Below are 56898 nucleotides of genomic sequence, written 5' to 3' on the forward strand. Positions count from 1 at the left end.
GGGCAATGAAGTGGTCGTGATGAAGAGGGTTGCCAGCACGACTTACATGATTGGTTCGGCTCGCTATGAGCCTGAAGGAAACAAGACCTTATTGACGCTGATGGGAGCACCGGAGGGCGTGGAGATCGAATTATGAAAACGATAAGTGCAAAAATGCAGGTAGATCACCCTGTGACCGAAGGCGTTTTGGACGAAGCGATCGAGAGTGGCGAGTTACGCCGTCGCAGTGGATTGAATGCAACGACGGTGATCTTTCTCGATCCATGTCTCGCCGTCGGTTTCGAGGATGGCAGCGGTGTGTTGTTGCCAGTGAAAAACTATCCAGAGTTCGATGGTTTTGAGACCGAGGATTTCGCCGGTTTGAAAATCGGTTTCGCCGGAGCCGCGCTTTGCCATGAAGGCAAGGACCTGCAGGTGTCCATCGCCGGTTTGATTTCGGCGAGCAAACCGCTGATGGATATGGCGGCCTCGGTGATCGCCTCGCGCAATGGTCGTCTGAGCAGCGCCGCCAAAGCCGAGGCAGCTCGGGCCAACGGCAAGAAGGGCGGTCGCCCACGCAAGGTCGATACGGCTCTTTGATCGCCCACAAAAAAGCCGTCCCAGGGACGGCTGATTTGTAGGGGGAAGCAATCAACGACGGGTCAACAACACTCCGGATTCCATGTGATGGGTCCACGGGAACTGGTCGAACATCGCGCATTGAGTAATGCGGTGAGTGTCGTTCAGTTGGGCGATGTTGGCCGCGAGGGTTTCCGGGTTGCAGGAAATGTAGAGGATGTTGTCGAAGCGCCGGGTCAGTTCGCAAGTATCCGGGTCCATGCCGGCGCGGGGCGGATCGACGAACACGCTACCGAACTCGTAGCTCTTGAGGTCGATGCCGTGCAGGCGACGGAACGGGCGAACTTCGTTCAGGGCTTCGGTCAATTCTTCGGCAGACAAACGCACCAGCGTGACGTTATCCACCGCGTTTTCGCTCAGGTTGCTGAGCGCTGCGTTGACCGAGGTCTTGCTGATTTCGGTGGCCAGCACTTTGCGCACGCGCGTAGCGAGCGGCAAAGTGAAGTTGCCGTTGCCGCAATACAGCTCCAGCAAGTCGTCGGAACGATCGCCAAGGGCGTCATACGCCCAGTTGAGCATCTTCTGGTTCACCGTGCCGTTGGGTTGGGTGAACGCGCCTTCCGGCTGGCGATAGCTGAAGGTGCGGCCGCCGACTTCAAGTTGCTCGACCACGTAATCGTGACCGATCACTTCGCGTTTGCCCTTCGAGCGACCGATGATGCTGACGTTCAGGTCGGCTGCCAGCTTCGACGCCGCCGCGTGCCAGTGCTCGTCCAGCGGGCGGTGGTAGCACAGGGTGATCATCGCATCGCCGGCCAGCGTGGTCAGGAACTCCACTTGGAACAGTTTGTGGCTCAGGGCTGCACTCGCTTGCCACGCCGCCTTGAGCTGCGGCATCAACTGGTTGATGCGCAGGCTTGCGATCGGGAACTCTTCGATCAGGATCGGCGTGCGTTTGTCTTCCTGGGAAAACATTGCGTAGTGGCGCTCGCCGGCTTCACGCCACAGGCGGAATTCGGCACGCAGGCGGAAGTTTTTCAGCGGCGAATCGAACACCGCAGGCTCGGGCGCACCGAACGGGGCCAGCAGATCACGCAGGCGCGTGACCTTTTCTTCGAGCTGAACGGCGTAGGCCTGGGAATCAAAAGTCATGCGTTGAACCAACCTAACTTGATCACGAACAGAATCGACAGAACCACCAACGCCGAGTTCAGCTCACGGCCACGGCCGGACAGCAACTTGATGGCGGTCCAGGAAATGAATCCGAACGCGATGCCGTTGGCGATGGAGTAAGTGAATGGCATAGCCAGCGCGGTGACTACCACTGGCGCGGCAACGGTGATGTCGTCCCAGTCTATTTCCGCCAGCCCCGAGGTCATCAATACGGCGACGAACAGCAAGGCAGGTGCGGTGGCGAAGGCCGGTACGCTGGCGGCCAGTGGTGCGAAGAACAGCGCCAGCAGGAACAGAATCGCCACCACGACGGCGGTCAGGCCGGTGCGGCCACCGGCACTCACGCCGGCTGCGGATTCGATATAGCTGGTGGTAGTCGAGGTGCCCAGCAACGAGCCGGCCATGGCCGCGGTGCTGTCGGCGATCAGGGCACGACCCATTTTCGGCATGTGGCCGTCCTTGCCCATCAGGCCGGCGCGCTTGGCGACGCCGATCAGGGTGCCGGAGTTGTCGAACAGATCGACAAAGAGGAACGCGAAGATCACGCTGACCAGACCGATGTCCAGTGCGCCTTTGATGTCCAGTTGCAGGAAGGTCGGTGCCAGCGACGGTGGCATCGACATCACGCCGCCGAACGGGCTGAAGCCCAGCAGGATGGAAACGATGGTCACCGACAGAATGCCGATCAGCACCGCACCGCGCACTTTCAGGGCCTCCAGGGCAACGATCAGGGCAAAGCCCAGGGTTGCGAGGATCGGCGCCGGTTGCTTCAGGTCGCCGAGGCCGACCATGGTCGCCGGGTTGCTGACGACGATGCCGGCGTTGTGCAGGGCGATCAGTGCCAGGAACAGGCCGATGCCGGCGGCAATCGCCGAACGTAGCGCCAACGGGATGCTGTTGATGATCCATTCACGGATGCGGAAGATCGACAGCAGGAAAAACATCACCGCCGAGAGGAACACCGCACCCAGCGCCACTTGCCAGGTGTGGCCCATGTGCAGGACCACGGTGTAGGTGAAGAAGGCGTTCAGGCCCATGCCCGGTGCCAGGGCGATCGGGTAGTTGGCGATCAGGCCCATGGTCGTCGAGCCGATGGCGGCTGCCAGACAGGTGGCGACAAACACCGCGCCTTTGTCCATGCCGGTCTCGCCGAGGATGCTCGGGTTGACGAACAGAATGTAGGCCATGGCCAAAAAGGTCGTGACGCCCGCCAGAATCTCGGTCCGCACGTTGGTGTTGTGTGCCTTGAGTTGAAACAGCCTTTCCAGCATGTCTGCTCCCCGTGGCGCGCCCGGCGCCGTGAATGTATCGACCTCAACAGCAAAGCACAGACCGCCGTAGGCGCCTGGGAATTTTCTGTGGGTCGGAAAAAGCCGCGCATCATACCAGCAGCGTGGAGCCATGGCTGCTTATGGCTGCGATCGTCGTCGATGTTTTGCCAAAAAGGGAACTGCGCCATACTGCGCGCTGTTTTTTTAGGGCAGGGAAGGGCGGAATATGAAGTACATGAGCACGCGCGTGGTTGCCGTATTCACGATGTTGATCGCGTTGTTCCTGGGTGCCCAAACCGCCTCGGCAGCGTCGGCTCCACCACTGAGTCAGGTCAAGGTGCTCAAGGTCGAGTCGCCCAACTGTGGCTTTGAAGATATTGCGGACAAGCAGGAGCAGACCCGTTGCGATCACCAGGGGCCGAACATCAAGGTGTACGTGCTGGAAGTCGGTTACGGTCGCGAAGCCCATGTTGCCCTGGACGGTTTCGAAGTGGATGGCACCCGGACCCCTGTCTGTGCTTTTGATACCGGCAACCTGACCGAGTGCTCAGCCGGGAAAAAAACTGTCGGCTATCTGTACATCTTCAACCTGGCAGGCAAGCAGGACGGCATCTTCACATTCAGCAACACCTCCATCAACGCGCCGGGCAACACGATGTCGACGCAGCTTTACATCAAGTAACGGCCAGGCTCGAACAAGGGGCAGGAAAGCTGACTACGCTTTAAAGATCATTCTCTGGACCGCGCCCATGACCTTTAGAGCCCTGATTACCCTCGCCGAGGGCATCGACGATCTGCAAACCGTGACCCTGATCGATGTTCTGCGCCGCGCCAAGGTTGAAGTGGTGGTGGCCAGTATCGAGTCGCGGCGCATGCTGACCTGCGCTCGCGGCACCCGCCTGACCGCCGATGCGATGCTGGTCGATTTGCTGGCCCAACCCTTCGACTTGATCGTTTTGCCCGGCGGCGCCGTGGGGGCGCAGCATTTGGCGGCCCACCAACCCCTGCAACAATTGATCAAGGACCAGGTCGCCGCCGGGCGCTTGTTCGCCGGCATTGCCGAAGCGCCGGCGCTGGCGCTGCAGACTTTTGGCGTGCTGCGTCAGCGGCGCATGACGTGCCTGCCTTCCGTCAGCCATCAATTGTCGGGCTGCAACTTCGTCGATCAACCGGTGGTGGTCGATGGCAACTGCATCACCGCCCAGGGTTCGGGCGCCGCACTGGAGTTTGCGCTGACGCTGGTGGAGCAACTCTGCGGCAAAGCCACGCGGTCGGCGGTGGCGGGGGAATTGCTGGTGTAGAAGACGGCTTCAGGCCCTGACCTCTTCCACTGGCACATGCATGCGGTCGCGGTTGGCCAGGGTCGGGAACAGTCTGACCCAGGCCCCGGTCACTATCAGTGTGCCGATGCCGCCCATCACCACGGCCGGTACGGTGCCGAACCAGTGGGCCGTCAAGCCAGACTCGAATTCGCCGAGCTGATTCGAAGCACCGATGAACAAGCCATTCACGGCACTGACCCGGCCGCGCATCTCGTCCGGGGTTTCCAGCTGCACGAACGAGGCGCGGATCACCATGCTGATCATGTCTGCCGCGCCTAAAACCACCAACACAGCGAGAGAGAACCAGAACGAAGTCGACAGGCCGAAAGCGATGGTCGCCACGCCGAATACACCCACGGCGGTAAACATCACCCGTCCGACGTTGCGTTCCACGGCAAATCGCGCCAGAAACAGCGACATCAGCAGTGCGCCCACCGCCGGGGCCGAACGCAGCAGGCCCAGACCCCAAGGGCCGGTCAGCAGAATATCTTTGGCGAACACCGGCAGCAGCGCAGTCGCGCCACCCAGCAAGACGGCAAACAGATCCAGGGAAATCGCCCCGAGAATATCCGGACGGCTGCGAATGAAGCGGATGCCTGCGAGCAGCGAATCCAGGGTTGCCTTGCCCTTGTTCAACGGTGTCTGCCGAGCCGGTAGGTTAAGCATCAGCGCACAGGCGATGAGGTAGAGGATCACCGTCGGGCCATACACCCAGACGCTGCCGAAGGCGTAAAGCAAACCGCCCAGCGCCGGGGCAACGATGGTGGCCGATTGCTGCGCAGATTGCGCGGCAGCAACCGCGCGCGGGAATAAGGCACTGGGCACGATGCTCGGCAGCAAGGCCTGGGTGGTTGGCATCTCGAAGGAGCGGGCGGCGCCGAGCAGGAATGCGAGGATGAAGATCATCTCCCGGGTGACTTGGTCAGTCGCGCTGCCGATGGCCAGCGACAGGGCGATCAGCGCTTGCACGGACTGACAGATCGCCGCGACCTTGCGCCGGTCATAGCGATCCGCCACATGCCCGGTGTGCAGCATGAACAACACCCGCGGGGCAAATTCCACCAGACCCACCAGACCCAGATCGAGCACGTTGCCGGTCAGTTGATACAGATTCCAGCCGATGGCCACGGTCAGCATTTGAAAACCGCTGGCGGTAAATACCCGAGCCAGCCAGAACGCAATAAAAGGGCGGTGATGACGTAACAGCAGGGGCGCTTGGCTGGGCATCTGAAGGCAAGTCTGGGTGAGGGGAAGGGCGAGATTATCACCAACCTGTAACCAGGAGTTGCGAGCACGGAAAATTTAGTTAGCTAGACACCGATCTCTCAGAACATACAAATTCCCTGTGGCGAAGGAGCTTGCTCCCGCTGGGATGCGAAGCAGCCCCGAACCTGCTACCCCACACCACAGGCACATCGCGTTACCCGATTTTACGACTGCTGCGCAGCCGAGCGGGAGCAAGCTCCCTCGCCACAGGGAATGCATTGCAACGCATGACCAAACCCGTGAGGCAACCTGTCACGCGGCAATAGACCACACCGTCCATCGGTAAAAATGCGACTACTCTTTCAACGTTGCTTGATCCAGATCAAGACCCTTCGTGGAAATGATCCGGAGGCCAGATGGCCAGATTCCCTACGTTGTGATGATGGTAGAAAAAGAACGAGTTCAAATTCGCCACACTCCATAACCGTGGGGGCAGTGGGTGCAGGCCGCGAGCCTTCAGCCAGTATTACCTGACAGAGGAAGACTTATGTTCGGTTTGGAGGCACTTGATCTCGCCCGGATTCAGTTCGCGTTCACCATTTCGTTCCACATCCTGTTCCCGGCCATCACCATTGGCCTGGCGAGTTACCTGGCGGTACTCGAAGGCCTGTGGCTGAAGACGCACAACGACACTTACCGCGATCTGTACCATTTCTGGTCGAAGATCTTTGCCGTCAACTTCGGCATGGGCGTGGTGTCCGGCCTGGTCATGGCCTATCAGTTCGGCACCAACTGGAGCCGCTTCTCGGATTTCGCCGGTTCCGTGACCGGGCCGTTGCTGACCTACGAGGTACTCACTGCGTTCTTCCTCGAAGCCGGCTTCCTCGGCGTCATGCTGTTCGGCTGGAACAGGGTCGGGCGCAAGCTGCACTTCTTCGCCACCGTCATGGTCGCCATCGGTACCCTGATCTCGACCTTCTGGATTCTCGCCTCCAACAGCTGGATGCAGACCCCGCAGGGCTACGAAATCGTCAACGGCCAAGTCATTCCAGTGGACTGGCTGGCGATCATTTTCAACCCGTCGTTCCCTTACCGCCTGATGCACATGGCCACGGCGGCGTTCGTCGCTACCGCCTTCTTCGTCGGTTCGTCGGCGGCCTGGCATTTGCTGCGCGGCAAGGACAACCCGGCCATCCGCACCATGCTCTCGATGGCCATGTGGATGGCACTGATCGTGGCGCCGATTCAAGCCGTCATCGGTGACTTCCACGGCCTCAATACCCTCGAGCACCAGCCGGCGAAAATCGCTGCGATTGAAGGTCACTGGGAAAATGTCGGCGATGAGCCGACCCCGTTGATCCTGTTCGGCTGGCCGGACATGAAAGCCGAAAAGACCAAATTCGCGGTCGAGATTCCGTACCTGGGCAGCTTGATCCTGACCCACACCCTGGACAAACAGGTGCCGGCGCTCAAGGAGTTCCCGCCTGAAGACCGGCCGAATTCGACCATCGTGTTCTGGTCGTTCCGGGTCATGGTCGGCCTGGGTTTCCTGATGATCTTCACCGGTTTGTGGAGCCTGTGGCTGCGCAAGCGCGACACGCTGTATACCTCGCGTCCGTTCCTGTATCTGGCACTGTGGATGGGCCCATCCGGCCTGATCGCGATTCTCGCTGGCTGGTTCACCACTGAAATCGGCCGTCAGCCGTGGGTGGTCTACGGCTTGATGCGCACGGCGGATGCGTCCTCCGGGCACAGCTTCGTGCAGATGAGCATCACCTTGATCATGTTCGTCGTGGTGTATTTCGCGCTGTTTGGTGCCGGTCTTGGCTACATGATGCGCCTGGTGCGCAAAGGGCCGAAGATCGACGAAGGCAAGGAAACCAACGAAGGCGGTCCTGGCCAGAAGCGCACGCCGGCCCGTCCGCTGTCCGCCGCCGACGACAACGGTGACGGCGATCACAACCACAGCCTGACCAAGGAGATTTGAATCATGGGTATTGATCTTCCGCTGATCTGGGCCGTGATCATCATCTTCGGCATCATGATGTACGTGGTCATGGACGGCTTCGACCTGGGGATCGGGATTCTTTTTCCGTTCATCAAGGGCAAGACCGACCGTGACGTGATGATGAACACCGTCGCCCCGGTCTGGGACGGCAACGAAACCTGGTTGGTATTGGGCGGCGCGGCATTGTTCGGCGCCTTCCCGCTGGCCTATTCGGTGGTGCTCTCGGCGTTGTACCTGCCGCTGATTTTCATGCTGATCGGGCTGATTTTCCGTGGCGTGGCCTTTGAGTTTCGCTTCAAGGCCAAGGACGCCAAGCGCCACTTGTGGGACAAGGCATTCATCGGTGGTTCGATCGCCGCGACCTTCTTCCAGGGCGTGGCATTGGGTGCGTTCATCGATGGGCTGCCGGTGGTCAATCGTCAGTTTGCCGGTGGTTCACTCGACTGGCTGACGCCGTTCACGATGTTCTGTGGCGCGGCGCTGGTCGTGGCTTATGCGCTGCTCGGTTGCACCTGGCTGATCATGAAGACCGAAGGCAAGCTGCAGGAGCAGATGCATGACCTGGCGCGACCATTGGCCTTCGTGTTGCTGGCGGTGATTGGCATCGTCAGCGTCTGGACGCCGTTGGCCCACGCCGAGATCGCCGCACGCTGGTTCACCCTGCCTAATCTGTTCTGGTTCCTGCCGGTGCCGATTCTGGTGCTGGTAACTTTGTACGGTCTGATTCGCGCGGTGGCTCGCAATGCGCATTACACGCCATTCCTGCTGACCCTGGTGCTGATCTTCTTAGGCTACAGCGGTTTGGGAATCAGTCTGTGGCCGAACATCGTGCCGCCGTCGATCTCGATCTGGGACGCTGCCGCACCGCCGCAGAGCCAGGGCTTCATGCTGGTGGGCACGCTGTTCATCATCCCGTTCATCCTGGGTTACACCTTCTGGAGCTACTACGTGTTCCGCGGCAAGGTCACCCATGAAGACGGTTACCACTAGCCCATACGAATACGGCGCAAGGTTGATACCTGCGCCGTTGCAGAGGAGAACGCGATGATGGCTGGCAAACCTGATTTGCAGGAAATCGAAGCCGCAGAGAAAAAGCCGCTTTGGCAACGACTCGGCTGGCTGGCGTTGATCTGGGCCGGCAGCGTTGGGGCACTGTTCATCGTGGCCACGCTGATGCGCATGTTCATGAATGCCGCGGGCCTGAGCACCCACTGAAATTCCCATCCCGTTGCCTTGCGGCACGGATTTTTAACCCTCCTGCGACGGAGGGTTTTTTTTGCCTGCTTTTATTTGCGTGCCTTGAGAATCACGAACTTGGGAGTAGCGGCCACTTGTTCGACGCCGCGGAACAGCCGCGCAAGCTTGCTGTGATAGCCCAGATGACGGTTGCCGACGATGTACAGCGCGCCGCCCACCACCAGCGCTTCGCGCGCTTGCTGGAACATCCGCCAGGCCAGGAAATCGCCGACCACTTGTTGTTGGTGGAATGGCGGATTGCACAGCACCACGTCGAGGGATTGGGGTTCCTGCCCCGCCAACCCATCGCCGGCACGTACGATCACGTCACGATCACCCAGCGCCGCGCGCCAGTTTTCAGCGGCCGATTGCACGGCCATGAATGACTCGTCCACCAATGTGTAATGGGCCTCGGGGTTTTGCAGGGCGCTGGCGATCGCCAGCACGCCGTTGCCACACCCCAGATCGGCGACCCGCGCTGTGCCGAGGTTGTTCGGCAAGTGTGGCAGAAAGGCTCGTGTGCCGATATCCAGCCCTTCGCGACAGAACACGTTGGCGTGATTGAGCAGTTCGATTGCAGGCGTGTCGAGTCGATAGCGCGTCGGGTATGGAGAGACAGCGGGGGCTTTGGCTTCGGGCGTGGCGATCAGCAGCCGAGCCTTCTTCACGGCCAGCGAGGCTTGCACCGGGCCGATGTAGCGCTCCAGCAGATCGCCCGCGGCACGTGGCAGGTGCTTGACCATCGCGGCGGCAATCACTTGAGCACCGGGAGCCAATTGACCCTGTAGCCGGATCAGTTGCTCTTCCAGCAAGGCCAGGGTTTTCGGTACCCGGATCAATACTCGGTCAAACGGCCCGACGAACGCTTCGCTGGCTGGTACGCTCGGCACCGCATCAAACGCCTGGCCATTGCGCATGAGGTTTTTTTCGAGCCCCTGAAAGGCCAGAAATGAATCGCCGCTGCTGGTCACTCGGACCTTGCCCGCCAGGCTAACGGCCAATGCGCCGAAGCTGTCGTTGAGCACCAGTACGCGAGTATCTGCCGTCGGTTGTTGCCCGGCCAGATGATTGAGCAGGTATTCGTCTGCGGCATCAAACGCTTGCAGCGGTTCGTTCTGCTGTTCTGGCTGGCGGATCAGGTCGAGTTGGGCGAAAGAAGTTTCGAGCAGAGGCATGAGGCGGAGGGCTCTGGGTAGTCAGCGGAGATAATCAACGAGTGGCCGCCGGACGTTGTAGCGGGCGGAGCCATCCGAGCGGACTGCGTCGTGGACGCTTCACACGACATCACTCGGGATGGAGCGCAGATGGTACGTTTTTTTGGTCTGGATTACTTGCAGGGATTACCTGATTCGAACAGTTTCAGATGACGCCAGCTTTCGCTGCCCTGATCACCGCCGCGATCTTGTTATTGACGCCAAGTTTGTGGATGGCGTTCTTTATATGGAAACGCACAGTGCTTTCGCTCACGCAGAGGATGATTGCGATCTCGCAGGCCGTCTTGCCCACGGCTGAGTATTTCAGCACCTCGATTTCTCTGCATGACAAACTCGTTGTGGGCGGCTTCAGCGAGGAGGCCGGCAGGTCTTTCGCGATAATCCCGTGCAGGTGACGGTTGATAAACATCGCGTAGCCCAGATTTTTGTACAGTTCATATGCGGTAATCGGGCAATGGGTTCTGGCCACGCTCAGGATGCTGCAAAGCCCGTTCTTATCATGAACGGATTGGGACCAACCGTAGTGCAACCCCTGGTTTTTTTGCGCTTGCCACAGCCGTGGTGTTTTTGAATAGCACTCTTCTTGCCAGAGAATCGGTACTTCGGAGCCGCAGCAGTGGGCTAGTATTGGATCAACCGTATCGTAATGCTCGTTTTGATATTTCGTGTTCCATTCGCTAGGGTAATTATTCAGGATTATCTTATGGCGGTGTGTCCCTGTTGTTGGGGATGTTATTGAAAATGCACAAAAATTAAAGCCCATATTTTTAACGAGGTTAAGCGATATCTCGTACGCGGTCTCTATTTTTTGAGCGCAAGAAAGCTGTGTTAGCTGTGACTCCTTCCACACTTTCATTTGGTAACTCCATGCGGAATTTCTTGGGGGGGTGCCGATTGGATCCAAGATCCGGCACGTCCCAGAGTGTAGGAGAATTCTTACAAGCATGCTGAACTATTTTGCTCTTGAAAAATCCTGTAGCTGCATAACTAGTTCTTAGCGTTGTTTTAGGGTTATACAAAATTAACACTCCGGTACTAGTTCTTTATTGCACTGCCCAAGTCTCTGCACGAATAACACTACAAACCATCGGTGTTTACGTCGTCTGCTTTGGGGGACACTGGTGTCATCTGTTGATCGGAGCGGCCCATGACTGCCAGTGTTGAAAAATTCACTCGTCAGACCTTGCTTGAGGTCCGGCCGTTGACTCCGAACCTGTTCACCCTGCGTACCACCAGGGATGCGGGCTTTCGTTTCCGAGCGGGGCAGTTCGCCCGGCTGGGTGTCACCAAGACAGACGGCAGCACGGTATGGCGGGCTTATTCCATGGTCTCTTCGCCCTATGACGAGTTCCTTGAGTTCTTCTCTATTGTTGTGCCGGGAGGGGAATTCACCAGTGAGCTGAGTCGGCTGGAAGCTGGCGATACGCTGCTGGTCGACCGTCAGGCCTTCGGTTATCTGACGCTGGATCGCTTCGTCGATGGCCGTGATCTCTGGTTGTTATCCACAGGCACGGGCGTGGCGCCGTTTCTGTCGATCCTGCAGGACTTCGAAGTTTGGGAGAAATTCGAACGAATCATCCTGGTCTACAGCGTGCGCGAAGCGCGGGAGCTGGCGTACCAGGCATTGATTGCGGAGCTAGCGCAGCGTGACTACCTGGCCGAGTACGCGCACAAACTGCAATTCATTCCCACCGTCACCCGCGAACAGCATCCGGGTGCCTTGAACGGGCGGATCACCAGCCTCATCGAAAATGGCGAACTGGAACAGACGGCCGGTGTAGCGCTGACAGCCGAGCATTCGCGGGTGATGCTCTGCGGTAACCCACAGATGATCGATGAGACGCGTAAGCTGCTGAAACAACGGGACATGCACTTGAGCCTCAGTCGCCGACCTGGCCAAGTGGCGGTGGAAACCTACTGGTAAACGAACGGCGCCCGAAGGCGCCGTTTCTCTGGGCAATCAGCGATCAGGGCCGATTGTTCTGAGCCTTGAGCAGATCGCGGATCTCGCTCAGCAATTCTTCTTCCTTGGTCGGAACCGGCGGCAGGGTTGGCGCAACGGCCTCTTCGCGCTTCAGGCGGTTAATGGCCTTGACGCCCATGAAGATCGCGAAGGCGACAATGATGAAGTCGATCATGCTCTGGATGAACTTGCCATACGCCAGCACCACTGCCGGGACATTACCGTTAGCGGCCTTGAGTGTGATGGCCAGATCACTGAAGTCCACCCCACCGATCAGCAAGCCGATTGGCGGCATCACCACGTCGCCGACAAATGACGTAACGATTTTGCCGAAGGCAGCGCCGATGATGATACCGACGGCCATGTCGACCACATTACCTTTGACCGCGAAGGCCTTGAACTCACTTATCACGCCCATAGGTTATTTCCTTGTTACAGATGAGGTTGGTGAACGCAGTGTAAATCAGCAAAGCGCCCCTTGCTTGAAACGCCTTCTTACAATGCCCGTGTCTATCGACACAACTTCCGGTTATTAGTTTACAAAATTCCACTCTTCGCGCGCGTCTACCCGCTCTAGACCGGGCTTTCCAGAACCTTTTCGCTATCGGCTCGGTACGGGATTTCTATTTATGTTTTGGCCTTTGAGTCACTAGCCTCTGCGGTGCGCACCAGGATGCGCTTAATAAAACCAGAGGAAACTTCCATGACAACTCCCCTTGGCCTCGGGGCTTTTCCCCTCCGTCGTACCTTCGGCGTTCTGAGCGTCAGCCTGCTGTCCTTCTCCATCAACGCTGCGACGTTGACCCGTGATAATGGTGCCGCTGTCGGCGATAACCAGAATTCGCAAACCGCCGGCGCGACCGGGCCGGTGCTGTTGCAAGACGTACAGTTGATTCAGAAGCTCCAGCGTTTCGACCGTGAACGCATTCCTGAGCGTGTGGTGCATGCCCGTGGCACCGGCGCCCATGGCACGTTCACCGTGACTGACGACCTCAGTGACTTGACCAAGGCCAAGGTATTCGCCGGCGGCCAGAGCACACCGGTATTTGTGCGTTTCTCCGCAGTGGTCCACGGCAACCACTCCCCGGAAACCCTGCGTGACCCGCGGGGGTTCGCCACCAAGTTCTACACCGCCGACGGTAACTGGGACCTGGTCGGCAACAATTTCCCGACCTTCTTCATCCGGGACGCCATCAAGTTTCCGGACATGGTCCATGCCTTCAAGCCGGACCCGCGCACCAATCTTGACGATGACTCCCGTCGTTTCGATTTCTTCTCTCATGTTCCGGAAGCCACTCGCACCTTGACCGAGTTGTATTCCAACTCCGGCACCCCGGCCAGTTATCGGGAGATGGACGGCAACAGTGTGCATGCCTACAAGTTGGTTAACGCCCAGGGCGAAGTTTACTATGTAAAGTTTCACTGGAAAAGTTTGCAGGGAATAAAAAATCTCACTCCTAAAGAAGTCGCCAATGTTCAAGGTCAAGATTACAGTCATATGACCAACGACTTGGTTGCTCATATTAACAAGGGGGACTTTCCGAAGTGGGACTTGTACGTCCAGGTTCTAAATCCTCAAGATTTGTCCAAGTTTGATTTCGATCCATTGGACGCCACCAAGATCTGGCCCGGTGTTCCTGAGCGAAAAGTTGGACAGATGGTATTGAACCGTAATCCGGCGAATGTATTCCAGGAAACCGAACAAGTGGCGATGGCACCGGCCAACTTGGTTCCGGGTATCGAGCCTTCGGAAGATCGCTTATTGCAGGGGCGAGTGTTCTCGTATGCCGATACCCAACTGTATCGCCTGGGGGCCAATGCACTGCAGTTGCCGATCAACGCACCGAAAGTCGCCGTGAACAACGGTAATCAGGATGGTGCGATGAACATCGGCGCCAGCAGCACGGGGGTGAATTACCAGCCGAGCCGTCTGCTGCCCCGTGAGGAGCCGCAAACTGCGCGTTACAGCCAGTCGACCCTGTCGGGCAGCACGCAGCAGGCGAAGATTCAACGTGAGCAGAACTTCAAGCAGGCCGGTGATCTGTATCGCTCGTTCAACCAGAAGGAACGTCAGGACCTGATCGACAGCTTTGGCGGCTCCCTGGCCACCACCGATGACGAGAGCAAGCACATCATTCTGTCCTTCCTGTACAAGGCCGACCCGGAATACGGGACAGGCGTAACCAAAGTGGCCAAGGGTGATCTGGCCCGGGTCAAGGCGTTGGCGGCCAAACTGGTCGACTGATCTATCTGCCTGAAGCGGGGCCTCGTACGGGGTCCCGTCTGACCAAGGAGTCCCGCCATGCGTGTTTTTCTGTCTGTGTTTCTGGCGTGCGTGTCGTTCGGTGTATTTGCCGGGCCTGACGCGCAAGTCTCGAAGGACCCCGAGGCGCTGAAAGCGCAATTACAGGATTACTATTTCGATGCCGCCCGGAGGGGGGATGTGCCGATGCTCGAGACTTTCATCGAGGCCGGCTATTCCCTCGACACCCGCGACAGCAAGGGTTACACCGCGTTGATACTGGCCGCCTATCACGGTCAGGGGGCTGCCGTGGAGCGCTTGTTGGCGGCCGGGGCGGACGCCTGCGCTCAGGACCAACGCGGCAATACCGCGCTGATGGGCGCGATTTTCAAAGGCGAAGTGCAGATCGCTCGAACCCTGCTGGCCGCCAATTGCAGCCCCGACCAACGCAACGGCGCCGGGCAGACTGCCGCCATGTATGCCGGGTTGTTCAAGCGCGTCGAGTTGCTCGACGCACTCAAGGCCAAAGGGGCGGACCTGAACGCCGAGGATCCGTTGGGCAACAGTGCCGCGCGTCTGGCCAGCGGTGAAATCCGCACGGCGGCGCCGCGCTGATCCGCGTCAGCTGAGCTATCATCGCGGTTTTTGCCGGGAGTTCAGATGGCCAAGGCCAAGCGCATGTACGGCTGCACCGAGTGTGGCTCAACCTTCCCCAAGTGGGCCGGCCAGTGCGGCGAATGCGGGGCCTGGAACACGCTGACCGAAACCATGGTGGAGAGTGGCGGCGCCGCGGCCCCCAGCGGTCGCACCGGTTGGACCGGCCAGCAGGCACAGATCAAGACCCTGGCCGAAGTCAGCGTCGAAGAAATTCCGCGTTTTTCCACGGCGTCCAGTGAGCTCGATCGAGTTTTGGGTGGCGGCCTGGTGGATGGCTCGGTGGTGTTGATCGGTGGTGACCCCGGCATCGGCAAGTCGACGATTCTGTTGCAAACCTTGTGCAACCTCGCCAAGAGCATGCCGGCGCTGTATGTCACCGGCGAAGAGTCCCAGCAACAAGTGGCCATGCGTGCCCGGCGGCTGGGCTTGCCTCAGGATCAACTGCGGGTGATGACTGAAACCTGTATTGAAACCATCATTGCCACCGCCCGGCAGGAAAAGCCCAAGGTGATGGTGATCGACTCGATTCAGACGATCTTCACCGAGCAACTGCAGTCGGCACCGGGGGGCGTCTCCCAGGTGCGCGAAAGTGCGGCATTGCTGGTGCGTTACGCCAAGCAAAGCGGCACGGCGATTTTCCTCGTGGGCCATGTCACTAAAGAAGGTGCGCTGGCCGGCCCCCGAGTGCTGGAGCACATGGTCGACACCGTTCTGTATTTCGAAGGCGAATCCGATGGGCGCCTGCGTTTGCTGCGGGCGGTGAAAAACCGGTTCGGCGCGGTGAATGAACTGGGCGTGTTCGGCATGACCGACAAAGGACTGAAAGAAGTCTCCAACCCTTCGGCGATTTTCCTGACACGCGCTCAGGAAGAAGTCCCGGGCAGTGTGGTCATGGCCACGTGGGAAGGCACCCGGCCGATGCTGGTGGAAGTCCAGGCGCTGGTAGATGACAGCCACCTGGCCAACCCGCGCCGGGTGACGCTCGGTCTGGATCAGAATCGCCTGGCCATGTTGTTGGCGGTTTTGCACCGCCACGGCGGCATCCCGACCCACGATCAGGACGTGTTCCTCAACGTGGTCGGTGGTGTGAAGGTCCTGGAAACCGCTTCTGATCTGGCGCTGATGGCGGCGGTCATGTCCAGTTTGCGCAACCGGCCGCTGCCGCACGATCTGCTGGTGTTTGGCGAAGTCGGGTTGTCGGGTGAAGTACGCCCGGTACCGAGTGGCCAGGAGCGCTTGAAAGAGGCGGCCAAGCACGGCTTCAAACGCGCCATCGTACCCAAGGGCAACGCGCCGAAAGAGCCGCCGCCGGGGTTGCAGATTATCGCCGTGACGCGCCTGGAACAGGCCCTCGACGCACTGTTCGAATAAACCGTAAACGGGACACAAACCCTGTGGGAGCGAGCAGGCTCCCACAATGGAAGGGGGAGGCCTTCAGGCTTCGATCAGGGCACCCAATTCGCGCTCTAGTTCCCGGGGATCGCCCAGGTTGAACTCAATCAACCGCCGCAGGCGCTCGATGGATTCCAGGCTGATGTGTTTGCAGACGAACCCGAGCTGGTCATGGTCATCGTGGGTCAGTTGCACATCCATCTTGATGGCGAGGTCATCGTTGAGATGAATATCGACCAGGAAATGCCATTCCCGATTACCCAGCCATGGCTCGGGCTTCTCGACCAGCAGTCCCTTGAGCGACAGGTCAATCAGCCGCACCGGCCAGGTGAATTCCCCTTGGCTCAGCTCGGTTCGGGCATCGAACGCAATACGTCTGAAGCGGCGGCGATCGGCAGGTTGTTCGCTCATGGCGCAATCCTCGTAAAGGTTCGCTGACTATAGACCTGCATTGCCGGAGGCTGCCAGCACAGTGATGGCTCTAGACTGATGTCGAACTATGGTCTTTGCCGTCAGTAGCGCTAAACTCGAGATGGCTGTCTTTCTTGTCCACTCTGGCTGGAATCATAAAATGAAAAATAATAATAGCCCGCTACGCCACTTACCCTGGCTGCTGCTGGCAGTCGTAGGAGCGTGCGCCCTGGGCGTAGTGGCATTGCGTCGAGGCGAGGCGATCAACGCCTTGTGGATCGTTGTCGCAGCCGTCGCTATCTATCTTGTCGCATACCGCTACTACAGCCTGTTCATCGCTAACAATGTGATGCAACTCGATTCGCGTCGGGCTACACCTGCCGTAATCAACAATGACGGTCTGGACTATGTGCCGACCAACAAACACATTCTTTTCGGCCACCACTTCGCGGCCATCGCCGGCGCGGGGCCGCTGGTCGGTCCGGTGTTGGCGGCGCAGATGGGCTACCTGCCCGGTACGCTGTGGCTGATTGCCGGCGTGGTGCTGGCCGGTGCGGTTCAGGACTTCATGGTCCTGTTCATGTCCACCCGCCGCAACGGTCGCTCCCTGGGCGACATGGTTCGTGAAGAAATGGGCCGCATCCCCGGGACCATCGCGCTGTTTGGCTGCTTCCTGATCATGATCATCATCCTCGCGGTGCTGGCGCTGATCGTGGTCAAGGCCCTGGCCGAGAGCCCGTGGGGCATTTTCACGGTGATGGCGACCATCCCGATCGCGATGTTCATGGGCGTCTACATGCGCTACATCCGTCCTGGCCGTATCGGTGAAATCTCGGTGATCGGCGTGGCGTTGCTGCTGGGTTCGATCTGGCTGGGCGGGCAGATCGCCGCTGACCCGGTGTGGGCCAAGGCGTTCAGCTTTACCGGGGTCCAGATCACCTGGATGCTGATCGGCTACGGTTTCGTGGCAGCCGTGTTGCCGGTGTGGCTGATTCTGGCGCCGCGTGATTACCTGTCCACGTTCCTCAAGATCGGCACCATCGTTGCGCTGGCGATCGGCATTCTGATCACCATGCCCGTGCTGAAAATGCCGGCATTGACCCAGTTCATTGACGGCACCGGGCCGGTGTGGAAGGGCGGGCTGTTCCCGTTCCTGTTCATCACCATTGCCTGTGGCGCAGTGTCGGGTTTCCATGCGCTGATTGCTTCCGGCACCACGCCGAAGCTGCTGGATAACGAAGTCAACGCTCGCTACATCGGTTACGGYGGCATGTTGATGGAATCCTTCGTGGCGATCATGGCGATGGTGGCCGCTTCGGTGATCGAACCGGGCGTGTACTTCGCCATGAACAGCCCGGCCGCGGTTGTCGGCGGTGATGTGGTGGCGGTAGCGACAGCGGTCAGCAATTGGGGCTTTGCCATCACGCCGGAAGCGTTGCAGGCGGTGGCCAAGGACATCGGTGAAACCACCGTCCTGGCCCGTGCCGGCGGTGCGCCGACCCTGGCGGTCGGTATCGCGCAGATCCTGCACAGCGTGCTGCCGGGCGAAAACACCATGGCGTTCTGGTACCACTTCGCGATCCTGTTCGAAGCACTGTTCATCCTGACCGCGGTCGACGCCGGTACCCGTGCCGGGCGTTTCATGCTGCAGGACTTGCTCGGCTCCTTTGTACCGGCGCTGAGACGCACCGAATCCTGGACCGCCAACCTGATAGCCACCGCCGGTTGCGTGGCGATGTGGGGCTACCTGCTGTACCAAGGCGTGATCGATCCACTGGGTGGCATCAACACCTTGTGGCCGCTGTTCGGTATCTCCAACCAGATGCTGGCCGGTATCGCGCTGATGCTGGCAACCGTTGTGCTGATCAAAATGAAACGCCAACGCTATATCTGGGTCACCATGCTGCCAGCCGTTTGGTTGCTGATCTGCACCACCACTGCAGGCTTCATCAAGCTGTTCGACGCCAACCCGGCGATCGGCTTCCTGTCGCTGGCCAAGAAGTACAGTGATGCCCTGGCCAGCGGTCAGATCCTCGCTCCGGCCAAGAGCATCGAGCAGATGCAGCACGTGATCTACAACGCCTACACCAACGCAACGCTGACCGCGCTGTTCCTGTTCGTGGTGTTCAGCATCCTGTTCTATGCGCTCAAGGTCGGTATTGCCGCCTGGGGCACCAAAGAGCGCACGGATAAAGAATCGCCATTCCAGGCTCTGCCGGATGCGTAACCTGAGGATTGCAGCATGTTCAATGACCTGAGTCGCCTCGGTAAATACCTCGGTCAGGCCGCGCGCCTGATGGTCGGCATGCCCGACTACGACAACTACGTCGAGCATATGCAAACCAAACACCCGGACAAACCGGTGATGAGTTACGAGGCGTTCTTTCGGGAGCGCCAAGAGGCTCGTTACGGCGGCAAGGGTGGACCGAAGTGCTGTTGATGTACGCGGTTTAGGTAACACACCACTGTAGGAGCAGGGCTTGTCGGCGAAGGCGATCTTCAAGATGCTTTCGCCGGCAAACCTGGCTCCTACAGTTTTTTTGCGTCCGGGAGATCTTATTTTGTTAGCGCCAATCCCTGTCACGATCCTCAGCGGCTTTCTCGGCGCTGGCAAAACCACCTTGTTGCGCCACCTGCTCAAAGCCGAGCACGGCCTGAAAATCGCCGTGATCGAAAACGAGTTCAGTGACGCCGGCATCGACACCCAACTGTTGGGCGACGAGCCAGTGCAAGTGATGACGCTGTCCAACGGCTGCGTTTGCTGCACCATCCACACCGATTTGACCAAAGCGCTGTACCTGCTACTGGAGCGCCTGGACAGTGGCGAAATCGCCTTTGACCGCCTGGTGATCGAATGCACCGGTCTGGCCGACCCGGCCCCGGTGGCACAAACCTTTTTTATCGATGAAGAGCTGCGCGAGCGCTACATCCTCGACGGCATCATCACCCTGGTGGACGCGGCTCATGCCGAACTGCACCTGACCCAGACCATTGCCCAGGCGCAGATCGGTTTTGCCGACCGCTTGCTGGTGAGCAAGCGCGATCTGGTGGATGAGCCGAGCTTCACTGCCCTCAGCGAACGCCTGACCCGGATCAACCGTCGCGCGCCGATTCGTGTGGTCGACCACGGTAAGATTGATCTGGCCGAATTGCTCGATGTGCGTGGCTTCAACCTCAATGCCGACCTCGGTGGTGGCGTGAGTTTGCGCCCGGTGAGCAAGGCGCCCTCCATCGATCGCATTTCCAGCCTGGTGCTGCGTACCGACAAACCGCTGGATATCGACAAGCTCAGCGAGTTCATGAACGAACTGCTGGAAGACCATGGCAAGCAATTGCTGCGCTACAAAGGCGTTTTGAACATTCTTGGTGAGCCGCGGCGCATGGTGTTCCAGGGCGTGCTGAAACTGTACGGCTTCGATTGGGATACCGAGTGGGCGGACGATGACACGCGCGAAAGCGTGATCGTGTTTATTGCCGATGAGTTGCCGGAGGAGAAGATTCGCGAGGGGTTTGCGCGGGTTGCGGCGCAGTAAGCCCCGACATTTTCAGCGGGCCCGATGCCGTCGTCGCAAGCAGGTCGAATCGTCGCACCGTCGCTCCCACAAGGGGATGCATTTCCAGTGTGGGATCGAGCCTGCTCGCGATGGCAATCTACCCGGCAACACGATTCTGGCTGAGTACTGATCCGGAGTGCAGCAGTACCTTCTCAAGATGATCCAGATGCCGGTGCATCAACATTTCGGCCATCACCACATTCCCACGTTCCACCGCATCGACAATCCCCATGTGCTCCTGCCATCCGCAATAATCACCGGTCTGAGCGTCATACTGCGCAATCGCCAATGAAGTCAGCGGCACCAGACTGCCAAGAAAATGCGCCAGTGGTGCATTTCCCGCCATTTCGGCCAGTTGCAAGTGAAACTCCCCCGATAACCGGATCGCTGGACCACGCTCCTTGCATTGGCGTTCGCTTTCGATCAAGGCTCGCAGGCGCTTCAGGTTTTGCGCACGAGGTTGCTGGCAGGCAAGTTTCACTAGCGTGACTTCGGTCAGACGGCGAGCATGAAGCGTCTGACGGGTCTGTTCGGCATCGGGATCGGCGACCCGGGGGCGATGATTGGTCCGCAGGATGATGATCTGCTGATGGGACAGCTGCGTCAGTACTCCACGAATGTCACTGCGCCTGGCACCGAACATCTGCGCCAGGCTTTCTTCGGTAAAGCGACTGGCCGCATTGATGCGCTGTTCGAGAATGGCGTCGAAGATTCGCGAATAAAGATCATCCACCGGCGGACGAAAGGGCAGGGCAACAAGCGTTTGTGGTGAGGCGAAGCTGTTCATGGCCTGTCTCCAGTTCGAAGAGGGGGTCAACTGCCGAGGTGGTCGTCCGGGATATTCAATTCGATGCCCATCCGTTGACCTTCCCGAAGGATGTGCCGACGCATTTCGGCGCTGGCCTGGGCGCTGTTTTTGCTGCGTATCGCTCGTACCATGGCTTCGCTTTCTTCAAGGCGCTCAGCCAAGTGCTCCGGAGAATTGCGCAGCACGTCGGCGCTTTGCTTGAGGGCATTGCTGGTCTGCTGCACCACGCTCTGGAAAATCGGGTTCGAGGTCAGGGTGAACAACTCTTCGTGGAACGCGATGTAGGCGTTCACACCGGCCTCGCTGTCATTGGCTTCCAGGGCTTCGCGCATGTCCATCAGGGTCAGGCGCAGTTGCCCGACTTCCTTGCTGCTGATGGACTGCGCCACCAGGCCGACGATGAACGGTTCGAGGGTGTAGCGCAGTTGCAGCACGTCTTCCAGGCTGGCCCCGGCGACTGCGCTGTCGTGGCTTTGGCTGTCGCTGAGATTGGCCTCCAGCACCACCACTCCTTTGCCCGGCATCGAGCGCACCAGCCCGAGGGTTTCCAGCACGATCACCGCTTCGCGCAGGCTTGGGCGGCTGATGCCCAGTTGTTCGGCCAGTTCACGCTGGCCCGGCAGCATGTCGCCGGAACGCCACTGACCGCGAGCCAGCGCGGCCCGTAGTTTTTCTACCACTGAATTTACGACGGTTGACGAGGTAATCACTGTTCGCTCCAAATCGCGATAAATGTGCCTGCCCGTGGGCAGGCACACGCTGTTTAAAATTCCTGCTGATGTGCCGGGACCACCGGTTTTCTCGGCTGGAAGGTATAACCCACCTGGCCGGACAGCACTTTGTTTGCCCGTTGGATATCGATGTCCTTTTCCCAGCGGGCAATGGCCACCGTGGCGACGCAGTTACCAATCAGATTGGTCAGCGCCCGGCCGATGCCCATGAACCAGTCCACCGCCAGCACCAGCACCAGGCCCACCACCGGAATTGCCGGGATCGCCGTCAGGGTGGCGGCGAGAATCACCAGCGCCGAGCCGGGAATCCCGTGGGCACCTTTGGAGGTGATCAGCGACACCAGCAGAATCGTCAGCAGGTCAGTCATGGCCAGCGGCGTGCCGGTGGCATTGGCGATGAACACAATGGCCAGGGTCAGGTAGATCGAAAAACCATCAAGGTTGAACGAATACCCGGTCGGAATCACCAGGCCGACCGTGGAGCTGCCGATGCCCAGATGCTCAAGCTTGCGCATGATTTGTGGCAGCACGGCGTCGGAAGAGGCGGTGCCCATGACGATCAGCAGTTCTTCGCGCAGGTACTTGAGCAGTGGCCACATCCGCAGGCCCGAGAGGCGCATCACCAGGCCGAGAATCAGCGCCACGAATGCCGCGCAGGTCAGGTAAAACAGGCCGACCAGGCTGCCCAGGTGTTGCAGCGAGTCCAGGCCATATTTGCTGGTGGTGAAGGCGATGGCGCCGAAGACGCCGATCGGCGCCAGGCGCACGATCATGCCCATGATGCGGAAGATCACATGGCTCAGCTCGTTGATCAGCCGGGAAATACCCGACGCCGCTTCACCCACCAGATTCAGCGCGCTGCCGAACAGCACCGAAAACAGCAGGACTTGCAGGATGTTGTTGTCGGCGAAGGCGCCGATCACCGAGGTCGGAATCAGGTCCATCAGGAACTGCGTGGTGGTGTGCATGTGCTGACCGCGCTGGGCGATGTCGCCCATGTCGGCGGCGGAGAGCTGCTCCAGATGAATGTTCGCGCCGCTGCCGATGCCGGTTGTGAAGGCGAACACCAGGCCGATCACCAGGGCGATGGTGGTCAGTATTTCGAAGTAGATGACCGATTTGAGGCCGATGCGTCCGACCTTCTTCAGGTCACCGGCACCGCTGATGCCGCTAACCACCACGCAAAACACGATCAGGCCAATAAGCATCTTGATCAGTTTGATGAAGCCGTCGCCAAGGGGTTTGAGTTGGGCGGAGTATTCGGGAAGGGTCAGCCCGCAGACGATGCCGAGCACCAGTCCGAGAACCACTTGAAGGAAGATTGAACGCGAGCACCATCTGAGCATGGGAGGAATCCTGGTCGGTGTCCTGGCTGCCGTGCGCCAAGCGCATCAGATTCAGGACTTAATTATTGTGGTCTTACCGGTATGTCCAGTGCAGGCGCAGTCTACGCTGGATTTTTTCAGGATTACAAGGGGACGCAGCAAAATTGGCATGACCGGTCTGACCAGTGGTGCCAACCCCAATTGATCTTTATGGCGGACGAAAAAAAACCGGCCATTACTGGCCGGTTTTTTCATTGCTGCGGTTTAGCGGGGCAATTAAGCGCCGTACACCGGCAGTTTCTTGCAGATGGCCTTGACCTTCTCACGAACGGCGTCGATCACCGCTTCGTTGTTCAGGTCAGCCAGGATGTCGCAGATCCAGCCGGCCAGCTCTTTGCACTCGGCTTCCTTGAAGCCGCGAGTGGTCACAGCCGGGGTACCGAAACGCAGGCCGGAGGTGACGAACGGGGAGCGTGGATCGTTCGGTACCGAGTTCTTGTTCACGGTGATGAACGCTTTGCCCAGTGCAGCGTCGGCGTCTTTACCGGAGATTTCCTGCTTGATCAGCGACAGCAGGAACAGGTGGTTCTGAGTACCGCCCGACACCACGTCGAAACCGCGCTCGATGAACACACCGGCCATGGCCTGGGCGTTTTTCACCACTTGTTGCTGGTAGGCCTTGAACTCAGGCTGCAGCGCTTCCTTGAAGCAGATCGCCTTGGCAGCGATCACGTGCTCCAGCGGGCCGCCCTGGGCGCCCGGGAATACTGCGGAGTTCAGCTTCTTCTCGATGTCGGCGTTGGCGCGAGCCAGGATCAGGCCGCCACGTGGACCGCGCAGGGTTTTGTGGGTGGTGGTGGTCACCACGTCAGCGAAAGGCACCGGGTTCGGGTAGACGCCAGCGGCGACCAGACCGGCCACGTGGGCCATGTCGACGAACAGGTAAGCACCAACCTTGTCAGCGATAGCGCGGAAGCGTGGGAAGTCCAGAACCTGCGAGTAGGCAGAGAAACCGGCCACGATCATTTTCGGCTTGTGCTCAACGGCCAGACGCTCGACTTCGTCGTAGTCGATCAGGCCATTGGCATCGATGCCGTACTGAACGGCGTTGTACAGCTTGCCGGAGGAAGAAACGCTGGCACCGTGGGTCAGGTGACCACCGTGAGCCAGGCTCATGCCCAGAATGGTGTCGCCCGCTTGCAGCAGGGCCAGGTAAACGGCGCTGTTGGCTTGCGAACCGGCGTGCGGCTGAACGTTGGCGTAATCGGCGCCGAACAGCTCTTTGGCGCGGTCGATGGCCAGTTGTTCGACGATATCGACGAACTCGCAACCACCGTAGTAGCGCTTGCCCGGGTAGCCTTCGGCGTACTTGTTGGTCAGTACCGAGCCTTGAGCTTCCATCACCGCAGGGCTGGTGTAGTTTTCCGAAGCGATCAGCTCAATGTGTTCTTCCTGGCGCTGAGCTTCTTGCTCCATGGCGGCAAAAAGATCGGCGTCGAACTTGGCAATAGTCAAATCACGGCTGAACATGGCGGTCCTCAAGGATCGGGGCAGAAAAGGGAGGCATTCTAACCCAACCGCTTTTAGATGGCATATGAAAGGACATCATGTCGCAGACAAGTGGGCTTCATGCCGGGATCAGCGGTGATCGTGCGGGCCTCATCGCGGGCAAACCCGCTCCCACAGGGATCTTCAGTGGTCAAAAATCTTGGGTTCACCCAAAAAACTGTGGGAGCGGGCTTGCCCGCGATGGGGCCGTCCGCAGCACTCTGAAACTCAGTCGAACATGAACAACGCATCATTGCTGAACTGCGCTTCGAACCGGCCGGCCGGCATCGGGCGGCCGAACAGGTAGCCCTGAACCTCATCGCAGCCATGCTCACGCAGGAAGTCGAGCTGTTCGTGGGTTTCCACACCCTCGGCGATTACCGCCAGATTGAGGCTGTGGGCCATGGCGATGATCGCCCGGGCAATCTGCGCATCCTGCTCGCCCGACGGCAGGCCATCAACGAAGGTGCGGTCGATTTTCAGCACATCGATCGGGAATTGCTTGAGGTAGTTGAGCGATGAATAACCGGTGCCGAAGTCGTCGACCGCAATGCTCAGGCCGAGGTTTTTCAGTCCGGCGAGGATCTGCATCGCCTCGCTGACTTCACGCATCAGGATACTTTCGGTCAGCTCCAGCTCCAGGCACGCCGGCGGCAGGCCGGTTTCCCTGAGGATGGTGGCGATCCGCGTGCCGAGCTGCCCGTCGGAGAACTGCCGGGCCGAAATATTCACCGAGACCTTCGGCACCCGCACCTTGGCCTGGTGCCAGGTCTTGAGTTGACGACAGGCCTCACCGATCACCCAGTCGCCGACATCCACCACCAGCCCGAGCTCTTCGAGCACCGGAATGAAGTCCCCTGGCGGCACCAGGCCGCGGCGCGGATGGCGCCAGCGCAGCAGGGCTTCGGCGCCGGTCAGGCGTTTGCCGTCGCCGCTGAATTGCGGCTGGTAGTACAGCACGAATTCGTTTTGTTCCAGAGCGTGGCGCAAGTCGCTTTCCAGCTCCAGACGCTCCAGGGCGCTGGCGTTCATGTCGGCCTGATAGAACTGGAAGTTGTTCTTGCCGCGTTCCTTGGCGTGGTACATCGCGGTGTCGGCGTTCTTCATCAGCTGACTGAGTTCGCTACCGTCCTGAGGACTCAGGGCGATGCCGATACTGGCGGTGACGAAGAACTCGCGGCCTTCGAGCACGAACGGCTTCACCAGGCTGGCGAGGATCTGTTCGGCCACGTGAATGGCTCGGTTCAGCGCGATCTCGCGGTTGACCCGGGGTTGCAGCAGCAATGTGAACTCATCACCACCCATGCGCGCCACGGTGTCGTCATCGTCGACGCAGCCGAGCAGGCGCGTGGCCATTTCCTTGAGCATGCGGTCGCCGGCGGCATGACCCAGGGAGTCGTTGATCGGCTTGAAGCGGTCCAGGTCGAGGAACATCAGCACCACCCAGGACTTCTGCCGTTCGGCCGATTGCAGCGCGGTGTGCAGGCGATCCTGGAACAGCGTGCGGTTGGGCAGGTGGGTCAGGGCGTCGTAATAGGCGAGGCGGTGAATCCGTTGCTCACTGGCCTTGCGTTCGCTGATGTCGCTGAAGAAACACACATAACTGGCCAGATCGCCTTCGTCGTCGAGCACCGCCGTAATCCCGACCCAGGCCGGATAGTGCTCGCCGTTGCGACGCTTGAGCCAGACTTCGCCTTCCCAGGTGCTGTGCTGATGCAATTGCTTGAGCACGTAGCGCAGATGAGTTTCCTGCTGCTCGTCGACGGTGAGCATGTTCGGCAACTGATCGAGCACCTGGGACACCGCATAGCCGCTGACGCGACTGAAGGCCTCGTTGGCCTGGACGATATAGCCGGCCGGGTCAGTGATCAGAATCGCCGAGGTGGAGTGCTCGAATACCGTGGCCGCCATGCGCAGGTCCTTCTCGGCCCGGCGTTGCTGGCTGATGTCGCGACCGACCCCGAGCACACCTTCGAAGGCGCCGTGTTCGTCCCAGACCAACACCAGACGCAACTCGATAGGGATCTTGCGTCCGTCGGCCCGCAGGCAGTCGAACAAAAACAGTTGGGTCTGCACCTGACTGCGCAGCAGTGTCAGTTGATCGGGTTTATCCAGCGCTTTGCTGACCCGGTCCATCAGGCTGTAGATGCCGCTCAGTTGTTGCGGGTTGGCGATGGTCGATTGCCAGCCGTTCTGGAATATCCAGTCGGCGTCGAAGCCCAGCACCGCTTGCACCGAAGGGCTGACGTAATTGAGCGCCATCTTGCTGTCAGTGGAGAAAATCACGTCGCTGATACTTTCGGCGAGCATCCGGTAGCGTTGCTCGCTGTCGCGCAGGGATTCACTGGCTTCGATCTGCTCGGTGATGTCCTTGGCCACACCGATGATGCGCGTGACCTGATCGTGCTTGTCCCGCGCCAGGGCCTGTTCGCGAATATCGAAACGCCGCCATTTGCCATCGCGATGACGGAAGCGCAGCTGGCACTGCAGCAATTGGGTGTAACCCGCCTGACGCTGAGATTGGCGAGAGCGGTGGTAGTAGTCGGCATCTTCCGGGTGCAAGAGGATTTCCCAGAAGTACTCGCCCATCTGGTGCAGCTCGGTGCGGTTGTAACCCAGCGTCTGCCCCAGGTGATGGTTGCTGAAGATCATCCGCTGGCTGATCACGTCTTGCACATACAGGTGATCCGGCACGGTGCGCACCACATCGGACCAGAATCCTTCGCGCTCCAGCAGCGAAAGCTCAATGAGTTTGCGGCTGGTGATGTCGCTGATGCTCAGGATCACCGCTCTATGGTCGGGCTGATCTTCCGGCAGGCGCAGCACGAGCCACAAGTGCTGGTCGCGGCCATTGGCGTCCTGAAGCTTGATTTCCAGCTCAAGCTGTTTCTGCTGGTGGAGCACCGCTTCGAGCACTTGATTGCCGATGGCCGTGCAGTCCAGTGGGCAGCCGTTGATCAGTAGTTTCCAGGCCTGATCGCAGGAATTGACGTTGAGCAGTTGCAGGGCGACCTGGTTGACCTCGGTGATGCGCAGTTCCTGCAACAGTTGCTGGCGTTGCTCCGGTATCCCGAGCCAGGTTCTCAGCTGCTCGCTGCTGGTGAGTTGCGCCTTGTCGAAAAAGCTTTTGAGCCCGGACAGGTCCAGCACGCACAGGGCAACACCGGTGCCTTCGAAGATGTCCTGATAGCGTCGGCGGCCTTCATGCAGTTGGCGTTGGCGGCGACGAATGTTCAGCAAAGCGATGAACGGTAACAGTGAGAAGGCCAGGCCCAGCAGGCATTTGCCGATGAATGCCGGCAGCAGTTGTTCGATCACCCGTTGCCGGTCGAACAGCCCGCGCAGTTGCCAGTCGCTGCTGCTCAGGGGGACGATCAATACGCTGTTGGTCAGTTCGTCGGGTGTCAGCGCCGCGGGTTTGGCTGAAGGCAGGGCGTCATCGCGACTGATGATCTGATGATTGATGCGGTTTTCCACCAGCCACAGGGGGCGAAGGCCGGCGTCGCCCTGTTTGGTCAATGAAGAAAAAAATGTCGGTGTCAGGCGCAGGGCCCAGTAGCCGCGAGTACTGCCGCTGGCCTGGTGCAGGAGCAGGTGCACCACCGAGCCGTCATCGGCATTGCTGAAATAGTGGGCCTGGGCGCGGCTGCGCTGGACCAGTTCGCTCAGGTAGTTGGCGTCCTGGCTGTCGACGGCGCTGTCACTCAGGACTTTCCCGGAGGGGCTGAGCAGCGCCAGGCTGCGCAGGTCGGGCAGCGACTGTTGCAGTTTGCGCAGCAATGTCTGCTGTTCGTCGGCGCTTTGCGGTTGTTCGACGATCGGTAGCAGATTAAGGGCGATCTGGGCGTTGAGCGCCATGTTGAGGCTGACTTGCGAAGCCAGGTCGGCGGTGTAGTTGATGGTGTACTGGCGCTGGTTTTTCTGGGTTTCGCGCAGTTGATCCAGCAACTGCCAGAACAGCAGTGCGAGCAGCAACAGCACGAGAGTCGCCAGCGCGCCCTTCAAGCTTCCGCGCAGGGGCGAGCCGAGCCCAGGGTTGAGCACGCTCGCGGACGGTGGCGGAGTGACATTGGACAAACTGTAATCCTGCGGTTTGGCTGGACTGGCGCGGCGTGCACTATAAGCCGGACGCCCGAAGGGCGGCTAGCATGCCTTGAGTTGTGGCGAAGTGCCAGCCCCGCTCGGCTGGACTGCCTTCTGTCAATGAGGTAGCTTTGCCGGTTACGCGGGAGCGTTCCAGCTCCTAGACTCAGGTTTTTTTCAGCGCGCACGCCTTGATACCCATCAAACGAACGACGCGCATGGCCTGGCCGGGCATCGCCTGCGCTCCAATCATTCATCAGTCACTGACCCTAGGTTCTCCATGGCTCAATACGTCTTCACCATGCATCGGCTGGGCAAAGTTGTTCCGCCGAAGCGGGAAATCCTGAAAAACATTTCGCTGTCGTTCTTCCCCGGCGCCAAAATCGGCGTCCTCGGTCTCAACGGTTCGGGTAAGTCCACGCTGCTGAAAATCATGGCAGGCGTCGACACCGAGTTCGACGGTGAAGCCCGTCCGATGCCGGACCTGAACATCGGCTACCTGCCGCAAGAACCGATCCTGGACCCGACCAAGACCGTGCGTGAAGTGGTCGAGGAAGCGGTCAGCGTGATCAAGGACGCCCAGGCGCGTCTGGACGAGGTCTACGCGGCCTACGCCGATCCGGATGCTGACTTCGACAAGCTGGCTGCAGAGCAAGCCAAACTTGAAGCCATCCTGCAGGCCAGCGATGGCCACAACCTGGATCGCCAACTGGAAGTCGCTGCCGATGCGCTGCGTCTGCCGGCCTGGGATGCCAGGGTTGAACATCTTTCCGGTGGTGAAAAGCGTCGTGTGGCCCTGTGCCGCCTGCTGCTGTCCGCCCCGGACATGCTGCTGCTCGACGAACCAACCAACCACCTGGACGCCGACTCCGTCGCCTGGCTGGAGCACTTCCTGCACGATTTCCCGGGCACCGTGGTTGCGATCACGCACGACCGTTACTTCCTGGACAACGTTGCCGGCTGGATCCTCGAACTCGACCGCGGCGCCGGTATCCCGTACGAGGGCAACTATTCGGGTTGGCTCGAAGCCAAGTCCGATCGTCTGGCGGCCGAATCCAAGCAGCAATCGGCTCACGAAAAGGCCATGAAGGAAGAGCTGGAGTGGGTGCGCAAAGGCGCCAAGGCCCGCCAGTCCAAGTCCAAGGCTCGTCTGCAACGCTTCGAAGAAATGCAATCGCAGGAATTCCAGAAGCGCAGCGAAACCAACGAGATCTACATCCCGGCCGGTCCACGCCTGGGCGACAAGGTCATCGAGTTCAAGAACGTCACCAAGGGCTACGGCGATCGCGTGTTGATCGACAATCTGTCGTTCTCCATGCCTAAAGGCGCCATCGTTGGCGTGATCGGCGGTAACGGTGCCGGTAAATCGACCCTGTTCCGCATGCTGATGGGCAAGGAAACGCCGGACTCGGGCAGCATCGAAGTCGGCGAAACCGTGCAACTGGCGTGCGTCGACCAGAGCCGTGAAGACCTGGATGGCAGCAAGACTGTGTTCCAGCAGATCTCCGACGGTTCCGACCAGATTCGCATCGGCAACTACGAGATCCCGTCGCGTACCTACGTCGGTCGTTTCAACTTCAAGGGTGGCGATCAGCAGAAGTTCGTCAAGGACCTGTCCGGTGGTGAGCGTGGTCGCTTGCACCTGGCCTTGACCCTGAAAGAGGGCGGCAATGTCCTGCTGCTCGACGAACCGTCCAACGACCTCGACGTTGAAACCCTGCGTTCCCTGGAAGAAGCCTTGCTGGACTTCCCGGGCGCCGCCATTGTGATCTCTCACGATCGGTGGTTCCTTGACCGCGTCGCGACTCACATCCTGGCGTACGAAGACGACTCGCAAGCGGTGTTCTTCGAAGGCAACTACACCGAGTACGAAGCCGATCGCAAGAAGCGCCTCGGCGAAGCGGCCTCCCAGCCACACCGGGTACGGCACAAGAAACTGGCCTGATTTCAGGTTGGCTGCATAAAAAAACGGAGCCTTCGTTCGGGGGCTCCGTTTTTTTATGGGTTTTCAGTGGCACCGCGGTGTGGCCTTCGCGAGCAAGCCTCGCTCCTACAGCGAAGGCGCCATCGGACTCACCCGATCTCTATAGCCAGCACCTCAATCACCATATCCCCCACCGGCCGCTTCCACGACACTTCATCGCCTACGTGCGCACCCAGTAATGCCCGTCCCAGCGGTGAACTCCAATTGATCAGTCCATGGGCGGCATCCGCCTGGTCTTCTCCGACCAATTGCACGCGCTGTTCATGATCGTGCTCGTCGGCAAAGGTCACCCAATTGCCAATCTGCACTTTGTCGGTCGAGGAGGCTTGTGCGACCACCTGTGCGCTTTGCAGGCGCTGCTTGAAGTAGCGCCAGTCGCGATCGAGGTCGGCCTGGCGCTGCTTGTCGGCCAGGTCACCTTTGGCGCTTTCCTCGTCGAGCAGGCTTTGCAGCACGGCGACTTTCGCCTGAAGCTGCATGAGCCCGGCGGGTGTGACGTAATTGGGCTGCGCGCTGACCTGTCGTTCGACTGGCAGGTCGGCTTGCGCGGCAGCGTTATCTTCATTGACGAAGGCACGACTCATGTTGTTCTCCCGTTATAGGGTTTGGGCCATGGTCGCGTGCTTTAAGTTTCGACGAATGTCTGTAAACGACTTATTGCGAGCGATAGGCTCGCGCGGCGTCCCGGTCTTTCTCTCGTTGCCAGGCCCTTTCGCGCTCATCCCAATGGCGTTCCCTGTACTCGTTGCGATCCTCGCTTTCCCGCATGGCCTGGCATTGACGCAAGCCATCGGTCCAGCCTTCTGCGTATTGCTTGTCCTTGAGGTAGCGTGGGACATTTTTGCGAAATTCACCGGTGATTGCCCCGGCGGCTTGCCGGCCACTGCTGCAACCGTCATCGAAGCCATCGGCGAACGCCGGCGGATACCCTTTGGCGATCAGATCCTCGTGAGTCGACTGGCACCCTGTAATCAATAGCAACAACCCCAACACACCCACGCAACGCCACATCTCGGACTCCAGGGCCGTTCAACGGCCTATAGGGGAAGTCTAGAAGCGGATTTGTCGGATGGGAGTGAAAGAAGGGTCAAAAGATCAATAGTGATACCACTTCACTTCAAGCATCACTTCGTTTTCAGGTGATGCCAGGTGGCTGAATTCGCGTTGGGCACTCAGGCGCAGCCCGAGGTTGCGCGACAACTCCCACTGCTGATTCAGGCTCATGCTCCGGCGCACTTCGCCGTTGGTGAAGTAATCGCCCTTGGCTTCCAGGCTGAAATTCCCCAGCGGGTTTTTCCACAGCAAACCGCTGTTGAAGCCCGCTGCCGGGGCAATGAAGCCCGCGAAATCGTTGTTGTGCTCCACGCGCACGGTGCCCAAGGCGAACCCGAGCATGTCGTCGCTCAGTTGCCAGGTCCCGCCACCACCACCGTTGACATGACTGACCAGGGTTTCGTCATCGTGCTTGCCCGGCACACGCTCCAGGCCGCCGGTGACTTGCCACGACAGCGGCTGCAACAGCGCGTTGCGCGGGGTCAGGGAGCGGATGGTCGCCAGGTCCAGTTGCTGCAACTGCCAGTGATTGCCTTCGTATTGGCGCAGCTTCATCTGCAGGATTTCGATCTGTGCGCCAAGGGGGAAGCTTTCGGCGTTGTCGTTGAGGTCGTGGTAGGCCATGCGCAGGCCATATTCGCCGAAGGCTTGGTCACCCCGGGTGCCGATGCCGGCCTGCCAGGTGCGGGACTCGTGGCCATCCTCGGGCAAGCCAGGTCGCGCAATGTCCAGTTCAGGAGGCGGGTTCTGATTGATCGCGCGCAGTAATTCGAAACTGCGCTGAGCTCGTTGCGGGTCACGTTCCTGGCCGTTGGCGCGATAACGCTCCAGACGATAGGCCGCGTCGATGATCAACGCCTGACGCTCGCGCGGTTGCGCCTTGAACGCCGGTTCCTGCAATTGCTTCTGATCGGCGCTGATTTTCAGCACCCACTGCTGCTCTTCATCGGTCAACGGCTGCGCGCGGCTCAGCAGTTCACGCTCGCGGGACGGGCGATATTCGATCGACTCCACCAGCCCGGCCTGTTTCACCGCTTTGACGGTGTCGGTGGGAATGGCGGTCAACGGGAACTGATCGGTCAGTTTCAGGCCCGGCCGCGCCACCTGCAGCAGCTCAAGCAGGCGATAGGAGCAGTTTTCATCGAAGAAGAAGTAGTCGAACTGGATCTGCTTGAGCTCCCAGACATGCTCGACCATGCGCTCGGTTTCCTGCTGGGTCAGGTTCAGGCGGTATTCCCACAGGTCGCGGTTTTCGAGGCTACGGTATTCCGAGAGTTTTTCCTGATAGGGCACCAGTGCAAACAGCCCGGGATAACCACCCATCAGGCCTTTCCACGCGTACAAAATGCTGTTGTCCGACCCTTCGATGTAGGCGCCGAAGTTGATCGCGTAACTGAGCAGCGAGGTCTTGTCGCGCTGCACATCGGCCTGATCGATGCGCAGCAAGGTATGGCCGAACATCGACGACGGGCTGTTCAGGTAGGCGGCCGGGAAAATCATCACCGCACTGTGGGGTGAAACGTCCTTGAACCATTGCTTGAATTCAGCACAGTCCAGCGACGGCAGATCCGTCAGGTCAAGTTGCGCCTTGAGCCAGCGAGTACGGGCCGGATAGACGCATTGCGCATGCTGCTCGCCGGCACTGGCCGGGGCATACAGCGCCTGTACGGTCGCCGCCAGTTCGCGGTCGGGGTGTTCGTTGCCATCGGAGGCGAGAAAGAATTTCTTGTCGCTGACATAGCTGCGCCAGCCACCGAGCTTGGCGGTTTCGTAATGACCCAGGGAAATCCAGAAGGGGTCGTTGGCCAGTTGCTGCAAACGTTGATTGTCGATGTGGGGCGCGGCGGACAGCGGGGCGCAGACACAGAGCGCCAGCCAGGCAAGGCGTTTGAGCATAGTGAGCAACTTAAGTCGAAAGAAACAAAGACCCAAAGAGGCAGGCCAAAAGGGCCGGGGTCAAAAAAATAAAACCCGCTCCCCAAAGAGAGCGGGACGGGTCGAGCTTAAGCTTGAGTGGCGTACTTAGCCAGACGAGGATCGTTCTTCAATACGGCCAGGGTATTGGTATGCACGTCTTCAGCGGTCACGTCAGCCTTGCTGAAAATTTGCTGGAAGTGTTGATGAGTCACGGCGGCGAAGTGCGCACGGTCTTCCGGCGCCACGCCCAGTACCACGGCGTAAGTGGTCAGCGCTTCGCCCTGACCTTTAGCCATGTCTTCGGACAGCTCGTTCATCATGCCATTCATGGCAATCCAGGATTTGCCGCCATAGGTCAGCGCCGCATTGGTCGAGCAACCGTTGGTGCCGGAGGTCATGCCGAAAGTTGCATTACCGGAGGTGCCGTTGGTGGTGGATGCCAGGAAGTGTGCCGGGGTGCCACGCTGACCTTCGAACAGCATGTTGCCCCAACCGCAGTCCGGACCGCCTGGCGCCTGAGCCATGGCGTTGATGGATACAACGGTGAAGAGAGTACCAAGAAGAATCCGTTTCATAGCTATGTTCTCTTTGTGTGCATACCAATGGACAGGGTGCTGGCCCCTAATGGTGCCAGTGGGCCGGTTATTCGTTCCAGCCGCGCAGTTTGGAGTTTAGGCAGGTTCCAGGGGTTCCGTGATTTTTTGCGAAACATYCCCTGAAAACCTTGATTTTGACCCGCGCGGCCCGTGGATGGGGGCTTGTCTAAGCTTTGGCTTGAGGTGCGCCTTGCCAGTGGGTACGGGCAGCGCCAGAATGCCGTTATCTGCCCCGCCTGATGTAAGGAAGCCCGATGCCTGATCCTGTTGCTGCCAGCTTGCGTCTAGCGCCTGAAGCGCTGACCCGTCCGTTTTCCGCTGAACAGTTCAGCTTCTCTACCACCAATGATCTGGAGCCCTTCCGCGGTGTGCTTGGCCAGGAACGTGCGGTCGAAGCCTTGCAGTTCGGTGTGGCCATGCCGCGCCCCGGTTACAACGTGTTCGTCATGGGCGAGCCCGGCACCGGCCGGTTTTCGTTCGTCAAACGCTACCTCAAGGCCGAAGGCAAACGCCTGCAGACCCCGGCCGACTGGGTCTACGTCAATAATTTCGATGAGCCTCGCGAGCCTCGCGCCCTGGAATTGCCGTCGGGCACCGCCGGCGCTTTTATCGGTGACATCAACGGCTTGATCGACAACCTGCTGGCGACCTTTCCGGCAGTATTCGAGCACCCGTCCTACCAGCAGAAGAAAAGCGCCATCGACCGTGCGTTCAACCAGCGTTATGACCGTGCGCTGGATGTGATCGAGCGTCTGGCGCTGGAGAAAGACGTCGCGCTCTACCGCGACAGCAGCAACATTGCCTTCACCCCGATGAGCGAAGGCAAGGCCCTGGATGAGGCGGAATTCGCCCAGTTGCCGGAAGCCGAGCGCGAGCGCTTTCACGATGACATTTCCGGGCTCGAAGAGCGGTTGAACGAAGAGCTCGCCAGCCTGCCGCAATGGAAGCGCGAGTCGAGCAATCAGCTGCGCCAGCTCAACGAAGAAACCATCACCCTGGCCTTGCAGCCCTTGCTGGCGCCGCTGTCGGAAAAGTATGCGGAAAACGCAGGGGTTTGCGGTTACTTGCAAGCGATGCAGGTGTACCTGCTCAAAACGGTGGTCGAGCAACTGGTGGATGACAGCAAGACCGACGCCATCGCCCGCAAATTGCTTGAAGAGCAATACGCCCCGAGCCTGGTGGTCGGGCATCCGCACAGCGGCGGTGCGCCGGTGGTGTTCGAGCCGCACCCGACCTACGACAACCTGTTCGGCCGCATCGAATACAGCACCGATCAGGGCGCGCTCTACACCACCTATCGGCAGTTGCGACCGGGTGCATTGCACCGGGCCAACGGCGGTTTCCTGATCCTCGAAGCGGAAAAAATGCTCAGCGAGCCATTCGTGTGGGATGCGCTCAAGCGTGCCTTGCAATCGCGCAAGCTGAAAATGGAATCCCCGCTGGGTGAGCTGGGCCGTCTGGCCACCGTGACGCTGACGCCGCAACACATTCCGTTGCAGGTCAAAGTCGTGATCATCGGCGCCCGGCAGCTCTACTACACGCTGCAAGACCTCGATCCGGACTTCCAGGAGATGTTCCGCGTCCTGGTGGATTTCGACGAAGACATTCCGATGGTCGACGAAAGCCTGGAGCAGTTCGCCCAGTTGCTCAAAACCCGTACCTCGGAAGAAGGCATGGCGCCGCTGACCGCGGATGCGGTGGCGCGTCTGGCGACTTACAGCGCACGTCTGGCCGAGCACCAGGGACGTTTGTCGGCGCGAATCGGCGATCTGTTCCAACTGGTCAGCGAGGCGGATTTCATCCGCGACCTGGCGGGTGACGAGATGACTGACGCCGGGCACATCGAGCGTGCGCTCAAGGCCAAGGCTACCCGTACCGGACGAGTTTCGGCGCGGATTCTCGATGACATGCTGGCCGGGATCATTCTGATCGACACCGATGGCGCGGCGGTCGGCAAGTGCAACGGGCTGACGGTACTGGAAGTCGGCGATTCGGCCTTCGGGATACCGGCGCGCATTTCCGCCACGGTGTATCCGGGCGGCAGCGGCATCGTCGACATCGAGCGCGAGGTCAACCTCGGCCAGCCGATTCACTCCAAAGGCGTGATGATCCTCACCGGGTACCTGGGCAGCCGCTATGCCCAGGAATTCCCGTTGGCGATTTCCGCAAGCATCGCCCTGGAGCAGTCCTACGGTTACGTCGACGGCGACAGCGCATCGTTGGGCGAGGCCTGTACGCTGATCTCGGCCTTGTCGAAAACTCCACTCAAGCAGTGCTTTGCGATTACCGGTTCGATCAACCAGTTCGGTGAAGTGCAGGCGGTAGGCGGGGTCAACGAGAAGATCGAAGGCTTCTTCCGGCTCTGCGAGGCTCGCGGCCTGACGGGCGAGCAGGGAGCGATCATTCCTCAGGCCAACGTCGCCACGCTGATGCTCGACGAGAAGGTGCTGGCGGCGGTGCGCGCGGGGCAGTTCCATGTCTACGCGGTGCGCCAGGCCGACGAAGCCCTGAGCCYGCTGGTCGGCGAGCCGGCCGGTACGCCGGATGAGAATGGCGACTTTCCCGAGGGCAGCGTCAACGCGCGGGTGGTGGAACGCTTGCGGGTGATCGCGGAAATGGTCAGCGACGAAGACCTCAAGGAGGCCGAAAAAGAGTTGGCGCAGGAAGCCTTGCTGGAAGTCAAACCGGCCTGAGTCAATCTCGAAACTGAGGAGGCTCCCTGTGGCGAGGGAGCTTGTCGGACCGCCGCACCGCCCCGTTCGGCTGCGTAGCAGTCGTCAAATCGGCGATGAGGTCTGTCTGATAAATTTCGGGGCCGCTTCGCAGCCCAACGGAGCAAGCCCCCTCGTCACATCTCTGGCGTCAATATTTGCACGGCGACCACTCGGCGCCTTCTGGCTGCGGGCCGCGTGCGAGCTGAACTTTTCTTCTATTCTCTGCTCAAGGATATCGACAGTTATCACTGGATCGAGACAGCCTTCCCGTGGAGGCTGAATACCGGATCTACCGAGGGTCGCCGCCATGTCGCGCAACCTCTGCCTCACCCGTCAATGCCTGGGCCTTGTGACCCGTATCGAATGTGCTATCCGTCCGCTGGCGGGAGATACGGGCATGTGGACCTTGCTTTTTGCCGCCGGAATGGCCGGCGAGCAACCTTCAGCCATCAAGGCTCAAGGCCCGTTCCGTGGGCCGGTCGTGGCTGAATCGATCCTCGACACCATCGTCGAAAGTCTGACCCTGCATGGCTACGAGCTGGCCGATGACCCGCAAATCTGGTGCCTGCACCTGCAAGYCCAGTTGCGAGAGATCAACGRTGGCCGTTTCCACAACCTTGCCGGTCCCGGGTTTCGACCTGAAGGCTGATCCAGGCTATTGATCCAGGTTACCTGGCTCGGTCTTGTCGAGTTTGACCTCGAAACCGTATTGCACGGTGGTGAGGTTGGTTCGCTGATAAGTTTCCAGACGTGTGGGCTGGCCGTAGAAGTAATGCACTGCGAATAACCCCGGACCTTGCGCGTTCGCGTCGTGACTGACCGAAAGAATCTCCTTCAGATAGTTGCCACTGTCGTCCTTGGCGAAAAAGCGCCAGTCCTGGTCGGGGAACAGCTTCAGATCAACCACCAACTCATTCCCTTTGAGCGTCAGGCCCTTGGGCAGTTGGGGGGCGTCGTAGGTTTGCTTGTCGACAGTCGCCAGGAACAGCGGCATGGAGCCCACCGCGTAGGCCGGAGTTTCTGCAAACAGATTCAGATCGTAGGTGATGCTGCCGCGTAGCGGGTCGACCTGATACGCCTCCGGTGGCAGCTCGATCGGCCCATCGCGCCGGCCATTGCTGTCTTGGGTAAAGAACGTCACGGGACTTTCGCCGGGATTGAACGAGGTGCCGAGCAGTTCATCATTGAAACTTCTGGGGTGATCGAAATCGATGCGCGCGGCGCTCGGGTCGTCGATCGACTGGCTGATACTGATGCTTTTTTTCAGTTGGTTCTCGTCCAGCGTCGCACCCTTGAGCCAGGTCGCAGCCTGGTCGTCGTATACCACCACGGGCAAGGTCAGTGGCTGGATGGTTTTTTCCGTCGTGTGCGGGTCGAAGCGGCGTACTGGCAGGTCCAGGTTCTTGCGGGTCACCGTGACCGCCGAGAAATCCAGCAGGCTGACTTCGAGCGTGTCGATCGGTCCATTGAAGTACACCTTGGCATACTGTCGGGTTTGTTGTTTTTCAAAGGCACGCTGGTCGTCCTCGAGCTGTTTTTCGAACGCTTCGCTCCAGGCTTTCTGCTGTTGCATTTGCGCCAGTTGTTTTTGATAGAACGCAATTTGCGTGGCGGTTTCATTGATCGCGCCCGAGCGCGAGAGGAATTGCCCGGTACTGTCCCTGGCCTGAACGATCAGCGAGTTGGGCGGTGTATCGCGAACCTCGGGGGCCGGTGGTGCGCTGTTACTGAATTCGATTTCGGCATGGTTTTTTTCAAGCTTCAGCAGCGTGACACTGAGGTTGTCATTGGTGCGCGTCTGGCCGACGTCCTTTTTGGTCAGGTTGAAGCTGTAGATTCGGCGTGGGGCGATGACCTCCACCTTGCCTTGCAGGCTCACTGGTTGTGGCAGGTGCTTTTTGTCCACACCCAGGCCTTCGATGAAGGGGTAGGTCACCGTCAAGTCATCGGGGTTGGTCAGGTTGGAGCTCGACGGGCTCAGCTGAATGCCGGGATCGGTTTCCGACCATTCCGGCTGAAACGCGATGACGCGCTTGTTGCTGAGGGTCACCGATTGCCATTCCAGGTCATGAGGGAAAAGGAATGCGCCAGGGGCGTTGAAGTGGAGGGGGAATACTGGTTGCAGATCGGTCAGGTAATCCGAGCTGGACTCCTTGTGCAGCACGAACAGCCCGTTGATGTAAGTGTCGACCAGCGCCTGGGGCGTGGGGTAGTGCTTGAATACGGCGAGGGCATCTTCGCCGTATTCGGTGACCACCGGTTTACTGTCGAGCTTGAGTTGCGCACGCTCGAGCAGCAGCACTGAACCGCCGAGTTCGGTCACGACGTCCTTGAGTTTCGGATCCTTGATCGCCTCCAGAGACTTTTCGAACTGCGCGGTCTTTTCTTCGAGGCTGACTTGGCGTTTCTCATCGCTGGGTGAACAACCACCGAGCAGCAATGCGAGGCAAAGTCCTGCACTCGTTAAGGGCAATCGCACATCCATTTCCAGTTTTCCTGTCCGATGTCGCTGACCTGTCATTGATCTGGACACTAGCAGAAAAACTTTGTCACACACACGCAGGTTGCGGATTTTCCGGCGGTTTCTGGGTGTAACAGGCGGCTGTTATACTCGCCGCCATTTCCAGCCCCTTGTGTGAGATTCAATGGAACGCTTTATCGAAAATACAATGTACGCCTCCCGCTGGTTGCTGGCGCCGATCTATTTCGGTTTGTCGCTGGGCTTGCTGGCGTTGGCACTGAAATTCTTCCAGGAAGTCATCCACGTCATCCCTAACGTGTTCTCGATGGCCGAGTCGGATCTGATTCTGGTGTTGTTGTCGCTGATCGACATGGCGCTGGTAGGCGGCTTGCTGGTGATGGTGATGATCTCCGGTTACGAGAACTTCGTTTCCGAACTGGATATCGACGACAGCAAGGAGAAGCTCAACTGGTTGGGCACCATGGATTCGTCTTCGTTGAAGATGAAGGTCGCGGCTTCCATCGTGGCAATTTCGTCGATCCACTTGCTGCGGATTTTCATGGACGCCAAGAACGTCGATCCGGAGCATTTGCAGTGGTACGTGATCATCCACATGACCTTCGTGGTGTCGGCGTTTGCCATGGGTTATCTGGACAAGCTGACCAAGCACTGATCCGCCCTTACTCGGTCCACCGCACCGCCCGTCTGTTGCGAAACAGACGGGCGGTGTCGTTTGTGGCTTGTACTTTGGTGCGTCGAGGCATATCCCTGTAAGAACCCTGGCTCTCCACTGCGTGAGGTGCGCTCATGAACCTGCAAGAGTTGAATGCGTTTGCCATCGCCGGAAAGATCGATGAGTTGAACCTGATCTCGATGGAAGGCGTGTTCTACGTGCTGGAGGCTCGGATGCATGGTACGGCGCATCCAGTGCTCGATGCTCATGGCGAGACATTGCAGCTGCGGTCGGTCGAGCATGCGCGTGAAGTGCTTCACGACTGTCCCAAGCCATTCAACGTTGTATGTACCTCGGCCCATGATGAAATGTGCGGTACCAGCGCCGAGGAAAGTCCGAAATTACCGAGCACCTTCCGTTCTGCGTAACAGGGCTGACGCCGCTCATCAACGTGGCGGCATCTGTGCTAGTCTGCTCGCCCTTTTGATTCCGGGCGCTCCGGGATGCGCTGTGCACGCACGGCAAGTTCCAGGGCCGTCCGCACAGCGGAGCAGTGTCATGTCCGAAGTAAATCTGTCCACCGATGAAACCCGCGTCAGCTACGGCATTGGCCGTCAGTTGGGCGACCAGCTGCGTGACAATCCGCCACCGGGCGTGAGCCTGGACGCAATCCTGGCGGGTCTGACCGACGCGTTCGCCGGCAAGCCAAGCCGTGTGGGTCAGGAAGAAATGTCCGCCAGCTTCAAAGTGATCCGCGAGATCATGCAAGCTGAAGCGGCTGCCAAGGCTGAAGCTGCTGCTGGCGAAGGCCTGGCTTTCCTGGCTGAAAACGCCAAGCGTGAAGGCATCACTACTCTGGCTTCGGGCCTGCAATTTGAAGTGCTGACTCAAGGTGAAGGCGCCAAGCCAACCCGTGAAGATCAAGTGCGCACTCACTACCACGGCACTCTGATCGACGGCACTGTGTTCGACAGCTCCTACGAGCGCGGCCAGCCTGCAGAATTCCCGGTAGGCGGCGTTATCGCTGGCTGGACCGAAGCCCTGCAACTGATGAACGCGGGCAGCAAATGGCGTCTGTACGTGCCGAGCGAACTGGCTTACGGCGCTCAAGGCGTAGGCAGCATTCCGCCGCACAGCGTACTGGTATTCGACGTCGAACTGCTCGACGTTCTGTAATCCCGGTGTTGGAGCTGGCCCGCTCCTGCAGGGCCAGCTCCGGCATTTTTACAAATGATCTTCATACCTCGAACTTGGTATTCAGGTCATGACTCGGGCGCAACGCCCGGGCATAGCAAAACAGAAACAGATTGCGCACCAGTTCCTTGAGCACCACCGGCTCGCTGGAACTCAGGCCGTTGACGTCCAGATCACCCTGATCCTGCAGCTCGTTCAAGGCTTCTTCTTCAAGCACCGCACAGACTTCCCCGGTTTCCCGATGCAGGATTCTGAGGTAGGGATGTGGGCGGTCCAGCCAGGCATCGATCAAATAAGTCATGGGTCTCATCTCCATTGATTGGGTTCAATGAGAATAATTCCTATTCATTAAATAGCAAGGGCCTATTGGCGGTTTGCGTTTTTTATCGGGTAAGGATTGCGTAAGGTCAAAACGGCTGGCGTTTGGCTATTGCGAGGAGTGCTGGGTGAGGCGGGAAGGGCAAAGCACCATCCCACGCAGGGCGCGGGATGGAATACAGCGGGCTCAGACTTTTCTGACGAACTCGGATTTGAGTTTCATCGGGCCGATGCCGTCGATCTTGCAGTCGATGTCGTGGTCGCCATCGCACAGGCGGATGTTCTTGACCTTGGTGCCGACCTTGACCACCAGGGAAGTGCCTTTGACCTTGAGGTCCTTGATCACGGTGATGGTATCGCCGTCCTGCAGCACATTGCCGACCGAGTCCTTTTTCACGGTATCGTCGGACGCTACTTCGGCTTCGCCAGTGGCGGACCACTCATGGGCGCACTCCGGGCAGATCAGCTGTGCGCCGTCTTCGTAGGTGTATTCGGAATTGCATTTCGGGCAGGGTGGCAACGTGCTCACTAAAGCTCCTTGGATTCAGGATGGCTAAAAAGCGCACATTATATAGGGATTTATCGCAGGAGGGAGCGAACAGCAAAAGATCGCAGCCTTCGGCAGCTCCTTGGTGTACCCATGTGGAGCTGCCGAGGGCTGCGATCTTTTGAATTTGCTATGAATATCAGTGCGTGCGAGCGACCGCAAATTCACTCAATTCCACCAGCGCATCGCGGTATTCGCTGGCGGGCAGGGCGCCGAGGCACTTGATCGCACGGGCCACGTAGTCGCGGGCCAGTTGCGCGGTGTAATCCAGCGAGCCGGAAGCTTCGACCGCTTCGCGAATGCTTTCCAGGTCTTCGATGCCACCTTTCTGGATCGCCTGACGAACCAGTGCGGCCTGCTCCGGAGTGCCTTCGCGCATGGTGTAGATCAGCGGCAGCGTCGGCTTGCCCTCGGCCAGGTCGTCACCGACGTTCTTGCCCAGGGTCTCGGCATCGCCACGGTAGTCCAGCAGGTCGTCGACCAGTTGGAAGGCCACGCCCAGGTGATCGCCGAAGGTGCGTAGCGCTTCGCTCTGTTCCAGCGAGGCGCCGGCCAGGGCTGCGGCGCTGTGGGTCGAAGCCTCGAAGAGCATCGCGGTTTTGCCGCGAATGACTTCCATGTAGGTTTCTTCGGTGGTGCTGGCGTCGCGGACCTTCGACAGCTGCAATACTTCGCCTTCAGCGATGATGCGCGTGGCTTGCGAAAGGATCTTCATTACCGGCATGGAGCCCAGTTCGACCATCATTTCGAAAGAACGCGAATACAGGAAGTCGCCCACCAGCACGCTCGGCGCGTTGCCCCACATGGCATTGGCGGTTGAACGGCCACGGCGCATGCCGGACATGTCGACGACGTCGTCGTGCAGCAGGGTGGCGGTGTGCAGGAACTCGATGGTCGCGGCCAGCAGGCGCAGGTCATCGCCCTCGCGGCCCAGTGCCTTGCCGCACAGCAGCACGAGCAAGGGACGCAGGCGTTTGCCGCCAGCCGAGGTAATGTAGTCGCCGATTTTCGATACCAGCGGCACTCGGGAAGTCAGCTGCTTCTTGATGATGCCGTCGACGGCGCTAAAATCGTCCGCCACCGCGCGGTAGAAAGCTTGGGGTTGCATCAGCGACAGTTGCTCCAGAAGGGTTGCGCGGCATGCTAGGACCCACGTCCGGGCCTGTCAAGGCGCGATGGACGGCCACTTGCAACGCCAGAGTAGCTTGCGTACAATCGCGCACCCTGAACTTCCTGGGCAGCACCTGCCTTACGCAATTGCAAACAGGCCTTCCAGCCTTATGCAGCCATGCCAGCCAATACCTCTTCTTATAAAGAGCTGGGTGAGCAGGATTATCGGAGAAATACCATGTCTTATGCAGTAATCGTTACTGGTGGCAAGCAGTACAAAGTTGCTCCAGGTGAATACCTGAAGATCGAAAAACTGGAAATCGCTACCGGCGAATCCGTAACTTTTGATCGCGTTCTGTTGGTTGCCAATGGCGACGACGTGAATATCGGCGCTCCAGTTGTTCCTGGCGCTACCGTTGTGGCTGAAGTGATCTCCCAAGGTCGTCACGATAAAGTCCGCATCATCAAGTTCCGTCGCCGTAAGCACCACATGAAGCGTATGGGCCACCGCCAGTGGTACACCGAGATCAAAATCACCGGTATTCAGGCTTAATCAGCCTAATTCCTCACTAGGAGAATTGAACTCATGGCACACAAAAAAGCTGGTGGTAGTACCCGTAACGGTCGCGACTCAGAAGCCAAGCGCCTTGGCGTGAAGATGTATGGCGGCCAGGTCATCAAGGCCGGTAACATCATCGTGCGTCAGCGCGGCACCCAATTCCACGCTGGCTACGGCGTTGGTATGGGTAAAGATCACACCCTCTTCGCGAAAATCGAAGGCGTGATCAAGTTTGAAGTAAAAGGCGCCTTCGGTCGTCGTTACGTGAGCGTCGTCGCAGCTTAATTGCGCGATCGCTGGAAAAGCCCTGTCTTGCGACGGGGCTTTTTCGTTTGTGGGGTGAGTCTCTTGCAAAGCTGTTTGTGATGGGCTCCAGCGCTGTATTGGCGGTCGTTGATTGAGGTCGCTGCGCTCATTTTTGCAAGAGTCTTATGTCTTGGTTGTTTTTCGGCTCGTCCGTATGGCGAGAGGCGTTTTGTTATGAAGTTTGTTGATGAAGTATCGATTCGAGTAAAGGCCGGCGACGGTGGCAACGGTTGCATGAGTTTCCGTCGAGAAAAATTCATTGAAAACGGCGGCCCGAACGGCGGTGACGGTGGTGATGGCGGTTCCATCTACATGATGGCCGACGAAAACCTGAACACCCTGGTCGACTACCGTTACACCCGGCACTTCGATGCCGAGCGCGGTTTCAACGGTGGCAGTACCGACTGCACCGGCAAAAAAGGTGAGGATCTGATCCTGYGGGTGCCGGTAGGTACCACAGTGATCGACTCTGCCACCCAGGAAGTCATTGGCGACCTGACCAAGGCCGGCCAGAAGCTGATGGTGGTTCAGGGCGGCTGGCACGGTCTGGGTAACACTCGTTTCAAATCCAGTACCAACCGTGCGCCGCGCCAGACTACGCCGGGCAAGCCGGGTGAGCAGCGCGACCTGAAACTGGAAATGAAGGTGTTGGCGGACGTCGGTCTGCTCGGTTTGCCGAACGCCGGCAAAAGTACCTTCATTCGCTCGGTGTCGGCCGCCAAGCCGAAAGTCGCCGACTACCCGTTCACCACATTGGTGCCGAACCTGGGTGTGGTCAGTGTCGATCGCTGGAAGAGCTTTGTGGTCGCGGATATTCCGGGCCTGATCGAAGGTGCTTCCGACGGCGCGGGCCTGGGGATTCGCTTCCTCAAGCACTTGTCGCGTACGCGTCTGCTGCTGCACCTCGTCGACATGGCGCCGCTGGATGACACCAGTGCGCCGGATGCCGCTGAAGTGATCGTCAGCGAGCTGACCAAGTTCAGCCCGTCCCTGGCCGAGCGTGATCGCTGGCTGGTGCTGAACAAGTGCGACCAGATCCTTGAGGAAGAGCACGATGCTCGCGTCAAGGAGATCGTTGATCGTCTGGAGTGGACCGGTCCGGTCTATGTGATCTCGGCGATCGCCAAGCAAGGCACCGAGCGTCTGTGCCACGACATCATGCGTTATCTGGAAGATCGCGCCGATCGCCTGGCTAACGACCCGGTCTACAAGGAAGAGCTGGCTGAGCTCGATCAGCGCATCGAAGATGARGCGCGCGCCCAGTTGCAGGCGCTGGACGATCAGCGTGCTCTGCGCCGCAGCGGCGTGAAGTCGGTCCATGACATCGGCGACGACGATTGGGACGAAGAAGATGTGGATGACGAAGACGGTCCGGAAATCATTTACGTGCGTGACTGATTCGTTGCGATAAACTTAAGCGCCGCTCACTGGAGCGGCGTTTTAGTATCTGGAAATCGACTGTTGGTCACGAAGAACCACGAATAACGTCACGGGCAGTGCCAGGTCGCGCTGCCCTCAAGCTAAGGTTGAAGATGATGCGGAGCAAGGTGACAGGTGCGCAGCGTTGGGTCGTGAAGATCGGCAGCGCTTTGCTGACGGCGGACGGCAAAGGCCTGGATCGCGCAGCAATGGGTGTCTGGGTCGAGCAGATGGTTGCCCTGCATGAGGCGGGCGTTGAACTGGTGCTGGTGTCCTCCGGGGCAGTGGCGGCGGGCATGAGCCGTCTGGGCTGGACCTCGCGACCCAGTGCGATGCACGAGTTGCAGGCGGCTGCCGCCATCGGTCAGATGGGGTTGGTGCAGGCCTGGGAGTCGAGCTTCGCCGAACATGGTCGGCATACCGCACAGATTCTCCTGACTCACGACGATTTGTCCGACCGCAAGCGCTACCTGAATGCTCGTAGCACCCTGCGTGCGCTGGTCGAGTTGAAGGTGATCCCGGTGATCAACGAAAACGACACCGTGGTCACTGACGAAATCCGTTTCGGCGACAACGACACGTTGGCGGCGCTGGTGGCGAATCTGGTCGAAGCCGATTTGCTGGTGATCCTCACCGATCGCGATGGCATGTTCGATGCTGATCCACGCAACAATCCCGACGCCAAGCTGATTTATGAGGCGCGGGCCGACGATCCGGCGCTCGATGCGGTAGCCGGTGGTACTGGTGGTGCGCTGGGGCGTGGCGGCATGCAGACCAAGCTGCGCGCTGCGCGTCTGGCGGCGCGCTCTGGTGCGCACACCATCATCGTTGGTGGGCGTATTGAGCGAGTGCTGGATCGCCTCAAGGCTGGCGAGCGCATTGGCACTTTGCTGTCGCCTGAGCGCGGCATGCTGGCGGCCCGCAAACAGTGGCTGGCCGGGCATCTGCAGACTCGCGGCACGCTGGTGCTGGACGCGGGGGCGGTGACTGCGCTGTCTCAGGGCAACAAAAGTTTGCTGCCGGTAGGTGTAAAGCTGGTCCAGGGCAGCTTCCGTCGCGGCGAAATGGTGGTCTGTGTGGCGCCGGACGGTCGTGAAATCGCTCGTGGCCTGGCTAACTACAGTGCTCTGGAAGCACAAAAAATCATCGGTCAGTCGTCTGAGGCGATTATCGGTCTGTTGGGTTACATGGCGGAGCCGGAGCTGGTTCACCGGGATAACCTGATTCTGGTCTGAAGGAATACCTGAATGCGTGTGGCAAAAGGATTATTGGGCTTGTTGTTGGCGATGCCGTTGCTGGCCTCGGCCGAGGAAATTGGCCAGGTGTCGACGGTGTTCAAATTCGTTGGCCCGAACGACCGTATTGTTGTCGAGGCGTTTGATGATCCGAAAGTGGAGGGCGTGACCTGTTACTTGTCGCGTGCCAAGACGGGTGGCGTGAAAGGTGGTCTGGGATTGGCCGAGGATCGCGCCGAGGCGTCTATTGCATGTCGCCAGGTCGGGCCGATCAGCTTCAAGGGTGAGCTCAAGGATGGCGAGGAGGTATTCAAGGAGCGCACCTCGCTGGTATTCAAGACTATGCAGGTAGTGCGATTCCTCGACAAGAAGCGCAATACCCTGGTGTATCTGGTCTACAGCGATCGCTTGATCGAGGGCAGTCCGCAGAATGCAGTGACGGCAATTCCGATTCTGCCGTGGACGCACGCTCAGTAAGATAACGAAGGTCCAGGTGTGGGGGTGAGTCTGCTTGCTCCCACATTTTTTTTGCATTGTATTTAATAAATCGCAGGCAATAAAAAACCGACCCTGAGGTCGGTTTTTTAACGAGCGCGTCGCTTAGGCAGCAGCGGCAACGTTCAGGGCCTTGACGTGGCCATTCAGGCGGCTCTTATGGCGAGCAGCTTTGTTCTTGTGGATGATGCCTTTATCGGCCATACGGTCGATAACTGGCACGGCCAGAACGTAAGCAGCTTGAGCTTTAGCAGCGTCTTTTGCGTCGATGGCTTTAACTACATTCTTGATGTAGGTACGAACCATGGAACGCAGGCTGGCGTTGTGGCTGCGACGCTTCTCAGCCTGTTTTGCACGTTTTTTGGCGGAAGGTGTGTTGGCCACCGTCGAGCTCCTCGAAAGACTTTTTAGGAAATAGCAAACAAAATAGGCCGCGAATCATGCCGATGAGTTGATGTCTTGTCAAGGGCGGAAGAGACGTTCCGCTAAGTGGCCGGTTCCGGCCCCATGAAAACTACTGCGCTCGGCAATACAGCGTTGAAAGCAGACTCGAAATGCTCATTGACTAAAGTCAACTCCGCTTTCTCGCCTGCTTTCGCCTTGTCTTGCCTTCGCTCGCTACGTTTTCAAGGGGACGGTGCGCTGGATATTTCTTTCCGGCGCGCGACCTGTAAACTCGCGAGCTTTGGCTCTGTGCTGTTGCGGCGCGGAGTATCGCATAAGTGGGCGCGTTGTTCGCCTGCTGTTTATCGACAGGCACAAACTCTTTCAATGAATCTGCTCAAATCGTTGGCCGCTGTCAGCTCTATCACGATGCTTTCCCGGGTGTTGGGGTTTGTTCGTGACACTCTAATCGCCCGTGCATTTGGTGCCGGAATGGCGACTGACGCCTTCTTTATCGCCTTCAAGCTGCCCAATCTGCTGCGGCGGATCTTCGCCGAAGGGGCATTTTCCCAGGCGTTTGTGCCGATTCTTGCCGAATACAAAAGCCAAAAGGGCGAGGAGGCGGCGCGAACCTTCATTGCCTACGTCTCAGGCCTGCTGACACTGGTACTGGCGCTGGTCACTGCGTTGGGCATGCTCGCCGCCCCCTGGGTTATCTGGGCCACGGCACCGGGTTTCGTCGATTCTCCTGAAAAATTCCGGCTGACAACCGATCTGCTGCGGGTCACTTTCCCTTATATATTGCTGATCTCCCTGTCGTCGCTGGCCGGGGCGATCCTCAACACCTGGAACCGCTTCTCGGTGCCAGCTTTCGTGCCGACCCTGCTCAATGTCAGCATGATCATCTTTGCAGTATTCCTGACGCCGTATTTCGATCCGCCGGTGATGGCGCTGGGCTGGGCCGTTCTGGTGGGTGGGCTGGCGCAGCTGCTCTATCAACTGCCGCACCTGAAAAAGATCGGCATGCTGGTACTGCCGCGTTTGAATCTGCGCGATAGCGGTGTCTGGCGGGTCATGAAACAGATGCTGCCCGCGATCATCGGCGTTTCGGTGAGTCAGATTTCGCTGATCATCAATACTATATTTGCCTCGTTTCTGGTGGCCGGCTCCGTGTCCTGGATGTATTACGCCGACCGCCTGATGGAATTGCCATCCGGCGTGCTGGGTGTGGCGCTGGGCACGATTTTGTTGCCGACCCTGGCCAAGACCTATGCCAGCCAGGATCGCCACGAATACTCGCGAATCCTCGATTGGGGGCTGCGCCTGTGCTTCATGCTGGTGTTGCCGTGCGCCCTGGCGTTGGGGATTCTGTCTGAACCGCTGACGGTTTCGCTGTTCCAGTATGGCCATTTCAGTGCTTTCGATGCGGCCATGACTCAGCGCGCGTTGATCGCTTATTCCGTCGGCTTGCTGGGGATTATCGTGATCAAAGTGCTGGCGCCGGGCTTCTATGCGCAACAAAACATCCGCACGCCGGTGAAAATCGCGATTTTCACCCTGATCGTCACTCAGCTGTTCAACCTGGTACTGATCGGTCCGCTGGCGCACGCCGGCCTGGCCCTGGCCATCAGCGCGGGTGCCTGCATCAACGCCGGCTTGCTGTTTTATCAATTGCGCAAGCAGCAGATGTATCAGCCGCAACCGGGTTGGGCGAAGTTCGGGCTCAAATTGCTGGTGGCGGTAGCGGTGATGTCTGCAGTATTGCTGGGTGCGATGCACTTTATGCCGGCCTGGGGGCAGGGGCCTATGCTTGAGCGGCTGCTGCGTCTGGGTGCATTGGTRATCGCAGGCGTCGTGGCGTATTTCGGCATGTTGCTGTTGATGGGCTTCCGTTTGCGCGACTTCAATCGCAAGGCCTTGAGCTGAAGACGTTATCTCGATAATCATGGGCGAACCGGCAGTTTTGTCGGCTCGATTACTTTGGGTTACGGTGTTGCCTGTCGTCGGCCGCCGGGTGTGGTTATAATCGACCACTTTATGAGCAAGAAGCGCGTTATGCAGCTGGTTCGAGGTCTCCACAACCTGCGCCCCCAGCATCGGGGCTGTGTCGCCACTATTGGCAACTTTGACGGTGTTCACCGTGGCCACCAGGCTATCCTGGTCCGGCTGCGAGAGCGTGCGCTCGAGTTGGGCGTGCCCAGCTGCGTGGTGATTTTCGAGCCGCAGCCGCGGGAGTTCTTCGCTCCGGACACCGCCCCGGCCCGTCTGGCCCGCTTGCGGGACAAACTGCAGCTGCTGGCCGAAGAGGGTGTCGACCGGGTGTTGTGCCTGGCTTTCAACCATCGCCTGAGCAAACTCAGCGCCAGAGAGTTCGTCGATACCATTCTGGTGGACGGCCTCGGGGTGCAGCATCTGGAAGTCGGTGACGATTTCCGATTTGGCTGCGACCGGTTGGGGGATTTCGACTACTTGCAACAGGCCGGCGTCCTTCAGGGCTTTACCGTCGAAGCGGCGCAGACCGTCGAGCTGGACGGCATTCGTGTCAGCAGCACTCAGGTCCGCAATGCCCTGGCCGCTGCCGATTTCGCCTTGGCCGAGCAACTGCTCGGTCGCCCGTACCGGATTGCCGGTCGGGTCCTGCATGGCCAGAAGCTGGCGCGCCAGTTGGGTACGCCCACGGCCAACGTACAACTCAAGCGTCGTCGTGTGCCGTTGAGCGGGGTTTACCTGGTCAGCGTCGACATCGATGGCAAGACCTGGCCAGGCGTCGCCAATATTGGTGTGCGGCCAACGGTCGAAGGGGATGGCAAAGCTCACCTCGAAGTGCACCTTTTAGATTTTGCCGGCGATCTGTATGACCGGCGTTTGACGGTGGTTTTCCACCACAAGCTGCGTGAAGAGCAGCGTTTCGCCTCTCTGGAGGCGCTTAAGACGGCGATCAATGCGGATATCGCCGCCGCCCGTGCCCTGTCGCACCTAGCGCCAATCGCTAATGAAGAGCCTTAAATGACCGACTATAAAGCCACGCTAAACCTTCCGGACACCGCCTTCCCAATGAAGGCCGGCCTGCCTCAGCGCGAACCGCAGATTCTGCAGCGCTGGGACAGCATTGGCCTGTACGGTAAGTTGCGCGAGATTGGCAAGGATCGTCCGAAGTTCGTACTGCACGACGGTCCTCCGTACGCCAACGGCACGATTCACATCGGTCATGCGCTGAACAAGATTCTCAAGGACATGATCATCCGCTCGAAAACCCTGTCGGGTTTCGACGCACCTTATGTTCCGGGCTGGGACTGCCACGGCCTGCCGATCGAGCACAAAGTCGAAGTGACCCATGGCAAGAACCTGGGCGCCGACAAGACCCGCGAACTGTGCCGTGCCTACGCCACCGAGCAGATCGAAGGCCAGAAGTCCGAATTCATCCGTTTGGGCGTGTTGGGCGACTTCGCCAACCCGTACAAGACCATGGACTTCAAAAACGAGGCCGGTGAAATCCGCGCCCTGGCGGAAATCGTCAAGGGTGGCTTCGTGTTCAAGGGCCTGAAGCCTGTGAACTGGTGCTTTGACTGCGGTTCGGCCCTGGCTGAAGCGGAAGTCGAGTACGAGAACAAAAAGTCCGCGACCATCGACGTGGCCTTCCCGATCGCCGACGAAGCCAAGCTGGCTGCCGCGTTCGGTCTGCCGTCGTTGGGCAAACCTGCTTCGATCGTGATCTGGACCACCACTCCGTGGACTATCCCGGCCAACCAGGCGCTGAACGTTCACCCGGAGTTCAACTACGCCCTGGTCGACGTCGGCGACAAGCTGCTGGTACTGGCTGAAGAATTGGTCGAGTCCTGCCTGGCCCGCTACAGCCTGGAAGGTTCGGTGATCGCCACCACCACCGGTAAAGCGCTGGAACTGATCAACTTCCGTCACCCGTTCTACGATCGCCTGTCGCCGGTTTACCTGGCCGACTACGTTGAGCTGGGCGCGGGCACCGGCGTGGTTCACTCCTCGCCAGCCTACGGCGTGGACGACTTCGTGACCTGCAAGAAGTACGGCATGGTCAACGATGACATCATCAATCCGGTGCAAAGCAATGGCGTGTATGTGCCATCGCTGGAGTTCTTCGGCGGCCAGTTCATCTGGAAGGCCAATCCGGCCATCGTCGATAAACTGACCGAAGTCGGCGCGCTGCTGCACACCACCACCATCGAACACAGCTACATGCATTGCTGGCGTCACAAGACCCCGCTGATCTATCGCGCCACCGCGCAGTGGTTCATCGGCATGGACAAAGAGCCAGCAGCGGGCGACACCCTGCGCAAACGCGCGATCAAAGCCATCGAAGACACCAAATTCGTCCCGGCCTGGGGCCAGGCGCGCCTGCACTCGATGATCGCCAACCGTCCGGACTGGTGCATCTCCCGTCAGCGCAACTGGGGCGTGCCGATCCCGTTCTTCCTGAACAAGGAAAGCGGCGAACTGCACCCACGCACCGTCGAACTGATGGAAATCGTCGCCCAGCGCGTCGAAGTCGAAGGCATCGAAGCCTGGTTCAAGATGGACGCCGCTGAGTTGCTCGGTGACGAAGCGCCGCTGTACGACAAGATCAGCGACACCCTGGACGTCTGGTTCGACTCGGGCACCACGCACTGGCACGTCCTGCGCGGTTCGCACCCGATGGGCCACGAGACCGGCCCTCGCGCCGACCTGTACCTGGAAGGCTCGGACCAGCACCGCGGCTGGTTCCACTCGTCGTTGCTGACCGGTTGCGCCATCGACGACCACGCACCGTACCGCGAGCTGCTGACCCACGGTTTCACCGTCGACGAATCCGGTCGCAAAATGTCCAAGTCCCTGGGCAACGTGATCGCGCCGCAGAAGGTCAACGACACCCTGGGCGCCGACATCATGCGTCTGTGGGTAGCGTCTACCGACTACTCGGGTGAGATGGCGGTTTCCGAGCAGATCCTGCAACGCAGTGCGGACGCCTACCGGCGCATCCGTAACACCGCGCGTTTCCTGCTTTCCAACCTGACCGGTTTCAACCCGGCCACCGACCTCCTGCCGGCCGAAGAAATGCTCGCCCTGGACCGTTGGGCCGTGGATCGCACGCTGTTGCTGCAACGCGAGCTGCAGGAACACTACGGCGAATACCGTTTCTGGAACGTTTACTCCAAGATCCACAACTTCTGCGTGCAGGAGTTGGGCGGTTTCTACCTGGACATCATCAAGGACCGCCAGTACACCACTGGCGCCGACAGCAAGGCCCGTCGTTCGTGCCAGACTGCGCTGTTCCACATCTCCGAAGCGCTGGTGCGCTGGATCGCGCCGATCCTGGCGTTCACCGCCGACGAGCTGTGGCAGTACCTGCCGGGCGAGCGTAACGAGTCTGTGATGCTCAACACCTGGTACGAAGGCCTGAGCGAACTGCCGGAAGGCTTCGAGCTGGATCGCGCTTACTGGGACCGGATCATGGCGGTCAAGGTTGCGGTCAACAAGGAAATGGAAATCCAGCGTGCAGCCAAGGCCGTTGGTGGCAACCTGCAAGCCGAAGTGACGCTGTTCGCCGAAGACGCGCTGAGCGCCGACCTGGCCAAGCTGAGCAACGAACTGCGTTTCGTGCTGATCACTTCGACCGCCAGTGTTGCGCCATTGGTGCAGGCACCGGCCGATGCCGTGGTCACCGAAGTCAGCGGCCTGAAGCTCAAGATCGTCAAGTCGGCTCACGTCAAGTGCGCCCGCTGCTGGCACTGCCGTGAAGACGTCGGTGTGAACCCGGAACATCCGGAAATCTGCGGTCGTTGTGTCGACAACATCAGCGGCGCGGGCGAGGTTCGTCACTATGCCTAATGCGGCTGGCCGTTTCGGACGGCTGAGCTGGCTCTGGTTGAGTTTGCTGGTCCTGGTCATTGACCAGGCCAGCAAGTTCTACTTCGAAGGCAAGCTCGAGATGTACCAGCAAATCGTGGTGATCCCCGATTTGTTCAGCTGGACCCTGGCCTACAACACCGGGGCGGCGTTCAGCTTCCTGGCTGACGGCTCAGGCTGGCAGCGCTGGTTGTTTGCCTTGATCGCGGTGGTGGTTAGCGCGGTGCTGGTGATCTGGCTCAAGCGCCTGGGGCGCAACGACACCTGGCTGGCGATTGCGCTTGCCTTGGTGCTGGGTGGCGCGCTGGGCAATCTGTACGACCGCATTGCCCTGGGGCATGTGATCGATTTCATTCTGGTGCATTGGCAGAACCGCTGGTATTTCCCGGCGTTCAACTTTGCTGACAGCGCCATTTCTGTCGGTGCCGTAATGCTCGCGCTGGATATGTTCAAAAGTAAGAAGACCGGAGAAACCGTTCATGACTGAACAGGTATTGGCTGAACAACGTATCGGCCAGAACACGGAAGTCACCTTGCACTTTGCATTGCGCCTGGAGAACGGCGACACCGTCGACAGCACTTTCGACAAAGCCCCGGCGACCTTCAAGGTCGGCGACGGCAACCTGTTGCCAGGCTTCGAGGCCGCGCTGTTCGGCTTCAAGGCCGGCGACAAGCGCAGCCTGTCCATCGAGCCGGAAAACGCCTTTGGCCAGCCTAACCCGCAAAACGTGCAGATCATCCCGCGTAAACAGTTCCAGGACATGGAACTGTCGCCAGGATTGCTGGTGATCTTCAATGATGCGGCCAATACCGAGCTGCCAGGCGTGGTGAAGGAATTCGATGACGCGCAAGTGACCATCGACTTCAACCACCCGCTCGCCGGTAAGACCTTGACCTTTGACGTCGAGATCATCAACGTCAAAGCGTTGTAACTGACCGAATACGGTCACCTGTAGGAGCAGAGCTTGCTCGCGAAGGCGTCATCACATTCAGCATCAATGTTGACTGACACACCGCTTTCGCGAGCAAGCTCTGCTCCTACAATGATCTAACTTCTTGCGCGCAAGACACGAGGCACAGCATGCAAATCAAACTCGCCAACCCCCGTGGCTTCTGCGCCGGCGTGGACCGGGCGATCGAAATCGTCAACCGCGCCCTGGAAGTCTTCGGGCCGCCAATCTACGTGCGCCACGAAGTGGTCCACAACAAATTCGTGGTCGAAGACCTGCGTGCCCGTGGGGCGATCTTCGTCGAGGAACTGGATCAGGTACCGGATGACGTGATCGTGATCTTCAGCGCCCACGGCGTTTCCCAGGCCGTGCGTACCGAAGCCACAGGTCGTGGCCTGAAGGTGTTCGACGCGACCTGCCCGCTGGTGACCAAGGTGCACATCGAAGTCGCGCGTTACAGCCGCGACGGCCGTGAATGCATCCTTATCGGTCATGCCGGTCATCCGGAAGTCGAAGGCACCATGGGACAATACGATGGCAGCAATGGTGGCGCGATCTATCTGGTCGAAGACGAGAAAGATGTCGCCGAATTGCAGGTGAACAACCCTGAAAAGCTGGCTTTCGTTACCCAGACCACCCTGTCCATGGACGACACCAGTCGCGTGATCGACGCCCTGCGTGCGCGTTTTCCGGCGATCGGCGGTCCGCGCAAGGACGATATYTGTTACGCCACGCAAAACCGTCAGGACGCCGTCAAGCAACTGGCGGACGAATGCGACGTGGTGCTGGTGGTTGGCAGCCCGAACAGCTCCAACTCCAATCGTCTGCGTGAACTGGCCGAACGCATGGCCACCCCGGCCTATCTGATCGACGGTGCCGAAGACTTGCAAAAGAGCTGGTTCGACGGTGTCGAGCGTATTGGCATCACGGCCGGTGCCTCCGCTCCGGAAGTGCTGGTACGTGGCGTGATCCAGCAATTGCAGGCCTGGGGTGCCACGGGTGCCGATGAACTGGCCGGTCGCGAGGAGAACATCACCTTCTCCATGCCTAAAGAGCTGCGCGTGCGTTCGCTGCTGTAATACTTTTCGCCTTTCGACACAGCGCCTGCTCAGCCTTACGGTTGGCCAGGCGCACTCGACCGCTCGCCGCCAGTACCACCTGGAGCTGGCTGACCGGCTCGCGAGCCGAGCAAATATGTAGCGTCCCTGCCTGAAATGCCCGCCCGGGCATCAGCGGTTGGCCCAGACTGCTGAACCGCACGAAACGCCTGACCCACCAATTGCCGACAATCGGCGTCCGCGCATCACCTGCGCGCTCGACCAGTAGCGGATTGCTGCTGTCCTCTGGCCCTTTGCCGCTGATGTCCAGAATGATCCGCCAGCCCTGGCTCCAATCGCCGTTGATGCCATGAATGACCACGTTCTGGTTGCGGGTTATGGCCAGGGTTCTGGCCTGGCGGATCCCACTGATCAGCGACTCGGCCGCCTGCTCCCGATGATTCGATTCCGTCAGTGCAGCGAACGCCGGACTGACCAAGTGCAGAACAATCCCGACAATCGTCAGTCCCATGAGCAGTCCGATCAGGCTGAAACCTTGCTGATGCATGTCATCTCCCTCCATGGAGTGCTGCGGCCCGCGCGATCCTTGCGCGAGTAATGGCAAAACAACCGTACATCTGTCGGTCGAATGTTCTAGCGTGTAGAAGCAGGTATAGCCGACGGCAACGGAGGGCACTGATGGATCATCGTACAAAAGGTTTCACGCTGATCGAGCTGCTGGTCACGCTCGCGGTGTTTCTGATCCTGATTACACTGGCCGTTCCGGCGTTCACCCGCTCGGTGCAAAGCAACAAGGCCGACACCGAGGTCGGCGACTTGCAACGGGCACTCAATTACGCGCGGCTTGAGGCGATTGATCGGGGCTTCACCACTCGGGTTCGCCCGACGGCCGGCGGCAGTGTCTGGACCGGCGAGCTGAGCGTTTATGACGGTACTGGCAATCCGGCCAATGTATTGCGGGTTGTTCCAGCGATGAGCAGCGGAGCAACTCTGACGCTAACCTCAGGAGTGACCGCGATTGATTTCAACAATCTCGGCGGCTTGGCAGCGCCGTCCACGGCGGTGGTGATCAGTTATGTGCTGGGGGCGCAAAGCAGGACGCTGAATGTGTGTTTGAACGGACGAATTCTATTGGGTGGAAGTTGCGGATGAGGGGTTGGAGCAAGCGTGCACAGGAGGGCATGACGCTGATCGAGGTATTGGTCGCGTTGTTGGTGCTGGCTGTGGGTCTGTTGGGCGCGGCGGCGATTCAGCTCAATGCGCTGAAGTACACCGACAGCTCACGGATGACCAGCCRGGCGAGTTTTATCGCCTACGACATGATGGACCGCATTCGCGCCAATTCCGGCGCCGATTACACCGTCACG

General features: G+C 59.3%; 54 protein-coding genes and 1 pseudogene (1 of these 55 only partly in view). 33 read left to right on the forward strand and 22 right to left on the reverse strand.

The features are described 5' to 3' along the window. Both AC1DIS_RS10510 and AC1DIS_RS10515 read left to right on the forward strand, forming a co-directional pair. Window positions 1–136 (forward strand): annotated as a pseudogene (locus AC1DIS_RS10510) (DUF4160 domain-containing protein); the annotation flags it as partial. Then, window positions 133–579: a DUF2442 domain-containing protein gene (locus tag AC1DIS_RS10515; RefSeq protein ID WP_477743860.1), complete on the forward strand. Its 447-nt coding sequence runs from the start codon at window positions 133–135 to the stop codon at window positions 577–579. The pseudogene AC1DIS_RS10510 and the gene AC1DIS_RS10515, both read left to right, overlap by 4 nt. A gap of 51 nt (window positions 580–630) precedes the next feature. Here the strand turns inward: AC1DIS_RS10515 and trmA are convergent, their stop codons facing one another. After that, window positions 631–1710 carry a tRNA (uridine(54)-C5)-methyltransferase TrmA gene (gene trmA / locus AC1DIS_RS10520; protein WP_064620515.1) on the reverse strand — a complete coding sequence of 360 codons (1080 nt, stop codon included), beginning with the start codon at window positions 1708–1710 and terminating at the stop codon, window positions 631–633. After that, on the reverse strand, window positions 1707–3002 hold the full coding sequence (locus AC1DIS_RS10525) for an NCS2 family permease (RefSeq protein WP_018925809.1): 1296 nt from the start codon (window positions 3000–3002) through the stop codon (window positions 1707–1709). Before AC1DIS_RS10525 ends, trmA begins: the two co-directional genes overlap by 4 nt. 235 nt (window positions 3003–3237) lie before the next feature. On the opposite strand from AC1DIS_RS10525, the gene AC1DIS_RS10530 reads away from it, so the two are divergent. Next, window positions 3238–3684 carry a DUF4879 domain-containing protein gene (locus AC1DIS_RS10530; protein WP_167331177.1) on the forward strand — a complete coding sequence of 149 codons (447 nt, stop codon included), beginning with the start codon at window positions 3238–3240 and terminating at the stop codon, window positions 3682–3684. A 67-nt stretch (window positions 3685–3751) separates the two neighbouring features. Then, window positions 3752–4303, forward strand: a complete 552-nt coding sequence (locus tag AC1DIS_RS10535) for a DJ-1 family glyoxalase III (protein WP_018925811.1) — start codon at window positions 3752–3754, stop codon at window positions 4301–4303. A 9-nt stretch (window positions 4304–4312) separates the two neighbouring features. On the opposite strand, the gene AC1DIS_RS10540 is transcribed toward AC1DIS_RS10535, so the two are convergent. Continuing rightward, window positions 4313–5551, reverse strand: a complete 1239-nt coding sequence (locus AC1DIS_RS10540) for an MFS transporter (RefSeq protein ID WP_477743861.1) — start codon at window positions 5549–5551, stop codon at window positions 4313–4315. 526 nt (window positions 5552–6077) lie between these two features. On the opposite strand from AC1DIS_RS10540, the gene AC1DIS_RS10545 reads away from it, so the two are divergent. From AC1DIS_RS10545 to AC1DIS_RS10555, 3 genes are read left to right on the forward strand one after another with little or no spacing between them, the layout of a single operon-like run. After that, on the forward strand, window positions 6078–7517 hold the full coding sequence (locus tag AC1DIS_RS10545) for a cytochrome ubiquinol oxidase subunit I (RefSeq protein ID WP_018925813.1): 1440 nt from the start codon (window positions 6078–6080) through the stop codon (window positions 7515–7517). A 3-nt stretch (window positions 7518–7520) separates the two neighbouring features. Further along, on the forward strand, window positions 7521–8528 hold the full coding sequence (cydB, locus tag AC1DIS_RS10550) for a cytochrome d ubiquinol oxidase subunit II (RefSeq protein ID WP_018925814.1): 1008 nt from the start codon (window positions 7521–7523) through the stop codon (window positions 8526–8528). A 57-nt stretch (window positions 8529–8585) separates the two neighbouring features. Further along, window positions 8586–8753 (forward strand): DUF2474 domain-containing protein, encoded by a 168-nt coding sequence (locus AC1DIS_RS10555; protein ID WP_081625770.1) that lies wholly within the window; start codon window positions 8586–8588, stop codon window positions 8751–8753. 71 nt (window positions 8754–8824) lie between these two features. On the opposite strand, the gene AC1DIS_RS10560 is transcribed toward AC1DIS_RS10555, so the two are convergent. Together AC1DIS_RS10560 and AC1DIS_RS10565 are read right to left on the reverse strand one after the other, a co-directional pair. Continuing rightward, window positions 8825–9949 carry a methyltransferase gene (locus AC1DIS_RS10560; protein WP_018925816.1) on the reverse strand — a complete coding sequence of 375 codons (1125 nt, stop codon included), beginning with the start codon at window positions 9947–9949 and terminating at the stop codon, window positions 8825–8827. A gap of 184 nt (window positions 9950–10133) precedes the next feature. Beyond that, window positions 10134–10844, reverse strand: a complete 711-nt coding sequence (locus AC1DIS_RS10565) for an autoinducer binding domain-containing protein (protein WP_064620506.1) — start codon at window positions 10842–10844, stop codon at window positions 10134–10136. A gap of 291 nt (window positions 10845–11135) precedes the next feature. On the opposite strand from AC1DIS_RS10565, the gene AC1DIS_RS10570 reads away from it, so the two are divergent. After that, window positions 11136–11912, forward strand: coding sequence for a ferredoxin--NADP reductase (locus tag AC1DIS_RS10570; RefSeq protein WP_086945915.1), 777 nt, complete (start codon window positions 11136–11138; stop codon window positions 11910–11912). 43 nt (window positions 11913–11955) lie between these two features. Here AC1DIS_RS10570 and mscL read toward each other — a convergent pair whose 3' ends face one another. Further along, complete coding sequence (gene mscL / locus AC1DIS_RS10575) at window positions 11956–12369, reverse strand: large-conductance mechanosensitive channel protein MscL (RefSeq protein ID WP_018925819.1); 414 nt, start codon at window positions 12367–12369, stop codon at window positions 11956–11958. Between the two features lie 285 nt (window positions 12370–12654). On the opposite strand from mscL, the gene katB reads away from it, so the two are divergent. Genes katB through radA form a run of 3 tightly spaced genes read left to right on the forward strand, consistent with a single transcriptional unit; the run spans window position 12655 to window position 16221 of the window. Continuing rightward, on the forward strand, window positions 12655–14196 hold the full coding sequence (katB, locus tag AC1DIS_RS10580; protein WP_477743864.1) for a catalase KatB: 1542 nt from the start codon (window positions 12655–12657) through the stop codon (window positions 14194–14196). A 57-nt stretch (window positions 14197–14253) separates the two neighbouring features. Further along, complete coding sequence (locus AC1DIS_RS10585) at window positions 14254–14808, forward strand: ankyrin repeat domain-containing protein (RefSeq protein WP_477743865.1); 555 nt, start codon at window positions 14254–14256, stop codon at window positions 14806–14808. A gap of 45 nt (window positions 14809–14853) precedes the next feature. Further along, window positions 14854–16221 (forward strand): DNA repair protein RadA, encoded by a 1368-nt coding sequence (gene radA / locus AC1DIS_RS10590; RefSeq protein WP_019581287.1) that lies wholly within the window; start codon window positions 14854–14856, stop codon window positions 16219–16221. Window positions 16222–16284: 63 nt separating this feature from the next. On the opposite strand, the gene AC1DIS_RS10595 is transcribed toward radA, so the two are convergent. After that, complete coding sequence (locus AC1DIS_RS10595; RefSeq protein ID WP_018925823.1) at window positions 16285–16653, reverse strand: PilZ domain-containing protein; 369 nt, start codon at window positions 16651–16653, stop codon at window positions 16285–16287. A 160-nt stretch (window positions 16654–16813) separates the two neighbouring features. Here AC1DIS_RS10595 and AC1DIS_RS10600 point away from each other — a divergent pair, with 160 nt between their 5' ends. The 3 genes from AC1DIS_RS10600 to yjiA all read left to right on the forward strand — a co-directional run bounded on the left by AC1DIS_RS10600 (window position 16814) and on the right by yjiA (window position 20186). Continuing rightward, complete coding sequence (locus tag AC1DIS_RS10600) at window positions 16814–18880, forward strand: carbon starvation CstA family protein (protein ID WP_064620488.1); 2067 nt, start codon at window positions 16814–16816, stop codon at window positions 18878–18880. A gap of 15 nt (window positions 18881–18895) precedes the next feature. Beyond that, window positions 18896–19093: a YbdD/YjiX family protein gene (locus tag AC1DIS_RS10605; RefSeq protein ID WP_007937254.1), complete on the forward strand. Its 198-nt coding sequence runs from the start codon at window positions 18896–18898 to the stop codon at window positions 19091–19093. A gap of 121 nt (window positions 19094–19214) precedes the next feature. Then, window positions 19215–20186, forward strand: coding sequence for a GTPase (yjiA, locus tag AC1DIS_RS10610; RefSeq protein ID WP_258612701.1), 972 nt, complete (start codon window positions 19215–19217; stop codon window positions 20184–20186). 118 nt (window positions 20187–20304) lie between these two features. Here the strand turns inward: yjiA and AC1DIS_RS10615 are convergent, their stop codons facing one another. The 5 genes from AC1DIS_RS10615 to AC1DIS_RS10635 all read right to left on the reverse strand — a co-directional run bounded on the left by AC1DIS_RS10615 (window position 20305) and on the right by AC1DIS_RS10635 (window position 28696). After that, on the reverse strand, window positions 20305–20994 hold the full coding sequence (locus tag AC1DIS_RS10615) for a GntR family transcriptional regulator (protein ID WP_086945913.1): 690 nt from the start codon (window positions 20992–20994) through the stop codon (window positions 20305–20307). Between the two features lie 26 nt (window positions 20995–21020). Next, on the reverse strand, window positions 21021–21725 hold the full coding sequence (locus AC1DIS_RS10620) for a FadR/GntR family transcriptional regulator (protein ID WP_018925864.1): 705 nt from the start codon (window positions 21723–21725) through the stop codon (window positions 21021–21023). A gap of 53 nt (window positions 21726–21778) precedes the next feature. Next, window positions 21779–23092 carry a C4-dicarboxylate transporter DctA gene (locus AC1DIS_RS10625; RefSeq protein WP_018925865.1) on the reverse strand — a complete coding sequence of 438 codons (1314 nt, stop codon included), beginning with the start codon at window positions 23090–23092 and terminating at the stop codon, window positions 21779–21781. 255 nt (window positions 23093–23347) lie between these two features. Next, window positions 23348–24601 carry a serine hydroxymethyltransferase gene (glyA, locus tag AC1DIS_RS10630; protein WP_018925867.1) on the reverse strand — a complete coding sequence of 418 codons (1254 nt, stop codon included), beginning with the start codon at window positions 24599–24601 and terminating at the stop codon, window positions 23348–23350. A gap of 246 nt (window positions 24602–24847) precedes the next feature. Beyond that, the gene (locus AC1DIS_RS10635; RefSeq protein WP_064620477.1) at window positions 24848–28696 is read right to left on the reverse strand and encodes a sensor domain-containing protein; all 3849 of its coding nucleotides are present in this window, start codon (window positions 28694–28696) and stop codon (window positions 24848–24850) included. 286 nt (window positions 28697–28982) lie between these two features. Here AC1DIS_RS10635 and ettA point away from each other — a divergent pair, with 286 nt between their 5' ends. Then, window positions 28983–30647, forward strand: coding sequence for an energy-dependent translational throttle protein EttA (ettA, locus tag AC1DIS_RS10640; protein WP_018925869.1), 1665 nt, complete (start codon window positions 28983–28985; stop codon window positions 30645–30647). A gap of 128 nt (window positions 30648–30775) precedes the next feature. Here ettA and AC1DIS_RS10645 read toward each other — a convergent pair whose 3' ends face one another. The 4 genes from AC1DIS_RS10645 to AC1DIS_RS10660 form a co-directional block, all read right to left on the reverse strand. Next, window positions 30776–31270 (reverse strand): GreA/GreB family elongation factor, encoded by a 495-nt coding sequence (locus AC1DIS_RS10645; protein WP_018925870.1) that lies wholly within the window; start codon window positions 31268–31270, stop codon window positions 30776–30778. A gap of 70 nt (window positions 31271–31340) precedes the next feature. Continuing rightward, window positions 31341–31697 carry a hypothetical protein gene (locus AC1DIS_RS10650; RefSeq protein ID WP_064620471.1) on the reverse strand — a complete coding sequence of 119 codons (357 nt, stop codon included), beginning with the start codon at window positions 31695–31697 and terminating at the stop codon, window positions 31341–31343. A gap of 84 nt (window positions 31698–31781) precedes the next feature. Next, on the reverse strand, window positions 31782–33635 hold the full coding sequence (locus AC1DIS_RS10655; RefSeq protein ID WP_258612700.1) for an Lnb N-terminal periplasmic domain-containing protein: 1854 nt from the start codon (window positions 33633–33635) through the stop codon (window positions 31782–31784). A gap of 107 nt (window positions 33636–33742) precedes the next feature. Continuing rightward, on the reverse strand, window positions 33743–34231 hold the full coding sequence (locus AC1DIS_RS10660) for a DUF3015 domain-containing protein (protein WP_018925873.1): 489 nt from the start codon (window positions 34229–34231) through the stop codon (window positions 33743–33745). Between the two features lie 275 nt (window positions 34232–34506). On the opposite strand from AC1DIS_RS10660, the gene AC1DIS_RS10665 reads away from it, so the two are divergent. Beyond that, on the forward strand, window positions 34507–36945 hold the full coding sequence (locus tag AC1DIS_RS10665) for a Lon protease family protein (protein WP_477780865.1): 2439 nt from the start codon (window positions 34507–34509) through the stop codon (window positions 36943–36945). A gap of 328 nt (window positions 36946–37273) precedes the next feature. After that, the gene (locus tag AC1DIS_RS10670; protein WP_477780866.1) at window positions 37274–37615 is read left to right on the forward strand and encodes a PA4575 family protein; all 342 of its coding nucleotides are present in this window, start codon (window positions 37274–37276) and stop codon (window positions 37613–37615) included. A gap of 6 nt (window positions 37616–37621) precedes the next feature. On the opposite strand, the gene AC1DIS_RS10675 is transcribed toward AC1DIS_RS10670, so the two are convergent. Continuing rightward, on the reverse strand, window positions 37622–39451 hold the full coding sequence (locus tag AC1DIS_RS10675) for a hypothetical protein (RefSeq protein WP_477743867.1): 1830 nt from the start codon (window positions 39449–39451) through the stop codon (window positions 37622–37624). A gap of 160 nt (window positions 39452–39611) precedes the next feature. On the opposite strand from AC1DIS_RS10675, the gene AC1DIS_RS10680 reads away from it, so the two are divergent. From AC1DIS_RS10680 to AC1DIS_RS10690, 3 genes are all read left to right on the forward strand, one after another. After that, a complete protein-coding gene (locus AC1DIS_RS10680; protein WP_007938436.1) occupies window positions 39612–40100 on the forward strand; it encodes a TIGR00645 family protein in 489 nt (162 codons plus the stop codon). Window positions 40101–40234: 134 nt separating this feature from the next. Further along, window positions 40235–40528 carry a DUF6482 family protein gene (locus AC1DIS_RS10685; RefSeq protein WP_477743868.1) on the forward strand — a complete coding sequence of 98 codons (294 nt, stop codon included), beginning with the start codon at window positions 40235–40237 and terminating at the stop codon, window positions 40526–40528. A 130-nt stretch (window positions 40529–40658) separates the two neighbouring features. Beyond that, on the forward strand, window positions 40659–41276 hold the full coding sequence (locus AC1DIS_RS10690; protein WP_007938433.1) for an FKBP-type peptidyl-prolyl cis-trans isomerase: 618 nt from the start codon (window positions 40659–40661) through the stop codon (window positions 41274–41276). A gap of 61 nt (window positions 41277–41337) precedes the next feature. On the opposite strand, the gene AC1DIS_RS10695 is transcribed toward AC1DIS_RS10690, so the two are convergent. From AC1DIS_RS10695 to AC1DIS_RS10705, 3 genes are all read right to left on the reverse strand, one after another. After that, window positions 41338–41595 carry a PA4570 family protein gene (locus AC1DIS_RS10695; RefSeq protein ID WP_018925879.1) on the reverse strand — a complete coding sequence of 86 codons (258 nt, stop codon included), beginning with the start codon at window positions 41593–41595 and terminating at the stop codon, window positions 41338–41340. Between the two features lie 204 nt (window positions 41596–41799). After that, entirely contained in the window at window positions 41800–42141 is a 342-nt protein-coding gene (locus tag AC1DIS_RS10700; RefSeq protein ID WP_018925880.1) for a zinc ribbon domain-containing protein YjdM, read from the reverse strand. A 157-nt stretch (window positions 42142–42298) separates the two neighbouring features. Then, complete coding sequence (locus AC1DIS_RS10705; protein WP_018925881.1) at window positions 42299–43267, reverse strand: polyprenyl synthetase family protein; 969 nt, start codon at window positions 43265–43267, stop codon at window positions 42299–42301. Window positions 43268–43507: 240 nt separating this feature from the next. Between AC1DIS_RS10705 and rplU the strand changes: the two genes are divergently transcribed. From rplU to AC1DIS_RS10730, 5 genes are all read left to right on the forward strand, one after another. Continuing rightward, window positions 43508–43822 (forward strand): 50S ribosomal protein L21, encoded by a 315-nt coding sequence (gene rplU, locus AC1DIS_RS10710; protein ID WP_007901869.1) that lies wholly within the window; start codon window positions 43508–43510, stop codon window positions 43820–43822. A gap of 33 nt (window positions 43823–43855) precedes the next feature. Then, window positions 43856–44113, forward strand: a complete 258-nt coding sequence (rpmA, locus tag AC1DIS_RS10715; protein WP_003228360.1) for a 50S ribosomal protein L27 — start codon at window positions 43856–43858, stop codon at window positions 44111–44113. 195 nt (window positions 44114–44308) lie between these two features. Further along, a complete protein-coding gene (gene cgtA, locus AC1DIS_RS10720; protein ID WP_477780867.1) occupies window positions 44309–45532 on the forward strand; it encodes an Obg family GTPase CgtA in 1224 nt (407 codons plus the stop codon). A 137-nt stretch (window positions 45533–45669) separates the two neighbouring features. Then, window positions 45670–46788, forward strand: coding sequence for a glutamate 5-kinase (gene proB / locus AC1DIS_RS10725; protein ID WP_007938428.1), 1119 nt, complete (start codon window positions 45670–45672; stop codon window positions 46786–46788). A gap of 12 nt (window positions 46789–46800) precedes the next feature. After that, window positions 46801–47265, forward strand: a complete 465-nt coding sequence (locus AC1DIS_RS10730) for a CreA family protein (RefSeq protein ID WP_018925883.1) — start codon at window positions 46801–46803, stop codon at window positions 47263–47265. Between the two features lie 123 nt (window positions 47266–47388). Here the strand turns inward: AC1DIS_RS10730 and rpsT are convergent, their stop codons facing one another. Next, window positions 47389–47667, reverse strand: a complete 279-nt coding sequence (gene rpsT / locus AC1DIS_RS10735; protein ID WP_007901883.1) for a 30S ribosomal protein S20 — start codon at window positions 47665–47667, stop codon at window positions 47389–47391. Window positions 47668–48054: 387 nt separating this feature from the next. Here rpsT and murJ point away from each other — a divergent pair, with 387 nt between their 5' ends. The 6 genes from murJ to ispH all read left to right on the forward strand — a co-directional run bounded on the left by murJ (window position 48055) and on the right by ispH (window position 55552). Then, window positions 48055–49593 (forward strand): murein biosynthesis integral membrane protein MurJ, encoded by a 1539-nt coding sequence (gene murJ / locus AC1DIS_RS10740; RefSeq protein ID WP_026286392.1) that lies wholly within the window; start codon window positions 48055–48057, stop codon window positions 49591–49593. Window positions 49594–49722: 129 nt separating this feature from the next. Next, a complete protein-coding gene (ribF, locus tag AC1DIS_RS10745) occupies window positions 49723–50673 on the forward strand; it encodes a bifunctional riboflavin kinase/FAD synthetase (RefSeq protein ID WP_018925885.1) in 951 nt (316 codons plus the stop codon). After that, window positions 50674–53505, forward strand: a complete 2832-nt coding sequence (gene ileS, locus AC1DIS_RS10750; protein ID WP_064620459.1) for an isoleucine--tRNA ligase — start codon at window positions 50674–50676, stop codon at window positions 53503–53505. It begins immediately after the preceding gene. Then, window positions 53498–54010 carry a signal peptidase II gene (lspA, locus tag AC1DIS_RS10755; protein WP_477743870.1) on the forward strand — a complete coding sequence of 171 codons (513 nt, stop codon included), beginning with the start codon at window positions 53498–53500 and terminating at the stop codon, window positions 54008–54010. The genes ileS and lspA overlap by 8 nt, the downstream gene beginning before the upstream one ends. 7 nt (window positions 54011–54017) lie before the next feature. Further along, entirely contained in the window at window positions 54018–54455 is a 438-nt protein-coding gene (fkpB, locus tag AC1DIS_RS10760; RefSeq protein WP_477743890.1) for an FKBP-type peptidyl-prolyl cis-trans isomerase, read from the forward strand. A 149-nt stretch (window positions 54456–54604) separates the two neighbouring features. Beyond that, window positions 54605–55552, forward strand: coding sequence for a 4-hydroxy-3-methylbut-2-enyl diphosphate reductase (ispH, locus tag AC1DIS_RS10765; RefSeq protein ID WP_064620456.1), 948 nt, complete (start codon window positions 54605–54607; stop codon window positions 55550–55552). Here the strand turns inward: ispH and AC1DIS_RS10770 are convergent. Continuing rightward, on the reverse strand, window positions 55521–56078 hold the full coding sequence (locus tag AC1DIS_RS10770) for a GspH/FimT family pseudopilin (protein ID WP_064620453.1): 558 nt from the start codon (window positions 56076–56078) through the stop codon (window positions 55521–55523). The genes ispH and AC1DIS_RS10770 overlap by 32 nt on opposite strands. Before the next feature lie 131 nt (window positions 56079–56209). Between AC1DIS_RS10770 and AC1DIS_RS10775 the strand changes: the two genes are divergently transcribed. After that, on the forward strand, window positions 56210–56683 hold the full coding sequence (locus AC1DIS_RS10775; protein WP_018925890.1) for a GspH/FimT family pseudopilin: 474 nt from the start codon (window positions 56210–56212) through the stop codon (window positions 56681–56683). Continuing rightward, window positions 56680–56898: the beginning of a type IV pilus modification protein PilV gene (gene pilV / locus AC1DIS_RS10780; RefSeq protein WP_477780868.1), read on the forward strand. It continues 231 nt past the right edge of the window; only the first 219 of its 450 coding nucleotides appear in the window; the start codon lies at window positions 56680–56682; the stop codon falls past the right edge of the window. The genes AC1DIS_RS10775 and pilV overlap by 4 nt, the downstream gene beginning before the upstream one ends.

The organism is Pseudomonas sp. 05N433 (assembly GCF_056396925.1).

Coding starts and splice junctions, on each gene's coding strand:
- AC1DIS_RS10730 (WP_018925883.1), top strand. CDS start 46,801: ATGCGTGTGGCAAAAGGATTATTGGGCTTGTTGTTGGCGATGCCGTTG.
- AC1DIS_RS10615 (WP_086945913.1), bottom strand. CDS start 20,994: ATGAACAGCTTCGCCTCACCACAAACGCTTGTTGCCCTGCCCTTTCGT.
- AC1DIS_RS10690 (WP_007938433.1), top strand. CDS start 40,659: ATGTCCGAAGTAAATCTGTCCACCGATGAAACCCGCGTCAGCTACGGC.
- AC1DIS_RS10595 (WP_018925823.1), bottom strand. CDS start 16,653: ATGAGCGAACAACCTGCCGATCGCCGCCGCTTCAGACGTATTGCGTTC.
- AC1DIS_RS10525 (WP_018925809.1), bottom strand. CDS start 3,002: ATGCTGGAAAGGCTGTTTCAACTCAAGGCACACAACACCAACGTGCGG.
- AC1DIS_RS10650 (WP_064620471.1), bottom strand. CDS start 31,697: ATGTGGCGTTGCGTGGGTGTGTTGGGGTTGTTGCTATTGATTACAGGG.
- AC1DIS_RS10705 (WP_018925881.1), bottom strand. CDS start 43,267: ATGCAACCCCAAGCTTTCTACCGCGCGGTGGCGGACGATTTTAGCGCC.
- AC1DIS_RS10675 (WP_477743867.1), bottom strand. CDS start 39,451: ATGGATGTGCGATTGCCCTTAACGAGTGCAGGACTTTGCCTCGCATTG.
- mscL (WP_018925819.1), bottom strand. CDS start 12,369: ATGGGCGTGATAAGTGAGTTCAAGGCCTTCGCGGTCAAAGGTAATGTG.
- radA (WP_019581287.1), top strand. CDS start 14,854: ATGGCCAAGGCCAAGCGCATGTACGGCTGCACCGAGTGTGGCTCAACC.
- AC1DIS_RS10645 (WP_018925870.1), bottom strand. CDS start 31,270: ATGAGTCGTGCCTTCGTCAATGAAGATAACGCTGCCGCGCAAGCCGAC.
- AC1DIS_RS10555 (WP_081625770.1), top strand. CDS start 8,586: ATGGCTGGCAAACCTGATTTGCAGGAAATCGAAGCCGCAGAGAAAAAG.
- rplU (WP_007901869.1), top strand. CDS start 43,508: ATGTCTTATGCAGTAATCGTTACTGGTGGCAAGCAGTACAAAGTTGCT.
- AC1DIS_RS10655 (WP_258612700.1), bottom strand. CDS start 33,635: ATGCTCAAACGCCTTGCCTGGCTGGCGCTCTGTGTCTGCGCCCCGCTG.
- AC1DIS_RS10565 (WP_064620506.1), bottom strand. CDS start 10,844: ATGAAAGTGTGGAAGGAGTCACAGCTAACACAGCTTTCTTGCGCTCAA.
- AC1DIS_RS10770 (WP_064620453.1), bottom strand. CDS start 56,078: ATGCATCAGCAAGGTTTCAGCCTGATCGGACTGCTCATGGGACTGACG.
- AC1DIS_RS10625 (WP_018925865.1), bottom strand. CDS start 23,092: ATGCTCAGATGGTGCTCGCGTTCAATCTTCCTTCAAGTGGTTCTCGGA.
- ileS (WP_064620459.1), top strand. CDS start 50,674: ATGACCGACTATAAAGCCACGCTAAACCTTCCGGACACCGCCTTCCCA.
- AC1DIS_RS10775 (WP_018925890.1), top strand. CDS start 56,210: ATGGATCATCGTACAAAAGGTTTCACGCTGATCGAGCTGCTGGTCACG.
- cydB (WP_018925814.1), top strand. CDS start 7,521: ATGGGTATTGATCTTCCGCTGATCTGGGCCGTGATCATCATCTTCGGC.
- AC1DIS_RS10545 (WP_018925813.1), top strand. CDS start 6,078: ATGTTCGGTTTGGAGGCACTTGATCTCGCCCGGATTCAGTTCGCGTTC.
- AC1DIS_RS10605 (WP_007937254.1), top strand. CDS start 18,896: ATGTTCAATGACCTGAGTCGCCTCGGTAAATACCTCGGTCAGGCCGCG.
- AC1DIS_RS10685 (WP_477743868.1), top strand. CDS start 40,235: ATGAACCTGCAAGAGTTGAATGCGTTTGCCATCGCCGGAAAGATCGAT.
- AC1DIS_RS10660 (WP_018925873.1), bottom strand. CDS start 34,231: ATGAAACGGATTCTTCTTGGTACTCTCTTCACCGTTGTATCCATCAAC.
- ribF (WP_018925885.1), top strand. CDS start 49,723: ATGCAGCTGGTTCGAGGTCTCCACAACCTGCGCCCCCAGCATCGGGGC.
- AC1DIS_RS10515 (WP_477743860.1), top strand. CDS start 133: ATGAAAACGATAAGTGCAAAAATGCAGGTAGATCACCCTGTGACCGAA.
- AC1DIS_RS10535 (WP_018925811.1), top strand. CDS start 3,752: ATGACCTTTAGAGCCCTGATTACCCTCGCCGAGGGCATCGACGATCTG.
- AC1DIS_RS10570 (WP_086945915.1), top strand. CDS start 11,136: ATGACTGCCAGTGTTGAAAAATTCACTCGTCAGACCTTGCTTGAGGTC.
- trmA (WP_064620515.1), bottom strand. CDS start 1,710: ATGACTTTTGATTCCCAGGCCTACGCCGTTCAGCTCGAAGAAAAGGTC.
- ettA (WP_018925869.1), top strand. CDS start 28,983: ATGGCTCAATACGTCTTCACCATGCATCGGCTGGGCAAAGTTGTTCCG.
- proB (WP_007938428.1), top strand. CDS start 45,670: ATGCGGAGCAAGGTGACAGGTGCGCAGCGTTGGGTCGTGAAGATCGGC.
- rpmA (WP_003228360.1), top strand. CDS start 43,856: ATGGCACACAAAAAAGCTGGTGGTAGTACCCGTAACGGTCGCGACTCA.
- AC1DIS_RS10540 (WP_477743861.1), bottom strand. CDS start 5,551: ATGCCCAGCCAAGCGCCCCTGCTGTTACGTCATCACCGCCCTTTTATT.
- AC1DIS_RS10680 (WP_007938436.1), top strand. CDS start 39,612: ATGGAACGCTTTATCGAAAATACAATGTACGCCTCCCGCTGGTTGCTG.
- glyA (WP_018925867.1), bottom strand. CDS start 24,601: ATGTTCAGCCGTGATTTGACTATTGCCAAGTTCGACGCCGATCTTTTT.
- katB (WP_477743864.1), top strand. CDS start 12,655: ATGACAACTCCCCTTGGCCTCGGGGCTTTTCCCCTCCGTCGTACCTTC.
- AC1DIS_RS10695 (WP_018925879.1), bottom strand. CDS start 41,595: ATGACTTATTTGATCGATGCCTGGCTGGACCGCCCACATCCCTACCTC.
- AC1DIS_RS10560 (WP_018925816.1), bottom strand. CDS start 9,949: ATGCCTCTGCTCGAAACTTCTTTCGCCCAACTCGACCTGATCCGCCAG.
- AC1DIS_RS10530 (WP_167331177.1), top strand. CDS start 3,238: ATGAGCACGCGCGTGGTTGCCGTATTCACGATGTTGATCGCGTTGTTC.
- lspA (WP_477743870.1), top strand. CDS start 53,498: ATGCCTAATGCGGCTGGCCGTTTCGGACGGCTGAGCTGGCTCTGGTTG.
- AC1DIS_RS10585 (WP_477743865.1), top strand. CDS start 14,254: ATGCGTGTTTTTCTGTCTGTGTTTCTGGCGTGCGTGTCGTTCGGTGTA.